Origin of the sequence: Fictibacillus iocasae, assembly GCF_042665465.1 — a bacterium.
In the GTDB taxonomy this organism is placed as follows: domain Bacteria; phylum Bacillota; class Bacilli; order Bacillales; family Fictibacillaceae; genus Fictibacillus; species Fictibacillus iocasae.
Map to the genome: position 1 here is coordinate 1 of NZ_JBHTCP010000046.1, position 57,334 is coordinate 57,334.

At 45.7% G+C, this 57,334-nt stretch carries 59 protein-coding genes, 1 riboswitch and 1 other annotated feature; of the genes, 12 read left to right on the plus strand and 47 right to left on the minus strand.

Annotated elements, in window-relative coordinates:
- Positions 1–609 precede the first annotated feature (609 nt).
- The 3 genes from ACFQPF_RS13515 to ACFQPF_RS13525 are packed head-to-tail and all read right to left on the minus strand — an operon-like array spanning position 610 to position 4,063.
- Entirely contained in the window at positions 610–2,919 is a 2,310-nt protein-coding gene (locus ACFQPF_RS13515; RefSeq protein WP_379750258.1) for a DNA internalization-related competence protein ComEC/Rec2, read from the minus strand.
- The gene (locus ACFQPF_RS13520) at positions 2,916–3,386 is read right to left on the minus strand and encodes a ComE operon protein 2 (RefSeq protein ID WP_379750259.1); all 471 of its coding nucleotides are present in this window, start codon (positions 3,384–3,386) and stop codon (positions 2,916–2,918) included. Before ACFQPF_RS13520 ends, ACFQPF_RS13515 begins: the two co-directional genes overlap by 4 nt.
- Positions 3,387–3,436: 50 nt before the next feature.
- Positions 3,437–4,063 (minus strand): helix-hairpin-helix domain-containing protein, encoded by a 627-nt coding sequence (locus ACFQPF_RS13525; protein WP_379750260.1) that lies wholly within the window; start codon positions 4,061–4,063, stop codon positions 3,437–3,439.
- 101 nt (positions 4,064–4,164) lie between these two features.
- Between ACFQPF_RS13525 and comER the strand changes: the two genes are divergently transcribed.
- On the plus strand, positions 4,165–5,004 hold the full coding sequence (gene comER / locus ACFQPF_RS13530) for a late competence protein ComER (RefSeq protein ID WP_379750261.1): 840 nt from the start codon (positions 4,165–4,167) through the stop codon (positions 5,002–5,004).
- 54 nt (positions 5,005–5,058) lie between these two features.
- Here the strand turns inward: comER and ACFQPF_RS13535 are convergent, their stop codons facing one another.
- From ACFQPF_RS13535 to ACFQPF_RS13595, 13 genes are all read right to left on the minus strand, one after another.
- Positions 5,059–6,099 (minus strand): ribonucleotide-diphosphate reductase subunit beta, encoded by a 1,041-nt coding sequence (locus tag ACFQPF_RS13535; protein ID WP_379750320.1) that lies wholly within the window; start codon positions 6,097–6,099, stop codon positions 5,059–5,061.
- A 4-nt stretch (positions 6,100–6,103) separates the two neighbouring features.
- Positions 6,104–8,326 carry a ribonucleoside-diphosphate reductase subunit alpha gene (locus ACFQPF_RS13540; protein ID WP_379750262.1) on the minus strand — a complete coding sequence of 741 codons (2,223 nt, stop codon included), beginning with the start codon at positions 8,324–8,326 and terminating at the stop codon, positions 6,104–6,106.
- Between the two features lie 128 nt (positions 8,327–8,454).
- Positions 8,455–8,638, minus strand: a riboswitch (cobalamin riboswitch).
- A 142-nt stretch (positions 8,639–8,780) separates the two neighbouring features.
- Complete coding sequence (locus ACFQPF_RS13545; RefSeq protein ID WP_379750321.1) at positions 8,781–9,566, minus strand: 3-hydroxybutyrate dehydrogenase; 786 nt, start codon at positions 9,564–9,566, stop codon at positions 8,781–8,783.
- Between the two features lie 18 nt (positions 9,567–9,584).
- Positions 9,585–10,979 (minus strand): GntP family permease, encoded by a 1,395-nt coding sequence (locus ACFQPF_RS13550; RefSeq protein WP_379750263.1) that lies wholly within the window; start codon positions 10,977–10,979, stop codon positions 9,585–9,587.
- A gap of 213 nt (positions 10,980–11,192) precedes the next feature.
- A complete protein-coding gene (locus ACFQPF_RS13555; protein ID WP_379750264.1) occupies positions 11,193–12,563 on the minus strand; it encodes a sigma-54 interaction domain-containing protein in 1,371 nt (456 codons plus the stop codon).
- A gap of 254 nt (positions 12,564–12,817) precedes the next feature.
- Positions 12,818–13,561 carry a class I SAM-dependent DNA methyltransferase gene (locus tag ACFQPF_RS13560; RefSeq protein ID WP_379750265.1) on the minus strand — a complete coding sequence of 248 codons (744 nt, stop codon included), beginning with the start codon at positions 13,559–13,561 and terminating at the stop codon, positions 12,818–12,820.
- Between the two features lie 5 nt (positions 13,562–13,566).
- On the minus strand, positions 13,567–13,911 hold the full coding sequence (gene rsfS / locus ACFQPF_RS13565) for a ribosome silencing factor (RefSeq protein WP_379750322.1): 345 nt from the start codon (positions 13,909–13,911) through the stop codon (positions 13,567–13,569).
- A 35-nt stretch (positions 13,912–13,946) separates the two neighbouring features.
- Positions 13,947–14,519, minus strand: a complete 573-nt coding sequence (gene yqeK / locus ACFQPF_RS13570; RefSeq protein WP_379750266.1) for a bis(5'-nucleosyl)-tetraphosphatase (symmetrical) YqeK — start codon at positions 14,517–14,519, stop codon at positions 13,947–13,949.
- Positions 14,497–15,087 carry a nicotinate-nucleotide adenylyltransferase gene (locus tag ACFQPF_RS13575; RefSeq protein WP_379750267.1) on the minus strand — a complete coding sequence of 197 codons (591 nt, stop codon included), beginning with the start codon at positions 15,085–15,087 and terminating at the stop codon, positions 14,497–14,499. The genes yqeK and ACFQPF_RS13575 overlap by 23 nt, the downstream gene beginning before the upstream one ends.
- An 8-nt stretch (positions 15,088–15,095) precedes the next feature.
- On the minus strand, positions 15,096–15,386 hold the full coding sequence (yhbY, locus tag ACFQPF_RS13580) for a ribosome assembly RNA-binding protein YhbY (protein WP_379750268.1): 291 nt from the start codon (positions 15,384–15,386) through the stop codon (positions 15,096–15,098).
- On the minus strand, positions 15,380–16,216 hold the full coding sequence (gene aroE / locus ACFQPF_RS13585; RefSeq protein ID WP_379750269.1) for a shikimate dehydrogenase: 837 nt from the start codon (positions 16,214–16,216) through the stop codon (positions 15,380–15,382). Before aroE ends, yhbY begins: the two co-directional genes overlap by 7 nt.
- A 12-nt stretch (positions 16,217–16,228) precedes the next feature.
- A complete protein-coding gene (gene yqeH, locus ACFQPF_RS13590) occupies positions 16,229–17,326 on the minus strand; it encodes a ribosome biogenesis GTPase YqeH (protein WP_379750270.1) in 1,098 nt (365 codons plus the stop codon).
- 3 nt (positions 17,327–17,329) lie between these two features.
- Positions 17,330–17,845, minus strand: coding sequence for a YqeG family HAD IIIA-type phosphatase (locus ACFQPF_RS13595; RefSeq protein ID WP_379750271.1), 516 nt, complete (start codon positions 17,843–17,845; stop codon positions 17,330–17,332).
- Between the two features lie 399 nt (positions 17,846–18,244).
- Here ACFQPF_RS13595 and sda point away from each other — a divergent pair, with 399 nt between their 5' ends.
- Positions 18,245–18,388, plus strand: a complete 144-nt coding sequence (sda, locus tag ACFQPF_RS13600; RefSeq protein ID WP_379750272.1) for a sporulation histidine kinase inhibitor Sda — start codon at positions 18,245–18,247, stop codon at positions 18,386–18,388.
- 15 nt (positions 18,389–18,403) lie between these two features.
- Here the strand turns inward: sda and ACFQPF_RS13605 are convergent, their stop codons facing one another.
- Positions 18,404–18,796 (minus strand): hypothetical protein, encoded by a 393-nt coding sequence (locus ACFQPF_RS13605; protein ID WP_379750273.1) that lies wholly within the window; start codon positions 18,794–18,796, stop codon positions 18,404–18,406.
- Between the two features lie 166 nt (positions 18,797–18,962).
- Here ACFQPF_RS13605 and ACFQPF_RS13610 point away from each other — a divergent pair, with 166 nt between their 5' ends.
- From ACFQPF_RS13610 to pssA, 7 genes are all read left to right on the plus strand, one after another.
- Entirely contained in the window at positions 18,963–21,296 is a 2,334-nt protein-coding gene (locus tag ACFQPF_RS13610; protein ID WP_379750274.1) for a Na+/H+ antiporter subunit A, read from the plus strand.
- A 6-nt stretch (positions 21,297–21,302) separates the two neighbouring features.
- A complete protein-coding gene (locus ACFQPF_RS13615) occupies positions 21,303–21,641 on the plus strand; it encodes a Na(+)/H(+) antiporter subunit C (RefSeq protein ID WP_379750275.1) in 339 nt (112 codons plus the stop codon).
- Positions 21,634–23,115, plus strand: coding sequence for a Na+/H+ antiporter subunit D (locus ACFQPF_RS13620; protein WP_379750276.1), 1,482 nt, complete (start codon positions 21,634–21,636; stop codon positions 23,113–23,115). The genes ACFQPF_RS13615 and ACFQPF_RS13620 overlap by 8 nt, the downstream gene beginning before the upstream one ends.
- Positions 23,112–23,588, plus strand: coding sequence for a Na+/H+ antiporter subunit E (locus tag ACFQPF_RS13625; protein ID WP_379750277.1), 477 nt, complete (start codon positions 23,112–23,114; stop codon positions 23,586–23,588). Before ACFQPF_RS13620 ends, ACFQPF_RS13625 begins: the two co-directional genes overlap by 4 nt.
- Positions 23,585–23,875 carry a Na(+)/H(+) antiporter subunit F1 gene (locus ACFQPF_RS13630; protein ID WP_379750278.1) on the plus strand — a complete coding sequence of 97 codons (291 nt, stop codon included), beginning with the start codon at positions 23,585–23,587 and terminating at the stop codon, positions 23,873–23,875. The genes ACFQPF_RS13625 and ACFQPF_RS13630 overlap by 4 nt, the downstream gene beginning before the upstream one ends.
- Positions 23,847–24,203, plus strand: a complete 357-nt coding sequence (gene mnhG, locus ACFQPF_RS13635; protein WP_379750279.1) for a monovalent cation/H(+) antiporter subunit G — start codon at positions 23,847–23,849, stop codon at positions 24,201–24,203. Before ACFQPF_RS13630 ends, mnhG begins: the two co-directional genes overlap by 29 nt.
- Before the next feature lie 118 nt (positions 24,204–24,321).
- A complete protein-coding gene (pssA, locus tag ACFQPF_RS13640; protein WP_379750280.1) occupies positions 24,322–24,867 on the plus strand; it encodes a CDP-diacylglycerol--serine O-phosphatidyltransferase in 546 nt (181 codons plus the stop codon).
- 95 nt (positions 24,868–24,962) lie between these two features.
- On the opposite strand, the gene ACFQPF_RS13645 is transcribed toward pssA, so the two are convergent.
- The 3 genes from ACFQPF_RS13645 to sigK form a co-directional block, all read right to left on the minus strand.
- Positions 24,963–26,741: a M3 family oligoendopeptidase gene (locus ACFQPF_RS13645; RefSeq protein ID WP_379750281.1), complete on the minus strand. Its 1,779-nt coding sequence runs from the start codon at positions 26,739–26,741 to the stop codon at positions 24,963–24,965.
- A gap of 1,025 nt (positions 26,742–27,766) precedes the next feature.
- Positions 27,767–28,030 carry a small, acid-soluble spore protein, alpha/beta type gene (locus ACFQPF_RS13650; protein ID WP_379750282.1) on the minus strand — a complete coding sequence of 88 codons (264 nt, stop codon included), beginning with the start codon at positions 28,028–28,030 and terminating at the stop codon, positions 27,767–27,769.
- A gap of 101 nt (positions 28,031–28,131) precedes the next feature.
- The gene (sigK, locus tag ACFQPF_RS13655; RefSeq protein WP_379750283.1) at positions 28,132–28,848 is read right to left on the minus strand and encodes an RNA polymerase sporulation sigma factor SigK; all 717 of its coding nucleotides are present in this window, start codon (positions 28,846–28,848) and stop codon (positions 28,132–28,134) included.
- A 171-nt stretch (positions 28,849–29,019) separates the two neighbouring features.
- Here sigK and ACFQPF_RS13660 point away from each other — a divergent pair, with 171 nt between their 5' ends.
- Complete coding sequence (locus ACFQPF_RS13660; protein ID WP_379750284.1) at positions 29,020–29,619, plus strand: 3'-5' exonuclease; 600 nt, start codon at positions 29,020–29,022, stop codon at positions 29,617–29,619.
- Between the two features lie 42 nt (positions 29,620–29,661).
- Here ACFQPF_RS13660 and ACFQPF_RS13665 read toward each other — a convergent pair whose 3' ends face one another.
- Positions 29,662–29,808, minus strand: coding sequence for a YrzI family small protein (locus tag ACFQPF_RS13665; RefSeq protein WP_379750285.1), 147 nt, complete (start codon positions 29,806–29,808; stop codon positions 29,662–29,664).
- A gap of 493 nt (positions 29,809–30,301) precedes the next feature.
- Here ACFQPF_RS13665 and menA point away from each other — a divergent pair, with 493 nt between their 5' ends.
- Complete coding sequence (gene menA, locus ACFQPF_RS13670) at positions 30,302–31,192, plus strand: 1,4-dihydroxy-2-naphthoate octaprenyltransferase (RefSeq protein WP_379750286.1); 891 nt, start codon at positions 30,302–30,304, stop codon at positions 31,190–31,192.
- A 310-nt stretch (positions 31,193–31,502) separates the two neighbouring features.
- On the opposite strand, the gene ACFQPF_RS13675 is transcribed toward menA, so the two are convergent.
- From ACFQPF_RS13675 to ACFQPF_RS13720, 10 genes are all read right to left on the minus strand, one after another.
- Positions 31,503–32,744 carry a dicarboxylate/amino acid:cation symporter gene (locus ACFQPF_RS13675; protein ID WP_379750287.1) on the minus strand — a complete coding sequence of 414 codons (1,242 nt, stop codon included), beginning with the start codon at positions 32,742–32,744 and terminating at the stop codon, positions 31,503–31,505.
- A gap of 119 nt (positions 32,745–32,863) precedes the next feature.
- On the minus strand, positions 32,864–34,711 hold the full coding sequence (locus tag ACFQPF_RS13680; RefSeq protein WP_379750288.1) for a peptidase G2 autoproteolytic cleavage domain-containing protein: 1,848 nt from the start codon (positions 34,709–34,711) through the stop codon (positions 32,864–32,866).
- An 82-nt stretch (positions 34,712–34,793) separates the two neighbouring features.
- Entirely contained in the window at positions 34,794–35,585 is a 792-nt protein-coding gene (locus tag ACFQPF_RS13685) for a glucose-1-dehydrogenase (RefSeq protein ID WP_379750289.1), read from the minus strand.
- Positions 35,586–35,599: 14 nt separating this feature from the next.
- A complete protein-coding gene (locus ACFQPF_RS13690; RefSeq protein ID WP_379750290.1) occupies positions 35,600–36,451 on the minus strand; it encodes a GRP family sugar transporter in 852 nt (283 codons plus the stop codon).
- Between the two features lie 97 nt (positions 36,452–36,548).
- On the minus strand, positions 36,549–36,788 hold the full coding sequence (locus ACFQPF_RS13695; RefSeq protein WP_379750291.1) for a YrhC family protein: 240 nt from the start codon (positions 36,786–36,788) through the stop codon (positions 36,549–36,551).
- A 530-nt stretch (positions 36,789–37,318) separates the two neighbouring features.
- Positions 37,319–38,452 carry a bifunctional cystathionine gamma-lyase/homocysteine desulfhydrase gene (locus tag ACFQPF_RS13700; RefSeq protein WP_379750292.1) on the minus strand — a complete coding sequence of 378 codons (1,134 nt, stop codon included), beginning with the start codon at positions 38,450–38,452 and terminating at the stop codon, positions 37,319–37,321.
- A gap of 2 nt (positions 38,453–38,454) precedes the next feature.
- Positions 38,455–39,378, minus strand: coding sequence for a PLP-dependent cysteine synthase family protein (locus tag ACFQPF_RS13705; RefSeq protein ID WP_379750293.1), 924 nt, complete (start codon positions 39,376–39,378; stop codon positions 38,455–38,457).
- An 11-nt stretch (positions 39,379–39,389) separates the two neighbouring features.
- Positions 39,390–39,857 carry an S-ribosylhomocysteine lyase gene (locus tag ACFQPF_RS13710; RefSeq protein WP_379750294.1) on the minus strand — a complete coding sequence of 156 codons (468 nt, stop codon included), beginning with the start codon at positions 39,855–39,857 and terminating at the stop codon, positions 39,390–39,392.
- Position 39,858: 1 nt separating this feature from the next.
- Positions 39,859–40,554, minus strand: a complete 696-nt coding sequence (gene mtnN / locus ACFQPF_RS13715) for a 5'-methylthioadenosine/S-adenosylhomocysteine nucleosidase (protein ID WP_379750295.1) — start codon at positions 40,552–40,554, stop codon at positions 39,859–39,861.
- 18 nt (positions 40,555–40,572) lie between these two features.
- A complete protein-coding gene (locus tag ACFQPF_RS13720; RefSeq protein WP_379750296.1) occupies positions 40,573–41,211 on the minus strand; it encodes a class I SAM-dependent DNA methyltransferase in 639 nt (212 codons plus the stop codon).
- Positions 41,212–41,384: 173 nt separating this feature from the next.
- On the opposite strand from ACFQPF_RS13720, the gene ACFQPF_RS13725 reads away from it, so the two are divergent.
- Positions 41,385–41,606: a DUF2536 family protein gene (locus ACFQPF_RS13725; RefSeq protein WP_379750297.1), complete on the plus strand. Its 222-nt coding sequence runs from the start codon at positions 41,385–41,387 to the stop codon at positions 41,604–41,606.
- Between the two features lie 16 nt (positions 41,607–41,622).
- On the opposite strand, the gene ACFQPF_RS13730 is transcribed toward ACFQPF_RS13725, so the two are convergent.
- From ACFQPF_RS13730 to ACFQPF_RS13805, 16 genes are all read right to left on the minus strand, one after another.
- The gene (locus tag ACFQPF_RS13730) at positions 41,623–42,246 is read right to left on the minus strand and encodes a YrrS family protein (RefSeq protein ID WP_379750298.1); all 624 of its coding nucleotides are present in this window, start codon (positions 42,244–42,246) and stop codon (positions 41,623–41,625) included.
- A 103-nt stretch (positions 42,247–42,349) separates the two neighbouring features.
- Positions 42,350–44,101, minus strand: coding sequence for a peptidoglycan D,D-transpeptidase FtsI family protein (locus tag ACFQPF_RS13735; RefSeq protein ID WP_379750299.1), 1,752 nt, complete (start codon positions 44,099–44,101; stop codon positions 42,350–42,352).
- 126 nt (positions 44,102–44,227) lie between these two features.
- The gene (gene greA / locus ACFQPF_RS13740; protein WP_379750300.1) at positions 44,228–44,704 is read right to left on the minus strand and encodes a transcription elongation factor GreA; all 477 of its coding nucleotides are present in this window, start codon (positions 44,702–44,704) and stop codon (positions 44,228–44,230) included.
- Between the two features lie 139 nt (positions 44,705–44,843).
- Complete coding sequence (udk, locus tag ACFQPF_RS13745) at positions 44,844–45,479, minus strand: uridine kinase (protein ID WP_379750301.1); 636 nt, start codon at positions 45,477–45,479, stop codon at positions 44,844–44,846.
- Between the two features lie 37 nt (positions 45,480–45,516).
- Complete coding sequence (locus ACFQPF_RS13750) at positions 45,517–46,164, minus strand: O-methyltransferase (RefSeq protein ID WP_379750302.1); 648 nt, start codon at positions 46,162–46,164, stop codon at positions 45,517–45,519.
- A gap of 239 nt (positions 46,165–46,403) precedes the next feature.
- Positions 46,404–47,537 (minus strand): endolytic transglycosylase MltG, encoded by a 1,134-nt coding sequence (mltG, locus tag ACFQPF_RS13755; protein WP_379750303.1) that lies wholly within the window; start codon positions 47,535–47,537, stop codon positions 46,404–46,406.
- A 476-nt stretch (positions 47,538–48,013) separates the two neighbouring features.
- Positions 48,014–48,319, minus strand: a complete 306-nt coding sequence (locus tag ACFQPF_RS13760; RefSeq protein ID WP_379750304.1) for a DUF1292 domain-containing protein — start codon at positions 48,317–48,319, stop codon at positions 48,014–48,016.
- 16 nt (positions 48,320–48,335) lie between these two features.
- Complete coding sequence (gene ruvX / locus ACFQPF_RS13765; RefSeq protein WP_379750305.1) at positions 48,336–48,758, minus strand: Holliday junction resolvase RuvX; 423 nt, start codon at positions 48,756–48,758, stop codon at positions 48,336–48,338.
- The gene (locus tag ACFQPF_RS13770) at positions 48,758–49,030 is read right to left on the minus strand and encodes an IreB family regulatory phosphoprotein (protein WP_379750306.1); all 273 of its coding nucleotides are present in this window, start codon (positions 49,028–49,030) and stop codon (positions 48,758–48,760) included. Before ACFQPF_RS13770 ends, ruvX begins: the two co-directional genes overlap by 1 nt.
- Before the next feature lie 86 nt (positions 49,031–49,116).
- The gene (alaS, locus tag ACFQPF_RS13775) at positions 49,117–51,753 is read right to left on the minus strand and encodes an alanine--tRNA ligase (RefSeq protein WP_379750307.1); all 2,637 of its coding nucleotides are present in this window, start codon (positions 51,751–51,753) and stop codon (positions 49,117–49,119) included.
- A gap of 72 nt (positions 51,754–51,825) precedes the next feature.
- Positions 51,826–52,039: a binding site (T-box leader), on the minus strand.
- Positions 52,040–52,064: 25 nt separating this feature from the next.
- Positions 52,065–53,150 carry an AI-2E family transporter gene (locus tag ACFQPF_RS13780; RefSeq protein ID WP_379750308.1) on the minus strand — a complete coding sequence of 362 codons (1,086 nt, stop codon included), beginning with the start codon at positions 53,148–53,150 and terminating at the stop codon, positions 52,065–52,067.
- A 101-nt stretch (positions 53,151–53,251) separates the two neighbouring features.
- Positions 53,252–53,422 (minus strand): DUF3918 family protein, encoded by a 171-nt coding sequence (locus tag ACFQPF_RS13785; RefSeq protein WP_379750309.1) that lies wholly within the window; start codon positions 53,420–53,422, stop codon positions 53,252–53,254.
- An 18-nt stretch (positions 53,423–53,440) separates the two neighbouring features.
- Positions 53,441–53,644 (minus strand): hypothetical protein, encoded by a 204-nt coding sequence (locus tag ACFQPF_RS13790; RefSeq protein ID WP_379750310.1) that lies wholly within the window; start codon positions 53,642–53,644, stop codon positions 53,441–53,443.
- 12 nt (positions 53,645–53,656) lie between these two features.
- Entirely contained in the window at positions 53,657–54,091 is a 435-nt protein-coding gene (locus ACFQPF_RS13795) for a hypothetical protein (protein WP_379750311.1), read from the minus strand.
- Between the two features lie 35 nt (positions 54,092–54,126).
- On the minus strand, positions 54,127–56,439 hold the full coding sequence (gene recD2, locus ACFQPF_RS13800) for an SF1B family DNA helicase RecD2 (RefSeq protein WP_379750312.1): 2,313 nt from the start codon (positions 56,437–56,439) through the stop codon (positions 54,127–54,129).
- Positions 56,436–57,101: a tetratricopeptide repeat protein gene (locus ACFQPF_RS13805; protein ID WP_379750313.1), complete on the minus strand. Its 666-nt coding sequence runs from the start codon at positions 57,099–57,101 to the stop codon at positions 56,436–56,438. Before ACFQPF_RS13805 ends, recD2 begins: the two co-directional genes overlap by 4 nt.
- Positions 57,102–57,334 lie beyond the last annotated feature (233 nt).

Genomic DNA, 57,334 nt, shown 5'->3' on the forward strand with positions numbered 1-57,334 from the left:
AGCTATGCGGGTCGCCCCGCACCACCTTGTCTTAAGCTACTGTTACTACTGCCTTCACAGTTCGGGACTCACACCCTATAGCCTGTACCCATGCCGGGCACACCATAAGAGAAAACCGTCGGATTCCGGCGGTTTTCTTTTAATTTTGATGTGTGTGTTCGTAAACATTGTTACTTTTAGAATTTCCGAGAAGCAGTTGATCTCCATTACATGTGCTCGCTTTCAGCGGGGTGATGGGGAAAAGCAGAAAGCGCTCGTCTAGCCTAGGGCAAGCAAATGTGTAAGGGACCGGACAAGGTGTGCCCTTCCGCTAGCCAAGCGCCTTTAGAAGGTCTCACCTGTCTTACTTCCACTCGCTGGATAAGAAAGGCGGCGCAGCAAGACATCCAACTCAAGAAAAAGTAACCTTCTTTTTCGAGGAGTCGGCACCTTTCATTCTGATCAACTTTTCCAATGAGGCATGCAAAGTTGACCAATATAAAAGAACATATAGAATAGGAATAAATTCCTACGAATGTGCTGCTTAATCATGATGTTTTGCATAGCAAACAATCAGCAAAACTTTGTTTACAAAACTAAACCCTTCTAAGTGAAATTTTTAAAAAATTTTTAATTTTTATTCATTGTCTTTCTGACTTTCAATCGTCCTTTCTTAACGGTTATTATAATATCTCCGTCTGTATCTGTGCGGTAGATGCTGGAACCGGTTTTCTTCAGCCTTTCCACGACTTCACGATCAGGATGGCCGTATCGGTTGTTTTTACCTGCCGAAATGACCGAAATGTGCGGCTGTGCTTTTTGTAAGAACGAGGCTGCTGACGAAGTACGGCTGCCATGGTGCGCGACCTTTAGTACATCAGTCTTGAAAGAATCATACGTTTTAGACAGCCTGGCTTCTCCTTTTTCTTCTATGTCCCCGGTGAACAAAAATGAACGGCCCGACAGCTTCGACCATATCACAATGGACTGCTCGTTGCTCTCCTCTTCGCTTCCATCTGGTGACAGAACCGTAAACAAACCGCTCCCCCTTCTCCACGTCATTCCTTCTTTCATTTTCACGATCTTTACTTGCCTTTTGGCTGCATGAAAAAAAATTTCTTTTTCTATCTCAGCAGGCTTTTGTTGATGAAAAGGATAATACAAGGTATCCACTTTCATATTGCTTAAAATCACCTCAGCCCCGCCAGCATGATCCACATCACTGTGCGTCAATAATAAAGCGTCAATCTTTCGGATCCCCATGCCTTTTAGAGAAGGCAGAACGACTGATCGCGTCACATCAAAGGGCCTTTTTCTTCTCCTCCACTTTTCTTCGGCAAACGTAAGCGTGCCCCCAGTATCGATCAAATAAATGCCTTTTCTGTTTGGCAGCTCGATGATCGCGCTGTCTCCTTGTCCTACATCCAAAAATGTGACCCTCGTTTCATCGCGAAAATACGGAGTAATCATGTGAAGAAGCATAACCACTGCTAATGGAAGCAATGCAAGAGGGAAGAATTTCTTTTTCTTATCCCATACAGTGAAAAAAAACCATGATGCCCCCATATAGCCTGCAAGGAAAAGAAGGGACGGCCGGCCGAAAATAAACGGCTGTGTATGGTTGGCGGCATACATCAATATGTTTGTAGCGATTTTAATAAACAAGTGAAGAATGTAATCCAAAAAAGTCAGACTTGAAAACATCGCCCCAAGCGGCACGATGAATAAAGCAAGCGGAAAGAGCAGCAATGAAACAAAGGGTATGTACAGAGCATTCAGAGGAAGGGACCAAAAGGAAATTTCAAAGAAGTGATACAAAATGAAAGGCAATGAAGCGATCTGGCATAGCAGTGTGGCTCGCAGCATGACCAAGAAGCTGGTTCCTGGAGCGAGCAGGATGTTTTTTGAGCAGATGAGAACAAAGGTCATATAAAAAGACAGCTGAAAGCCTAGGTTGTAAACGGTATAAGGATTATACAGCAGCATAAGCAGAAACGCGGTTCCAATAACATTAACTGGCATGAGCCTGCGCTTCACGAACAAAAAGAAAGCCGCTGTGGACCCCATGATGCCTGCGCGGATGATCGAACTCTCAGCGCCTGTCAAAAGTGTATAAGCAGGGATTGCGAGTAAGATGACGAGGTAAATCTTTTCTTTCGTCAATCCGGACATGGACAGCACGACAAAAAGCAATCCAATCAGCACAGCAATATTGTATCCCGAAACAGCGAGCAAATGAGTCAGTCCGAGTTCTTGATAAGCATCCGTCACGTGAGGCGGTATGCCGCTTCTCTCGCCAAACAGCAGCGCATTAATCAGGCCGGCTGATGGTTCAGAAAACCTTGTATTAACATGCTCTACGCCTTTTTGCCTGAGTGATGACAAAAGAAAGAACACATTGCCATCAGGCGGAATGCACCTTTCAGGGAAACCCCTAGGCTCAAGGACAAACATAGCTCCCTTCTGCTTTAAATATCGAGGAAAGTCCATGCCGTACTGATTTCTCTTATGTTCAGGATACGCCAGCTCACCTGTTATCAAGCACTTCTCGCCTGACTGCAGAGTAGAATAGCTTTTCCATTCCGCTTCGTTTTTGGCCGTATATGAGACATAAACTTTGCCAATCTCTTTTTCTCTGTGTTCTGCCCAAAATGAAATTTTATCACCGTCAATAACAGGCATGGAGCTAATGGTATATAAAGAAGAAAACGCGGCGGGAGGTAGATCTGATGTGGGAAGATAATAATGAGTATAGGCTGTAGCATACAAAAAGAATAAAGGCAGCCCTGCTAATGATGCCCAGAGGTAGCGATTGCCGCTCCAAAAAAACAGGATACTTAATGCTGTTAGCACTGTTGCAGCAGCCCACATACGATGATCTGACAGTATGATGCCTACGATGGCAGCGGCAAAAAAGAGCGGAACCGTAAACGGCTTCACTCTTTTATTGTCATTTGTCTGCCAAATATGTTCAGCGGCTCCTGAAATTCTATTTTTTCCGTCACGACTCCGGCTTCCCGGAACTGTTCGATGGCGTACGGATGATTTTTATAATCCTCGCCGTAATATAAGGTTTTGATGCCGCTCTGGATGATAATCCGGCAGCAGTTCAGGCAAGGAAAGTGCGTGACATACATGGTCGCGCCATTTGTCGGAACGCCAAATTTGGCACACTGTAGAATGGCGTTCACCTCTGCATGGACGGTGCGCACACAATGGTTATCAATCACGTAACAGCCATCATCAATGCAATGGACACCTCCGGATATGGATCCGTTATAGCCGCCTGCGATAATCCGGTTGTCCCGCACGATCGTCGCTCCTACGGCAAGCCTCGTGCATGTACTCCGTAAAGCCAACAGATGGCTTTGAGCCAAAAAATAATCATTCCATGAAATGCGGTTCATTCGCTTACCCTCCTGTCTGTTATTAGTGTAGACTTTTCGTCTTCTCTCCGTCAATGAGAGAACGAAATCAGTTCCGCCCATTGCTCTGCTGTTTTCTCTCCGATCCCTTTGACTTGCAGCAAATCTTCCATTGACGAAAATGGTCCGTTTTCCTCGCGGTAGCTGATGATGGCCGCTGCCTTGGCAGGACCGACACCTGGAAGCTTCATCAGTTCTTCTTCTGTAGCAGAATTCACGTTAATGATTGCAGCCGCAGCTTCTCCCACGCTCTCATGCTGCGCTGCCGGGATCATATGCTGTTCACCTTCTTTTGCTGCGTAAATCACCATCTCATCAGTAGCGATTGCCGCCAAGTTGACAGACTTCGGATCCGCCGTTTTTGTAAAGCCGCCGGCCAGTTGAATAAAATGAATCACCCGTTTCCCGGACCGCGCCTGGTACACGCCCGGCTTTACCACCTCGCCCTTCACATCGACCCAGATGTCTTGTCCCCCTTCCTCAACTGAAGCGTTCTTATCCTTTTTCTTCGGTTCTTGTACAGCTGGCTGAGGGATAGACGGCATCGAGTGCTCCCTTTCATCCACACTCACTCTCTCTTGACCGAATGCTAGATACAAAATGAATAAAACGAGCAAAACCCCCGCTAAAACTGCTTTCTTTCCGTGTTTTCGCACCATTTCTTCCACCATCGATCACGCCGCATTTACTCTTATTTTTAGAAACTCATATTCTATTCACGTTCCGCATAAATTTAAAGGCAGGGAAAGGAGGAATGTGTATGAAAATCGGTATAATCGGCACCGGAAACATGGGGAGTGTCCTGACTGCCTCATTGATAGAATCTTCCGCGATCCATGCGTCAAGGCTGATGGTGACGAACCGTACATTAACAAAAGCTGAACGCCTGAAAAACGCTTATCCGAAATTGCGGGTGGGAAGTTCAGCAGAAGAGGTTTTTCAGTTTGCTGACATTGTGTTTATTTGTGTAAAGCCTCACGAATTTTTCAATCTATTATCTGAAAACAAAGCTGTCATTGCCAAACATAAGCTGATCGTCTCCATCACGAGCCCCATTTCGTGTGAACAGCTCGAATCGCTCGTCGACTGCAACGTGGCGCGTGCCATTCCTAGCATCACGAACCGCGCACTGTCTGGTTCTTCTCTTATCTCGTTCGGCGACAGATGCCACACAGAGTACCGCGAAAAATTGCTTGAGATCATGTCATTCATTTCAAAGCCTGTGTTGATCGAAGAGTGCACAACAAGAGTCTCTTCAGACTTGGCAAGCTGCGGACCTGCTTTTATGGGATTTTTATTGCAATGTTTCATTAACAGCGCGGTGAGCGAGACAGATATTTCAAAAGCCCAGGCGACGACTCTGGCCACCGAAATGATCATCGGAATGGGCAAGCTGCTGGAAAAAGAGGTCTACACACTGCCCGCATTAATTCAGAAAGTTTGCGTGAAGGGCGGAATCACGGGAGAAGGCATCAAGATTTTAAAGGATCATGAGCACTTATTTGATGCGGTGATCAAGAAAACACACGAGAAATACCATGAGGACTGCGAGAAAATCACAAGCCAGTTCCAAGTAAAAGAAGAACTTCCTGAAACGTGACACGTTCAATGTACCGCATTCATAAAAAGAACAAAAGCCGGGAAATCCCGGCTTTCATAGTTCATCGAACCCATTATCGTCCAAAACTTTGGTATACTGTCTCGATTTCTGCTCAAAAAAGTCGCTTTTTCCCGAATTTACATCTGAATAGGCTTTTATCCATGGCAGCGGATTCGTTCTGCATCCTTCAAACGGGCGCTCAAAGCCGAGCTCATTCACCCGCTTGTTGGCCATAAACCGGATATATTGCTCCAGTTCATCCATGTCCAGCCCAACAGCAGCATCTTTTAAGACATGCCTACCCCAGTTTGCCTCAAGTTGTGCTGCTTTCTTAAAAGAATTTTGCACAAACTTCTCCGTTTCTGAGCTGTTCAGCTCAGGATACTGCACTAGCAGCTCACGAAATAGTTTGCAGAACAAATGCACATGCAGCTGTTCATCGCGGTTAATATAATTGATCATTGTTGAAGTCGAGATCATCTTTTGGTTTCGAGCCATGCCATAGAAAAAACAAAATCCTGAATAAAAGTTCAGACCCTCTAAAATCACGTCAAAGACGATCGACTTCATGAACGTTTCAGGCGTAGGATACTCCGCGAACGCATCGTATACCTCAGCGATAAAATCGTTTCGCTCCCTTAATACCGGATCAGACTTCCAATACTCAAATACTTCGTCTTGTTTGTTTTTTGGCACAAGGCTGGAGAGAATGTAAGAGTATGACTGGTTATGCACAACTTCTTGAAAAGACAAAGTCGTCATGAGCGCAACAAGACTTGAATCGGTCAAAAACTGTGCTGCTCTTCCGCTGTAATCCGTCTGAATGCTGTCCAAAAAGGCGAGCAGGCCGATAATTTTGTTGAATGCCTCGCGCTCATGCTCTGACAGAAGAGGAAACTGCCTTATATCATTGGACATGTTGATCTCAAACGGTGTCCAAAAATTGCCGAGCATGTTCTTGTAAAGCGGATATGCCCATGAGTATCGCACATCATCCCAGTTAAGCACGTTTGAGCTTTTTCCATTGATTATTCCGGTCGAAGCGTTCGGCGCAGCCGGATCATACAATTTCCGCACTTTTAGTGGCTCATGGATGGTTTTAACTTTCACAGCTGTCACACCCTTCTAGTTCCGTTGATGTAGAACGTGTATAATAGGTCGTCTTTAACCCGCTATTCCAAGCGTCAAGATGAAGATTGAGCAGTTCTTTCGCCTTAATCTGATTTGTTACATATAAATTAAAAGACAGTGATTGATCCACATGACGCTGCCTTGCACTGTTTTGGCGAATGCTCCAATGCTGGTTGATCATAAATGCCGATTTATAAAACCAATACGTTTCAGAAGAAAGATCTGGCGCCGTAACTGGTATGCGGTAGTTTTTCTTTTCTTCTGAATACAGTCTATTAAAGACAGGATCGATGCTCGGAGTTGAATTGGCGATAATCGATGTCGAAGCGTTCGGCGCGACGGCGAGCAAGTAACCGTTGCGCATGCCGCTGTTAGCAACTTTATGGCGCAGTTCCTGCCATTTATCGCTCTCGTACCCTCGCGCTTCAAAATAGTTTCCGTTCATCCATTCCGAACCCGCACACGCTGGATAGGCCCCTTTTTCCGCTGCCAGCTCAGCACTCGCGCGAATGACAAGATAGTTAATCTGTTCATACAGCTCATCCGCAAAGATCACCGCTTCTTCTGTTTCCCACCCTATTTTCTTTAGCGCAAGAAGATGATGCCACCCAAACGTCCCGAGTCCGATCGCCCGGTATTTTTTATTCGTCAGCGCTGCCTGCGGAACATCGAGTGTGTTCACATCAATCACATTATCGAGCATCCGAACCTGTATTTTTATCAGCCGTTCTAAAACCCCGGCGGTCACGGCTCGCGCGAGCGAGATGGATGATAAGTTGCATACCACAAAATCTCCAGGCTCTTTTGTAATTAAGATTTTCCCGTCTTCCGCTGCCTCCGATATCACTTTTGTTGCCGACTGGTTCTGCGTAATTTCGGTGCAAAGATTGCTGCAATAGATCATTCCCGCATGCTTGTTCGGGTTCAGCCTGTTCACCGTATCACGGTAAAACATGAACGGAGCTCCTGTTTCAAGCTGTGATTTCATGATCCGCTTCATCATTTCAATGGCCGGAATCACCGTTCTTGAAAGCTCCTCCTGTCTCACACATGCCGCATATCGGTGTCTGAACGTGCCATTGCCTTTTTCCTCATCATAACTATCTTCTAATGCAAAGCCCATCACCTGCTTCACCTCATGAGGATCAAACAAGTGCCACATTTCTCTTCTTTCTACCTTTTCCATGAACAGATCAGGAATGCATACTCCTGTAAACAGGTCATGCGTCCTTTTGCGCTCATCGCCATTATTCAGCTTGGCATCTAAAAATTCCAAAATATCTTTATTCCAAATATCCTGATATACGGCGATGGCACCCTGTCGCTGTCCGAGCTGGTCGACAGAAACCGCCGTATTGTTAAGCTGTTTCATCCAAGGAAGACACCCTGAAGAGTTGCCTTTATATCTGCGGATATCTGAACCGCGGGATCGGATTTTTCCAAGATAGACCCCTAAGCCCCCGCCATTTTTTGACACAGTAGCAGCATCTGTGTTGCAGTCGAAAATACCTCGTAAACTATCGTCCATCGTATCAATAAAGCAAGAGCTCAGCTGTCCGGAATTTTTTCCTGCGTTCGTAAGGGTAGGGGTCGCCACTGTCATATACAGGTTGGAAAGTGCCCAATACGCTTCTTTTACGAGGTTAATGCGATTTTCACGCTCTTCTTTGACCATCAATGCCATCGCGATAATCATGAAGCGTTCTTGCGGCAGCTCCATCACGTTACCATCATGATCTTTTGCTAGATAGCGGTCCGCAAGTGTGACAATCCCTATGTAGGTAAACAGCTCGTCTTTTGACTGGTCGATGCCGCACTGCAGGTCTTCTATTTCTTTTTGCGTATAGCTTTCTAGCAGCTGAGAATCATAGATTCCTTTGTTCGTCAGGTCTAGTAAAAGATTATAAAAAGAGGGATAACGCTCGCCATCTTTTCGTTTCCTGTTCTTTCCTGCCTGTTCATACAGTGTTTCAAGATACAGTCCCGCTGCCACAAACGTCCAGTCCGGCTCTTGAGGCGTCATGTAATCAAGAGCTCTTCGAATGCATTCTTGCCATGTTTCGTGTTCATCTGTGCTTTTTTCCCATAACTGCATCACTTTGTTTAAATAGTCTTCACTTTTTAACTGTGGAAATCTTTGCTGCAGTTGTTCCAGCCAATCCCCGAGCTTCGTGTTTGCTGCTGTTGCCAATCTAATCCCTCCTGCGATTTACGGGCATAGAAAAAGCCCTATCCTAAGGATAAGGCAGAGAGCAGCCGAATTTGCAGCATACCACATGCTTGGCAAGTAAGGCTTTCTCGTCCCAATCCCCGGGAACTAAAGCATACGAACAAAAGGCAGGTCTACTGGCTTTGCTTCACCCTACTCCGGACCTTCCCATGCTATCAATGAGCACAGTGGCATTTCCGTTTCGTCCACAATTACAGTTGCGGGGACAGCTCCAGCTTTTCACTGGATTCCCTATTAAGCCTAGAATTTGGCACCTTATGTTCAATATGTAGTTTACATATTCTACTTTCACACTAAATGTTGATGTTGTCAAGAGGTGAAATAGAAAGACCAGCCGTGAAACTAGATTCGATAAGTAGTCTTTTTCGCTAAAAAAATTCCGCCGCCAGCTCAGCTGACGGAGGAATTTTTTTTATTATTGAGCCGTATAGCCGCCGTCGATGACGACTGCTTGCCCTGTGATGCCTTTAGCTTTGTCACTTGCCAGGTAGATCGCATAGTCTGCGATTTCTTTCACATCGAGCAATCTTTTTTGCGGAACAAGCGGATAGATCACTTCTTCCAGCACACTCTCAAGCGGAACGTTTCTTGTTTTCGCAAGATCCTCCAGCTGGCCGCGGACAAGCGGTGTGTCCACATAACCAGGACAGATGGCATTCACGGTGATGCCGTGCTCTGCACCTTCAAGAGCAGACACTTTTGTCAAGCCGATCACACCATGCTTGGAACTGTTATAGGCCGCTTTACCAGCAAATCCGACGAGGCCGTTGATCGATGCCATGTTGATGATGCGCCCGCTTCCCTGTTTTTTCATTTGCGGAAACACTCGCTTCGTCGCGATGAATGGTGCAGTAAGCATGATTTTGACGAGCAGTTCAAATTTTTCTGTTGGAAACTTTTCTAATGGCGATACATACTGAAGACCAGCGTTGTTCACAAGCACGTCAATACGGCCGAACGCAGAGACCGCTTCGTCCAGCGCCGCTGCTATCTCGTCTTCTTTCGTCACATCACATCCAACTGAAATGGCTTGAAACCCTTTGCCTTTTAATTCTTCCGCCGTTTCTGCTGCTTTTTCTGCCTGCAGGTCGCTAATCACGACAGACGCGCCTTCCTCAGCGAATGCCGCCGCAAGCTCTTTTCCGATACCGCTTGCAGCTCCTGTAATAAAGACCGCTTTTCCATTTAAAATGCCGTTCATCATAATCTCCTTTCTTAATTAAACGATACCGAACATGTAATAAAGAGCAATAATTACGAATACCGCTGCCGTCTTGATCAATGTCATCGCAAAAATATCAATATACGATTGTTTGTGCGTTAAACCGGTTACGGCAAGAAGCGTGATGACCGCTCCGTTGTGTGGAAGTGTATCCATGCCGCCAGATGCCATTGATGCTACACGGTGAAGCACTTCAGGGCTGATACCGAGTTTTTCCGCCTGTGCCACGTACTGTTCACTCATCGTCGCGAGTGCTATGCTCATTCCTCCTGAAGCAGAGCCCGTAATACCCGCAAGTGTTGTAGTGGTAACGGCTTCGTTCACGAGCGGATCGGTAATTGTGTTAGACATCGCTTTGTTCACAGCAGCAAACCCTGGAAGTGCGGCGATGACACCACCAAATCCATATTCTGAAGCCGTGTTTAGCGTCGCGAGCAGTGCACCCCCAATCGACAAGTTCAAGCCTTTATTGAAATTACTTCTCATTCGTTTAAAGCCAAAAATGAAAACGGTTACAATTCCGATGATAAGAGCACCTTCAACCGCCCATACAGCAGCAAGTTTCGGAATTTCAATCGGAGCAACATCCTTCATCCCGAGCGCTGAGAAATCAAACGTTTTTCCATAGTACTGAGGTATAAGTGTGGTGAAAATTTTATTGAATACCCCTACAAGCAAAAGCGGCAATAGTGCGATGAACGCGTTCGGCAAGTTCGTATCGTCTACTTTCTCCGGCTCATTTTCATGTCCCGTGCCGTACCCCTCACCTTTACGCTGCGCTTGTCGGCGCCGCCACTCCAGATAAACCATCCCTAATACAAAAACAAACATCCCGCCAATGAAACCAAGCCAAGGTGCCGCCCACGTATCTGTCCCGAAAAAGCTTGTCGGTATGATGTTCTGGATTTGCGGACTACCCGGAAAAGCGTCCATCGTGAACGTGAAAGCGCCGAGTGCAATCGTTCCTGGGATGAGTCGTTTCGGAATATCAGCCGCTTTAAACAGCTCGGCTGCAAAAGGGTAGAGAGCGAACGCCACAACAAAGAGCGAAACACCACCGTACGTTAAAATGGCTCCTACAAGTACAATCGCCAGCATTGCACGAGATGGACCGATCAGTTTGATGACACTTCTCGTGATTGACTTGGCAAAGCCCGACATCTCAATGACTTTTCCAAAAATGGCCCCGAGAAGGAATACAGGGAAGTACAGCTTAATAAAGCCGACCATCTTTTCCATAAAGACGCCTGAGAAGAACGGCAGCACGTGCCCTGGTTCTGTCAGCAGGACAGCAAAAAGCGCAGCGATGGGCGCGAATAGAATGACACTGAACCCTCTGTACGCGACGAACATCAGAAAAAATAATGAAAGCAAAATAATAATAATGTCCATTACATAACCTCCTTGTTTGTTGGCATGAGAGCAGGCTCCGCTCTCAACCAATCTATCTATGCAAGAAGCGTGCCAATTCAACAACCTGATTTTCACCATACGAGATTATCAAGGATTTCCGGTTTTTCGGAACAGACAGGATGATTGCTTGTCTACATGGAAGACGTATTGCTCCGTTATTCCGGAAACACTTTCCGCAGTAACGGAAATCCACTATGCTTGAATGTTATATTTTTTTATCTTCTCATACAGCACGGTTTTTCCGATTCCGAGCTTCGCTGCCGCTTTTTTCTTGTCGAACGAGCAAGCAGCAAGCGTATCGCGCAATACTCTTTCTTCTGTCAGCTGCATGATCTGCTTTAAGCTGCTATTCTCCTGGACTGCGCTTACTTCATCATGAGAAAGAGCTGGCACCACATCCGCCGTAATGACTTCTCCTTGCGAAAAATGCGACGCAGCTTCTAAAATATTTTCCAGTTCCCGAATGTTTCCAGGCCATTCGTGAGAAAGAAACCATTCCATCACGGCTGCTTCCACGGCGATTATCCGTTTGCCGGATCGCTTGCTTATCTTCTCTAGCAGCCTTAAAACGAGCCCAGGTATATCTTCTTTTCTCTCACGCAGCGGTGGGACATTTATTGGAATGACATTGATCCGGTAAAAAAGGTCTTCCCTGAACTGCCGCTGTGATATCATCTGCGCCAACGGTCTGTTTGTTGCGGCGATGATGCGCACATCGACCTTCTTGGACACTGTCGAACCAATCGTCTCAATCTCTTTTTCCTGCAGCACACGCAGCAGCTTGATCTGCATGTGGGGTGGCAGGTCTCCGATCTCATCAAGAAAGATTGTTCCTCCATCAGCGAGCCCAAACTTGCCGGCTTTCCCCCCTTTTTTTGCGCCAGTAAACGCCCCTTCTTCATAGCCGAAAAGCTCGGACTCAAACAACGTGTCTGGAATCGCGCCGCAGTTAACTTTGATAAATGGCTTTCCGCTTCTCTCACTCAACTGATGAATGCTGTGGGCGATCAGCTCTTTTCCCGTTCCGCTTTCTCCATTAATCAATATCGACAAATCGCTGCTTGCTGCCCTTTTCACTTGGTTTTTGAGCAGCACCATTTTTTCCGAACAGCCTTCTATATCTGACAGGGAATATTTCGCACCGTTTTTTTCATGCCAGTCCTTTTTGTAAAATTCAAGCTCAGAAAGCAGGCTTTTTATGTGGCTGTTCATTTTCTTCCACTGCCCGGTATCGCGAAAGATGACCGTGCCGACAGCACCGATCACTTCTCCATCCGCGACAACAGGAATGCGGTTGGCGATCATATAGCTTCCTCTTATATACTGAAGGTCGGCGATTTCAGGAACACCGCTTTCTACCACTTTGTGCATTCTCGTGTTTTCAATGACTTCCGAAACATGCTTGCCGATTACCTCATGAATGTTTTCACCGAGAAATTCTGCATACGTCTTGTTCATGTATTGAATTACGCCATTCCGATCGACGACTACAATCCATTCGTAAGCGCTATCAATAATCGCTTCAAGAATGGAGTTCTTAACTTTTTCATCCGCAGTGAACATGATTCCACCTCCTTGATGTGCTTGAGTTCATTGTAACTTAACATCCGTTTTACAGAAACAGCGCTATAAGCATAAAGAAAACTTGGCTGAGAGTCAGCCATAGTTGCCCTTATACTTTTCCCTAAACTTTTTGACTACGTCGAATTCCTTTACTGTTAAAATGTGATATGTCTTAAAATGGAAAACAAGGGATCCGCATGACAGACACTGCTGCCAAGCGAACCCCTTGTATATACGAAAAGCAGCCCTTTATGTCAGGAAATTTTCTTCGCGATAAAAAATTGCCGCTCCGCCTCAGGGCTATCCGACGGTTCCGAAAAATCAGCACCCGTCTCTAGCAGCTCGAACCCCGCCTCTGTCAGCAGCCTGGTATATACAGACGGTTCGAAGGTGCGCTGAACATGAAGTTCGTCAAACCTTTCATAGCTGGTGCCGTTCTGCACAAAAAATGTCAGTTCATGCTCGACACTGTCCGGCCATTCACCTTCATAGCACTGCCATATGTAAGACAACTGTTCATCATTTGAGCCGAACGTGTTTCCTAAAAAAACGTGCTCCATCTTAAAGAGCGTATGTACATCAAAGAATAACAAACCATCAGGCACAAGGTGACTATGAACAGCACGAAAAGTTTGCAGCACATCTTCTTCATTCAAAAGATAGTTCAGCGAATCACAGAAAATCGTGGCCGCCTCGAATTCTCCCAGTCCTTCAATCTCTCTCATATCCTGCTCAAAAAAGGCAATGGAAACATTTTCTTTTGCGGCTTTCTCACTGGCAATCATCAGCATCTCACTAGAAAGGTCAATTCCCGTAACGTTATAGCCTTCTTTGGCGAGACGGACGCTGAAGGATCCCGTCCCGCAGCCGATGTCCAGCACACGTTTGCCGGTGAGGTTGTGCGCAGCCAATTTTTTTTTAAAATAGTGTACCCACTCATCGTATGGCGCGCTCTCCATCAATTCATCGTAATAGTAGGCAAACTGCTCATAGCTCATACGCCTTATCCTTGTGCGGTGATGATGGTGTCAACGTCCACTGTCGGCGCGTCGCCCCATAGCTTTTCAAGATTATAGTACGATCTCTCTTCGCGGTGGAACACGTGAGCGACCACATTGCCTAAATCTAGCAATACCCATCTTGCTTGGTCAAACCCTTCCATGCGTTTAATGTGCAGCTCGTTTTCTGCAGCAGAATCCTTCATTTCTTTCGCGATTGCCTGCACCTGCTTTTCAGAATTACCGTGACAAATCACAAAATAATCGGCTACGAGGGAAATACCCTTCATTTCCAAAACCACAATATCTTCTGCTCGCTTATCATCCGCGGCTTTTACTACTAATTCCATCAATTCTTTTTCGTTCAAAAGAATACCTCCTTTATTTATTGCTTCCCTTTTATTTCAAGCTGCAATCCGTTATACGTGTCGAGCGTAAGTGGATAAATTCGCTGATTTTGTTTCATTAAAAATAGTATGGTGTTCTGCACCGCTTTTAATGACGCTTTGTTCAAACAAACTTTCGAGAGTTCACGCACTTCGTCCACACCGGGAAACTGCCGGTTCGGCTCCAGATAATCGGCTAAGAAAATCACCTTTTCAAGCAATGTCATCGAGCCATTGCCTGTTGTGTGATAATAAACAGCTGAAAGGATTTCTTCGTCTTTTATGCCGATCTCTCTTTCCAGCAACAGTGCTCCAACAGGTGCATGAAGCAGCTCTGTCCCGTAATTCAGCAGGTCTTTAGGAAGATCTGACTGTTTCACGATTTCTTGCATTTCTTCTTTCGGACGGAACTTGGCATAATCGTGAAAGATAGCAGCAATACTCGCCTTATAGGCGTCCGCTCCATACCGGTGTGCCAGTTCTGCAGCCGCCGTCTCAACTCCAAGCGTATGAATGTAGCGATGCTCCGTCAGATGCGGCCTGACGAGTTCAAGTGCTTGAATTCTGTCCATATAACCCTTTTTCCTCCATAAAGTGAAGAACAGCAGGCGGGATGTAATACCGTACATTTCCGCCATCTTTCCTTCGATTCCGGATAAAAGTGGAAGAGATCTCCAAAAGCGGAACATCGATCATCTTCACGCCAAAGTCCTGCCAAGCTTGGTTAATCGGGGAATCCTTCCGCCGCACACCAGCAAAAGCGGCAATTTCTCGAAGTTCCTCAATCTTTTTCCATGTCGACAGCGAGCTGACCATATCGCCTCCCATAATGAAGGTGATTTCCTGATTTTGATCCTCGGCCAAAAGCTGCTTGACCGTGTCAATCGTGTAGGATGGACCTTCCCGGTCAAATTCAATAAGAGAAAGGCCGAATTGTCTGTTGCCTTCAATCGCAAGCCGCACCATTTCTGCGCGGTCCTGATCGGTTGCATTGCCAGCAAGTTTTTTATGCGGCGGTTTTTTTGCAGGAACCCAAACGACTCGGTCAAGCTTCAGCTGATGAAGTGCTTCTTGGGCGATTATCAAATGGCCTGTATGCGGCGGATTGAAGGAGCCTCCGAAAATACCCGTTTTTCTCATCGTACCTCCTAAGGAAGGCTGATTTTTTTCTGGTTGACTGATTCTTTGTAAAGGACGATTGTACTTCCAATCACCTGGACGAGTTCAGCTTTTGCCCCTTTAGATAAAAGCTCTGCCACTTCATCCTTATCTTGTTCGCAGTTTTGCAGGACGCTGACTTTAATCAGCTCTCTCACTTCTAGCGCCTCACTGATCTGTTTGATCAGGTTGTCGTTCACGCCACCTTTTCCCACCTGGAAAATTGGTGTCAAATGATGTGCCTCAGAACGTAAATATCGTTTTTGCTTGCCTGTTAACATAATTTCCTCCTTAATTCTTCTGTTACCTTGTCTCTCATAATCGCTGTATCAGGAAAGATGCCGGTCCACTTTTCAAATGCAAGTGCACCTTGATACACAAACATCGAGACGCCGTTATCGATGATGGCGTCTCTTTTTTTCGCTTCTGCCAAGAGCTGTGTTTCAAAAGGATTGTAGATAATATCTGACACAACGGCCTGTTGTCTTAATGTGCCCAAACGCAGCGGCATCTTCTCTGTATGTGGAAACATACCTACGCTCGTTGTGTTAATAATGATGCTATAGCGATTCAGATGGGATTCCGCTTTCTCAAGGGTGAGCGCTTGAAGAGAGGAGCTCGCCACGTCTGCAACCAGTTCTTCCGCCTTAGAATAGGTTCGGTTGCAGACGGCAATACTTCTTACACGTTCCGCAAGAAGGGCTGAAACGATTCCTCTGGCTGCTCCGCCAGCGCCGATTACGAGTACATCACCGTTATCAAGCGGAAATGGCGCAGTTTCCTTCAATCCTCTCACAAAACCGGTCCCGTCAGTGTTATATCCAACAAGCTGTGAACCTTCTTTCACAATTGTGTTAACAGCGCCAATCTTCTCAGCACTTTCATCGACTTTGTCCAAGAAGGGGATGCAGGCTGATTTATAAGGAATCGTAACATTCGCGCCGGCATAAAGCTCATTGCGCAGCATATCGATTGTCTGTTCCAGTTCCTCTGGCAGCACCAGAATCTTTTCATAAACTAATGGAAGATTCAGTGCTCCTAGTGCCGCGTTATGCATCTGCGGTGAAAGAGACTGTTCAACGGGATTGCCGATCAAAATTAATTTCTTCAATATTTCACCGCCTTAAATAAGCGATTTCCTTAAACTCACACCTGTTCCTGCCGGAGCATAAGCGGCGATCTTCGCACCTGCTTCAGGAACGGTCACCCACCCCAGACCAGAGAACACGACATCGGTTTTGCCTTCCTTTATTAAAAACTCGTGTTTCACAAGCGGCGGAAATCCTTCTTTCTCTCCAGGTGGCTGAAGCAGATCGCCCAGCTGCCGTTCGTACAAGTCATTCGCGTTCTCGAGCTTCGTACGGTGAATGGTCATCTCATTTGACAGGTGGCAAACGAATGAACGTCGTCCTCCTTTTATATAATCCAGCCTTGCGAGGCCGCCGAAAAAGAGTGTCTGTTCTTCATTCAATTGAAACACAGCCGGCTTGATCTCTTTTTTGGGCGTAATGATTTTCAATTCATTCTGGCTTACAAAGTGCGCCATCTGTTCAGGATTAATAATACCAGGGGTATCATAAAGGGCACTCTGGTCATCGAGAGGCACTTCGATCATATCAAGTGTTGTTCCCGGGAAATAAGACGTGGTGATATAATCACTTCCGCCTTCCCCGAATTCTTTTAAAAGGCGGTTGATAAATGTCGATTTCCCTGTATTCGTACAGCCGACCACATACACGTCACGGCCGTTTCGGTGCTGCTCAATCGAATCGGCAAGCTCTTCAATGCCGTGTCCCTTCGCCGCTGAAATGAAGTGAACCTTTTTAGGATTCACTCCGCGGTCAGCCGCCTCTTTTTTCATCCAAAGCTCTAGTTTTCTTGGATTGACTGACTTTGGCAATAAGTCCAGCTTATTCCCTGCAAGCAAAATCGGATTGTTGCCGACAAGCTTCTGTATGTCCGGTACCCAGCTGCCGTTAAAATCAAAGATGTCCACAATCATGACAACAAGGGCACGTTCCTTGCTGATCGAAGACACGATTGTGCGGTAATCCTCATCCGTCAGCGATACATCCTGAATTTCATTATAATGCTTTAAACGAAAACAGCGCTGGCATATGGCCGTTTCCTTCAAAAGAGCTGAAGGAGGAGCATATCCAAGCGCTTCTTTATTTTCTGTTTGAATGTGGACGCCGCAGCCTGCACATTTAACGTTTTCCAAATCTTATTCCTCCCAGTGTATCATGCCGCGCTTCTTCATCCAGCCTAGGATGAGACGCTCCATTTTCCTGTTGAACCTTGTCCATAACCCATCTGTGCTCGCTACTGGAACGACAAGGATTGTATGAAGGCCCAGACGATTTCCGCCAAGCACATCTGTCAGCAGCTGGTCGCCAATCACGACAATTTCTTCTCTTTTCAGTTTCATGTCCTGTATCGCCCGCTTAAACGCTCTTGTCATTGGCTTACGCGCGCTGTAAATGAACGGAATGCCTACAGGATCAGAGAATGACCTCACGCGCTGCTGTGTATTGTTGGAAACAATCGTAATCAGGATGCCTTTTTCTTTTATAGAAGTAAACCATTCTATGAGCTCTGGTGTTGCTTCAGGCCTGTCCCATTCTACTAAAGTATTGTCCAGGTCTGTGATAATTCCTTTGACGCCTTTTTGCACGAGCATCTCTGGTGAGATATCAAAAATGGTCTTCACATGCTGTGCCGGCAGAAATTGTTTTAACATCTTAGCACCTCTTCACCTACTAATTCCACTCTATCTATAATACCAATAAAATAAGACTTCACAATCTCTTTTCGCTTGAAAAGTGCAGGATAAGCAAAAATCCAAAAAAGTTTTCGACAAAACGTTCGCCTCTTCTCTTTGTGGATAACTATATACACACTATACCATGCTTAATTTACAGAAAAATAAGAAGATATAAACAACTTACCCACAACTTATCCACCAAACACTGTGGATAAGCGAACGGTTGTTCCTCGTTTTGTTTCATGGTAGACTTTGGATACATCAAACAAACAACCTACATTTTATTCATAGAAGAGGTAATACAGAACGCCCAACGGTAATCTTTTGTTGCGAAAGAAAAACAGGAGGTGGACAAGCCGAACCTCGGCTGAACACATGGAAAAATTATCGGATGAGCTATTGATTGAATCGTATTTCAAAGCGAAAGAACTGAAACTAAGCAGCGACTTTATTTCATTAATTCAAAAAGAAATCGAGCGGCGCTCTCTTCACAAGCGAGTGATGCTCCCACTTATGTAAGCGGCCGGCAGCCGCTTATTTTTTTTGCTGTTTTTTCATTTGTTTGCGAAGCTCTCTGAACTTGGCAGGCGATGAATACACATCTGCTTTACTGTTCCACTGCGATTCTAAATTCTCCTTCACTTCAAGACAGATCTTGTTATGAATTTTTCTGTCATATGTGCGAAGCTTCAAGCCGACTTCATACCTGTCCTTCTTTTTGATGACTGCTGCCTGGCTTACAAATGGCAGCGAGACGGCATGCCTCTTGATTTGCTCAATATCTGTAAGAGGCATGTCCGAATTTTCAGCAGTCTGCTTCACTTGATAATAATTCCTCATCATAGAGGTAGGCTTATCGTTCACTGTTCTCTGCGGACTGCATGCTGTTATCATGAAGCTGATTACAATTAAGAATACCATTCTCACTTTATCATCACTCCTATCATTAGGTTAGCTAAAAAATGGGAATGATATTCAAGCAGGCTATCGTGCTCTCTTCCTTTTTCATTTGCCTATAACAGGCGTATTTGCTTACAATGAAAGAGATTGCTTGTTTGGTAAACGTAATTTCAAAAAGGAGGTTTGCCCGGAAATGCTGCTCTATTACATACTCGCCCCCTTTGCGGCGGCTGCTATATTTCCGCTTGTCTACTCTGCTAACCGGCGTCTCCATGCTGGATGGCTAGCCCTCTTCATTCCGGTAACGCTGTTTGTCTTATTCATTCAGAAACTGGACGTATTAATAAAAGGAGAAACGGTCTCTCAAACGGTGAGCTGGATTCCATCTCTTGATGTGAATCTGGACTTTTACCTGGACGGTCTTAGCATGCTGTTCGTTCTGCTCATCACAGGCATCGGAGCGCTAGTCGTCTTTTATTCCATCTATTATTTAGACCGTTCTGAGCAGCTTACGCATTTCTATGTGTACTTGCTTCTTTTTATGGGTTCCATGCTCGGCGTCGTGCTAAGTGATAACGTGTTCGTGCTATACACGTTTTGGGAGTTCACGAGCATCAGTTCTTTCTTGCTTATCGGGTTTTGGTATAAAAGAAAACGATCGGCTTACGGTGCCCAAAAATCCATGCTTATCACCGTAATGGGAGGACTGTCCCTGCTTGCCGGTCTGATTTTGCTTTCCATTATCACAGACACGGCGAGTATACGCGGCATGATTGCCGCTCAGGAGACCGTGCTTAACAGCAGCCTTTTCGTTCCAGCTCTTCTGCTTGTCATGATGGGTGCTTTTACAAAGTCTGCACAGTTTCCCTTTCACACATGGCTGCCGGATGCGATGGAAGCACCGACTCCCGTATCTGCCTATTTGCATTCAGCCACGATGGTAAAAGCAGGGCTATATTTGACTGCCCGCTTTTCGCTTATTTTCAGCGGTACAGATGTATTCTTCCTGCTAGTATCAGGAATTGGATTACTAACATTATGTGCCGGTTCGTTTCTTGCTTTACGACAGACCGATTTAAAAGGTGTTCTTGCGTATTCAACGATCAGCCAGCTTGGCATGATCATGGCGATGCTCGGTTTCGGTACAGGGGGAGCGGTACTTGCTGCCATCTTCCATATCTTCAACCATGCCACATTTAAAGGAAGCCTGTTTATGGTGGCAGGTATTGTAGACCATGAAACAGGTACGCGGGATATTCGCAAACTTGGCGGGTTGATGTCTCTCATGCCTGTTTCGGCGACGCTTGCCTTCATCGCTGCGTTTTCAATGGCAGGTGTGCCGCTTCCGATCTTGAACGGGTTTTTGAGCAAGGAAATGTTTTTCACATCATCCTTAAACATTAGCCAGACAACAGAGATTGCCTCTGCATTTACTCAGGTTGCACCTTATCTCGCTGTGTTTGGTAGCATCTTTACGTTTGTTTACTCCATGTATCTTGCATTTGGCACCTTTACAGGTAAAACCAGATTGGAGGAACTGCCGAAAAAGCCTCATGAAGCTCCGTTAGGAATGCTTGCGGCTCCGGCTGTTCTTGTCTTATTCGTTGTGGTGATTGGACTTTTGCCAAACTTGATTTCCAGACCTCTCCTAGCCCCTGCTGTGGATGCTGTAACAGGAGAGAAAGCTTCTGTTCATTTAAAATTCTGGCACGGCTTCGACACTCCGCTATATATGTCGCTTGCGGTTGTGGCACTTGGAACGCTGTTATTTCTTGCCTTAAAAAGGTGGCAGCCGCTATACAGCAGGATACCCGTTTATGCTTCAGCTGACCGGTTTTATAACATGCTGATTTCGATCCTGACAAATGGTTCACGGCAGTTGACCAGCGGGTATATGACCGGTTCACTACGGCTTTATACGGCTATCATCCTTGTTTTCTTAGCGGCTGCGACAAGCTGGTTTACGTGGCGGACAGACGGGTTCTTATTCTCAGCAAGCGATCTTGCACCTGTCACAGCACCTGAACTGATCACAGGATCTCTCATGCTTCTTGCTGCCATAGCAGCTTGTTTCATCACTCATCGAATTGCGGCAATCCTAGTCGTCGGTGTGGTCGGCTACGGATTGAGCCTTCTGTTTGTATTTTTCCGGGCACCAGACCTTGCCTTAACGCAGCTCGCTGTCGAAACCATCACCGTCGGGCTTTTCCTTTTATGCTTTAAGCATTTGCCTAAGCTAAATCAATCAGACAAAACGGCCGGAGAGAAGCTCATTGATTTATTGATTGCGATTATGACAGGCTGTACCTTAACCTTAATTGCGATTTCTGCTCACAGTTCGAAATGGTTCCGCACCATATCTGATTATTTTGTTGAGACATCCTATACGCTTGGCGGAGGCAAAAATATTGTGAACGTAATCCTTGTGGATATGCGCGGCCTGGATACCTTATTTGAAATAACCGTACTGGGTCTCGCGGCGATCGGGATATACATTATGATAAAATTCCGGACGAAAGGGGAATAAGACGCTGTGGAAATTCTCATGTGCATATTAGCTGGCTCTCTTTTCACGGCGGGGGTTTACCTGTTGCTGCAAAAAGAAATGCTGCGGATCATACTTGGGACAGCCCTCCTGTCGCACGGCGCTCACCTCTTCATCCTGACGATGGGAAAGCTGAACAGAGGAGCTCCTCCCGTTTTGGAAAAAACGATCAAGACATATACCGATCCGCTGCCTCAAGCCCTGATTCTGACTTCAATCGTCATCAGTTTTGGCGTGACAAGCTTTTTGCTTGTTCTTGCTTATCGTGCTTACCAGACGAATCAGACAGACAAAATGGATGAGCTGAAAGGATTGGAAGATGAGTAACTTAGTGATTATACCTATACTGCTGCCGCTATTTTCCGCGGTCCTTATGCTGTTATTCACGAAAAATATGAAGTTGACGAGAGCAGCAGCCGCCGCTGCTGTTCTGCTGAACACGGCTTACTCTGCTTTTTTAGTATGGAAAGTGTATAGTGAAACGCCCATTGTATTAGAAACCGGAGGATGGAAAGCTCCGTATGGGATTATCCTCGTAGCAGACTATTTATCTGTTTTGCTCGTGCTTGCGGCGAACATCGTCACAGCAGCTGCTGTTTTCTATTCGTTTCACACGCTTAATGAAAAGTTGCAGAAATTTTATTTTTATCCGCTCACTCTCCTCCTTCTTACAGGAGTTAGCGGAGCGTTCATAACAGGAGATTTGTTTAACTTATTCGTGTTCTTTGAAGTGCTGCTTATGGCTTCCTACGCACTGATCATCCTTGGCGGAACGAAGCAGCAATTTAGAGAATCCTTGAAATATATCATTTTAAACTTATTTTCTTCTATTCTTTTTGTCACGACGGTCTCTTTTCTTTATTCAGTGACTGGGACTGTGAACATGGCCCAGCTGGCACAGCGTGTGGCAGAGGTTGAGCAACAAGGCGTTTTAACAGGGATCGGCATCCTGCTGTTTGTGGTGTTTGCTACTAAAGGCGCCCTTTTTCCTCTATTCTTCTGGCTTCCCAGGTCATATATCGCTCCAGCGCCAGTCATTTCAGCGCTGTTTGGAGCGCTGCTGACAAAGGTCGGCATTTATTCTATATTGCGCGTGTTTTCGCTGATTTTTGTTCATAAGTTGGAATTGACGCATTCGTTCTTCCTAATTCTCGCTGCTTTAACAATGCTTGCTGGCGTGATCGGCGCGCTTTCCACACATAATGTGAAGCTGATCATCGCCTACAACATCCTTCCAGCCATCGGCTTTATGATGCTTGGGATCGGCACCTTTTCTGCAGAAGCACTGGCAGGCACCGTATACTACCTGCTCCATGACATGGGCATAAAGGCAGCCTTGTTTTTCCTTGTCGGCTTGCTCACGATGCATGCGGGCACATCTGATCTTCGGAAAATGGGAGGATACATTCACTCCGCGCCTGTGCTTGGGTGGATGTTCTTCTTATCATGTCTTGTGCTTGCAGGGCTTCCGCCGTTCAGCGGCTTTATCGGGAAACTGATTCTCCTGAAAAGTGCGATGCTTGAAGGGCATTATATTGTTTCAGGAATCGGCTTGTTTTCTAGTCTGCTCATCTTGTTTTCTGTGATTCGCATTTTTATTGGAGCCTTCTGGGGTGAGCACACGGCACCAAAGCAGCCTGTTCCAAAGACGGCGGCTGCCTCTGCCGGTGTCCTTTTGACCCTTGGCGTATTCATGGGGATTGGTGCAGAATGGATCTATCCTTGGATTCAAGTGACAGGTGACTGGCTGTACGATCCATCAGGCTATATCGACAGTGTACTAAAGGAGGGAACAGAATGACCTTTCAGCTGATTATCAATATCATCATCGGAATCGTGTGGATGTTCCTTTCTGAAAACTATACATTTGTCAGCTTTTTATGCGGCTTTGTTGTTGGGATCTTTCTGTTATATTTATTGAATCGATTCATTCCCGACTCGTTTTATTTCCGGTATGTGAATGCGATATTGTTCTTGATTTATCTTTTTATTAAAGAGCTGATACTAGCAAACATCGAAGTACTCAAGTGGGTGTACAAGCCGAAGCTCGATATGCAGCCGGGTATCATTGCCGTGCCGATCGACTTAAAGAGAAATTGGGAGATTACGCTATTAGCCAATCTGATCACACTTACACCCGGCACATTGTCCGTTGATATATCCCGCGACCAGCGATATATCTATATACATGCAATTGATCTGCCAGATGTCAATGATACGATTATGAGCATAAAGGATTCATTTGAAAAAGCGATACGGGAGGTGACAGGATGAGTGCATGGTTTGAAATGGTTCTATACAGCTGCCTTGTGCTGAATTGCCTGTCTGTCCTTCTTCTTGTCTACAGGGCCATCATCGGGCCGTCGAGTCCCGATCGGGCTATCGCACTCGACACAATCGGCATCCACTTGATTGCCATAACAGGAATCGTAGCAATCATGCTGAATTCCATTCATTTAAATGATGTGATTCTTTTGATCGGCATCTTAACGTTTATCGCGACAGTGGCCATCGCGAAATTTTTGGAAAAGGGTGTTATCATTGAAAGAGATCGTGATTAGCACTTTCCTGATTATTGGAACGTTCTTTATGGTTTCAGGCACGATCGGTGTGCTTCGCTTTCCGGACGTGTACTCACGCCTGCATGCAGCCACCAAGAGTGCTACGCTTGGTGTTTCCGGTGTCTTAATCGCCACATTTTTATATTTTCTCTTTGATAAGGGCATCTTCAGCGGCAAGCTCATACTTGGCATCTTGTTCGTCCTTTTGACGGCACCTGTCGGAGGGCACATGATTTCAAGGGCGGCTTACCGCAGCGGAGTGCCTTTATGGGAAAGAACAGCCTACAATCATTTAGAAGAAGAAGAAAAAAAGGAAGAGCGATTTTAACGTACTCTTCCTAAATTTTCAAATTTGACATATAATTGATGAAAAGAAAATCATTAAAAAGCAGAGCTCCTATTTTTACTCCGCAGCGTTCGCTTTTTTATGGTGGGGGAGTGATGGAATGTTTTTGATAGAAAGAGAGCGGATTGGGTCCACAATGAAAAAAATGAAAAGCCAGACAGCTAACGTCTTGACGCTGATCAACCTCTCGCTCGGTGCACTCGCATTAATGTTTATCGTACAAGATCACTTAAAGACTGGCTTTATACTCATTTTCCTTGCAGGGCTGTTCGACCGGTTTGACGGCATGGTTGCAAGAAAGATGAATATCGAATCAGAGTTTGGCAAACAGCTCGACTCCTTGTGTGATTTGATCTCGTTCGGCATCGCCCCAGCTCTCCTAATGCATGAAGCAGTGCTTCAGCAATTCGGCGTCCCTGGCGTGATCTTCAGCATCATCTTCATGGTGTGCGGCGCAATCCGCCTGGCTCGTTTCAACATTACGGAGTTTACAGGAGCGTTCGTCGGCATGCCGATAACCGCGGCAGGCTGCCTGCTCGGAATCAGCTACCTGACCGTAGATCTTATGCCTGCATTTTTGTTCATGTTCCTTATCTTAATGCTCTCATTCTTTATGATTAGCACCATTTCAATTAAAAAGCGATAATCACATAAAAAACCCCGCCATCGCGGGGTTTTTTCGTTTTTCTGTTGGAAACAGCTAGGGAATTCCCTTTATCTATGGAACACCCATTTGATCTATTATTTTGTCAGTTCAAGGAACTGCTCGACGTCTTGAGCGGCAAGCTTGATCCCCTTCAGCCAGAAATCTTGCTTCGTGATATCCACACCAAGGTGCTTTTGCGCAAGCTCTTCCACTTGCATTTTGCCTGTGTCGCGAAGCAGCTTGATGTATTTCTCTTCGAACGACGGTCCTTCTTGCTTCGCAACAGCGTAAATACCTGCTGAGAAAAGGAAACCAAACGTGTAAGGGAAGTTATAGAACGGCACATCTGTAATATAGAAATGAAGCTTTGAGGCCCAGAAGTACGGGTGGTACTCTGACAATTCACCGCAATATGCTTCTTTTTGTGCTTCTTCCATCAGCTCGCACAAACGAGCAGTCGAAAGCTGGCCGCTCTTTCTTTCTTCGTACATTCGTGTTTCAAACAAGAAGCGAGCATGAATGTTCATGAAGAATGCGACTGCACGCTGCGCTTTGTCTTCTAGCAGTGCCACTTTTTCTTCCTGTGACTTGGCGTTGTCAACTGCTGCATCCGAGACGATCAGCTCTGCAAAAGTAGAAGCCGTTTCAGCCACGTTCATGGCATATTTCGTTCCGAAATACGGAAGGTCCTTCAATACGTCCGAATGGAACGAATGGCCAAGTTCATGAGCCAGTGTCGACACGTTGCTTGGCGTGCCAGAGAACGTCATGAAAATGCGCGTTTCTTTCTTTGTCGGGAATCCTGTGCAGAATCCGCCTGGGCGCTTTCCTGGACGATCTTCCGCCTCGATCCAGCTCTCAATGAACGCTTTCTCTGAGAACAAGCTCATTTCAGGTGCGACACTTTTGAAATTTTCAACAATAAAGTTTGCCGCCTCATCGTAGTCCATTTTACTGTTCGCTTCGGATAGTGGAGCATCAATGTCATACCAAGCAAGCTTGTCGACACCAAGAATCTCCGCTTTACGCTGCAAATAAGAAACGAAAATGTCTTTTTGTGACTGGATCGCATCCCACATCGCATCGAGGGTTTCCTGCTGCATGCGGTTGATCGCTAGAGGCTCCTTCAAGACCGATTCCCATTCTCTATGCTTGTATACCGAATTACGAAAGCCTGCGATATGGTTCAAAGCACTCGCACAAAAATCGGCATCCTGCTCCCACGCTTTCGTGTAGCTTTCAAACGTCTCGCGTCGAACATTTCGATCGCCATGACCTAGACGGTTCTCCGCCTGACCGACAGACAGCTTCTCCTCTTTTCCTTCGTATGTAACCGGAATTTCCATCTTTCCGACCACTTGATCGTAAAGCGTCGACCACGCATGGTAGCCATCAACCGCTAGATCATTGATAAGCGCTTCCTTTCCAGCAGAGAGCTTCTCTTTCGCGTTGTTGCGCTTCTCATTTAAGTAGAAAGCAATGTGCTCATAGCGACCATCCTCCAATACCGCGTTCCACTCTTCGTCAGCTGTTTCCATCCACTTAATGCTAAGAGCAGACACTGCGTTAGAGAACACCGCATAAACCGCTTCAAGCTTCCCGCGCAGAGCAATCGCTTCTTTATCCTGTACATTCTGTGCGATCAAACAGCCAATAAACGCACCAGCCGTTGAAAGCTCAGCTGAAAAATTCTGCAGCTCATCCGTCAATGCTTGGAACGATTCAGCAGAGAACTCAAAATCATCCGCGTTCTTTTCGATTTCCACTGCTGTCTGCTGCAGCCACTCCATCTTTTCCAATAATTCAGGAGACGAGCTTCCTCCTTTAAACGCTGTATCTAAATTCCATGTTTGCTTCAAGCCTTGCAATAACATGACCATTCCCCCTGACACGTATTTTTCTATCTTTTCATATTATAAAAAATTTTCCAATAAAAATCGACTATAAAGTTTATTAAATTAGAATGTTTTCTTAACCATTGTTTCTTTAAGAGTTCAAAGAAGTGACTGATCTCCGTAACAGGCGCACGCGTATCCAGAGGGGGGATGGCGAAAAGCGCGGTTGGGCTCGTCCAGCCCCGACAAGCAAATGAGAAAGGGACCGAGAAGATCGCTTTTTGACTTATTGGGAACTGGCTCATTTGACCTCGAGGGACTAGCCGCCGCAGCTGGACAAACCGAAAAGCGGAGGCGGCTCGTTCAGTCCCGACCAGCAGAAGGTGAAGGGGCAAGGAAGGCGCTCTTTGCCTTACTGGACCATTCATCCTTCTGACTCGAGGGGCTAGCCGCCGCAGCTGGACAGGTGAGCCCATTTGTCGCTACGCGCCTTTAAATGGTCTCACCTGACCGCTTGTCCCTCAGGATAGGGAAGGCTATTTAACAAGTCATCGCACGAAGAAAATGTGCTGTTCATTTTCGAGGAGTCGGCACCTTTCACTCCGAATGAAGCATTCAAAGATGGTTTAGATAACTGAGTGGGTACGAACCATTCTATATTAAGTTGTAAGCCCTCCTCATAGACAGGTGCTTAAGTATCGTGTTTACTCCACAGAGGCAATCCATCATGTATTTGTTTGCAATTTCAATATTTTAAAGCATCAATCTCTGCAAAATAGCCTTTAATTACACTTGGGTAATTAAAGGGTCCAGTACGTTTCATAACCGCCCGAGTGTGCCAAACAAACAGCAAAACGCCCCTGACTCATCAGAGGCGTTTCACGTTCATTCCATTATTCCACAACGGAAATATAACAAAAATAAGCCAGCATCACCACAAACGAAACATACATAACGGTATTTTCCACTTCGTTCCCCCCTCGCCGACTATTTCATTCTCCCACTACTTCTTGATAGAACTCTCTTTATCCTTCATGCCCTGTCTAATCAGCTGTTAAACCTGTCTACAAGTTCTCTTTCGCCCGTCGGATCAGCTCTCTTACCATCCGTCCGCCGATCTCGCCTCCTATGATGCCTGCCTCTTTTGCTGTCAAGCCGCCATTCCCATCATCCTTCAACGGAATGCCTGCATCCTTCGCTACCTCATATTTCACCGTGTTTGGATTCGACAGGTCCACATTATAACCCGCGTTCTTCATCACTTCTGCTTTAAAGCGATCCAGCGCATCCCTCGCTTCTGGAACGATTGGTCTTCGTCTTTTAGCCATATTGCCACTCCTCCATTTTTCAGCCTTTCTTATATGTTCTCCGCGTTTATTGATTTCATGAAATAAGCACCTCCTCAACCAATGAGAAGGTGCTGCAATCATTATTTATTCTTTTCTCCCTGCTGGCGGCTGCGGTAGAATTCATGAAATAGTTTCATCAACGCGCGTTTTTCAATTCGTGACACATAGCTTCTGGAGATGCCGAGCATTTTGGCGATCTCGCGCTGTGTTTTTTCTTTTTTTAGATCAAGTCCGAATCGGCCGACGATCACTTCTTTCTCTCGGTCATCGAGCACGTGGATATAATCGTAAATCTTTTTCTTCTGCATCTTCAGCTGAATCGCATCTGCCACGTCTTCGGTATCCGCTTTCAGAACGTCGATCAAAGTGATTTCGTTTCCTTCTTTATCCGTCCCGATCGGGTCATGCAGCGACACGTCTTTTTTTGTCTTTTTCAGTGCCCTTAAATGCATAAGAATTTCGTTCTCGATACACCGTGCCGCATATGTCGCCAGCTTCGTCCCTTTGCCGCGAGAATAGCTTTCGATTGCCTTAATCAACCCGATGGTGCCGATGGAGATCAGATCTTCCGTGTCTTCACCTGTATTTTCAAACTTTTTACAAATGTGAGCAACCAAGCGCAGGTTATGTTCGATGAGCAGGCTCCGGGCGTGTTCATCGCCTTCTGCCATTTCCTTTAGATATTTTTTTTCATCGTTCTCTGATAGCGGCTGCGGGAAGGCGTTGTTTTTTACATACGATACGAAGAACATGAGCTCTTTAAAAAAATACGATAGTACAGCAAGCATCCCTGACATGGTCGCACCTCCAGTGAAAGTTCATCTCCTTATTTGTATGCGATGCTGGGCTTGGCAGGTGTCTGTACATGTATTAATTTCTATAGAGCAATGGAATGTGCCGATAAAGATGCTCCACTTTGTTTGTGGTGTTATAATTTATGCAACAATTTTAAACGACCGGGGTGAGTTATGGATTTTATTGCTTTAGACTTTGAGACAGCTAACAAAACAAGGGGCAGCGCATGCGCCATCGGCCTTGTAACCGTTGAAAAAGGTGAGATCACCGACAGCTTTTATTCCCTGATCAAGCCGAAGAACAATTGGTTTGATCCGTTTCATACGACCATTCACGGAATCACGAAAGAGGATGTGATGGACAGTCCTGAGTTTGATGAAGTATGGGAACAGGTTGCACCTTCTTTTCAAAAAAACATCATCATTGCCCATAACGCAAGCTTTGACATGAGTGTTCTACGGCATGCGTTCGCTGATTACAACATCGACTCGCCCACACTGGACTATTCGTGCAGCTTAATCGCCGCCCGTTCTGTCTGGCCGGAGCTTGGCAGCCACCGTTTGAACATACTGGCCAATCAGCTGCAGATTCCTTTTCAGCATCATGACGCGTTAGAAGATGCCAAGGTAGCGGCACATGTGATGCTGAACTGCTTCCAACACACGAACACGATGGACTTTGACCAGCTGCACTCACAGCTGAACATGACTTTAGGCAGAATACATAGCAACGGATACACACCCGCACGGGGAAAAAAAGTGAAAGTAAAATAACAGATAAAGCCGGCTCCTTCAAACTTGGAGACCGGCTTTTTTTTAGAACATGGATATGCGGTTTGTTTTTTCTTTCATATTTTCATACAAGCTTTTGATCCGCTTCTGGTCATTGTACTCGCTGTATGTCATCTCATTTTTCTTAAATGAAACGGTAATGGAAACAAATAATAAATTCAGTGTAAACATGTTCTTATCTCTCCCTTGATTGTTCTGTTTTTTTCATTCATGCCGTATCTTTCTCCAGTGTGAGCCATTGTAAAAGTGCAATGCTGATTAACATCGCTAAAACCTCCCTTTCTTTTCTAAGATATATAAAAAACGCCGCAGGAAAATCCATGCGGCGTTTGCTGTATGAAGACACAAAAAAGCCGCAGGGCATCAGCCTGCGGCGCTTTTTAACACATTAAAAAGACGTACTGCATCCACAGAAGACCGATGGGTTACTCTTATTTAGTTGGTTCGCTTCAGCTAAGATCAACATGTTAAACGGCCTCCTTCGTTCATTATTATACTCCATTCCAATTATACCCATAAATGGAATGTTTGTAAACTTCTTTTTCCTTACTTGTTCATTGTATGCAGCTCAATTCAAAGAATGACACCCAATTTCACTTAAAATTAAGAATGTGTACACTTTCACATACTTTGACTATAATATACGTGAAAGGGAGGTAACAACATGCTTCATCCTAAAGTCATTTATTACTCTACGCGGCCGATTTCGTTAACGGCCTCAATTATACCTGTGCTGTTTGGAACGATCCTTGCTTCTCAGTGGATTGACATCAGCTACTTCGTGTTGTTTTTAACTTTGCTGGGTGCGGTAAGCCTGCAATGCGGAACAAACCTTGTAAACGACTATTTTGACCACAAAAAAGGCGCAGACCTTCCTGGTTCGTTAAGTCCGTCCGGCGTTATCGACCGCGGAGAGATGACACCGCGCCAAGTGTATGTGACCGGCCTCGTCTTTTTTGCTATCAGCATCGTCTCAGGTCTTTATTTAACCGCACTAGCAGGGCTTGAAATTCTGTACATGGGTATCCCGGCACTGCTTGTCGGCTATTTCTACACGGCCACTCGCTTTGCGCTTGCATATAACGGTCTTGGCGAAATTGCGTCAGGCTCGATGCTCGGGATACTTGCGGTCGTCGGCTCGTATTTTACTCAAACACACATGATGAGTTTTGACGTGGCACTTGCCGCACTGCCGAACGCGTTCTTGGTTATGGCAATCTTACACGGTAACAACCTGCGCGATTTGGAGACCGATAAAAAAATCAACAAGATTACAATCGCTGGCTTGATCGGAAAAAAATGGGCCCGCTTCGAGTATTACTTCTTAATGATCGGGGCGTATGTGGCGCTCGCTCTACTTGTTGCAGAATTATTATTGCCCTATTGGAGTTTAATTGCCGCACTAACACTGCCTATCGCCGTAAAAGCGATCAACATTGTATCCTCAACATGGGAGCCGGAAAAGCTGAATGGTGTGCTTGGACTCACAGCCATGCTTCACCTCTCGTTCGGCGTGCTGCTTTGCATCGGAACATTGATTGGCGTGCAAATTTAACTTTCATCTTAAATAAACAGCCGGTTCAACGGCTGTTTATTTATGCGTTTAAAAGGCTCGTTATAAGAAACGATAGCCCGAAACTTAGTAAAAGAGAAATGACCCAGTCTCTCTTCGAAGTCATTTTTAACATGACATTCATAACGGCACTAATGCACAATACTAGTATAAAAACAAATAAAATAATCATAAACTTTTCCATCCATTGTCCTCCAATTCATTTCCATTTATCATAACACCCTTGTCTTTTGTCATCCACATTGAAAAAGAGACGCACCCGTGTAGAACAGAAGCGCCTCTTTCCTTTTTTTTATGCCGACTGCTTTATCACATTTTCGGTTACCCAGCGTTTGCCTTCTACAAGACGAGCTGTCATCATGCTGGCAACGTTATCACCTGTCGCATTTAACAATGTTGCCGGAGGATCGATGATCGTGCTGATCGCCGCAATAACCGGTAGCGCCTCTGGCGGAAAGCCAAATAATGAAAGGATCAGCATCTCGCCGATCATCCCGCCTTGCGGAATCGCACCCATCACCATGCCGACCAGAATCGCCGTTAACCCCACGAGCAGATACGTGTTAAAACCTGAGAAGTTCATATCAAACACACCGAACAAGAACGTGATCTTCAGCACACCGCCCATAACCGAACCGTCTTTATGAAGTGTGGCACCGAGCGGGATCGTTGTCTCGCTGATATCATCCGGCACGCCCATCTTTTTCGAGGCATCCAAGTTAACAGGAATTGATGCTGCACTCGAGCAAGTGGCAACCGACGTGATCGACGGCTGCAGCATGTTGCGCCAGAATAGAGAAACGCCTTTTTTGCCATTCGCAAGCATCGCGTATAGCGTGAAGAACACGACAAAATATAAAATGGCGAGCGGATAATAAAACAACACGGCTTTTAAATAAGAACCGATTAATGTTGGTCCGAATTCTCCGATCAATGCGGCAAAATAAGCACCCAATCCAATCGGCGCATAGTACATGATAATTTTCACAAGCTTCATCATCACTTCAGAACCCGCTTGGAGAAACACCGAGAACGGCCTTCCTTTCTCCCCAGCCATCGATGCAGCTAGTCCGACGAGTACCGAGAAAACGATAAGAGCGAGCATGTTTGATCGGCTGAACAACTCCATAAAATCAGGAACTGTAAGTGTCGCTGTAATCTGGTCCGCTATGCTTACCGCTTCTCCTGTTTCTTCCGGCTTCACAAGCTTGATTTTGACACCTTCCGACGGATCGAACACTTTGACCGCCGCCATCGTCACAACAGCTGTGATGATGCCGGTAAACAAGAACACGCCTAGCATGCTACCTAAAATACGGCCAAATCGTTTGGCGCTGCCCATCGAAGCGATCGCCGAACTGATTGAGAAGAACACGAGCGGAATCACGACCGTAAACATAAGGTTCAAGAACAAGTCACCAAGTGGCTTCAGCTTAGCCGCGTCCTCGCCCATCCCCCATCCTAACAGCGCCCCGCCTACGATGGCCGCGAGCAGCAGAAGAGAGAAGCGGTACGTTTTAAATAATTGTTTCATAACATTCTCCTTTATTATCACTCATTGTATGTATGACATTTCCTATTCTACCAAAATAATTCGATCGTTTGTTAAAAAAGGAAAACCGCAGACTAGGTAACGACTGCGGTACGTGAAAATTATAATTTACTGCTGCCATGGAAGAATACGAGAATCTGATATAGACCGGTCCGTTTCAATACACGGTAGCCTTTATCAGAAGAAGTGGCGACACCTTCATCATTCGGTCTGCAATAGCCGTTCACCTCGCATGTTCCATCGTCACGCAATAGAAGTTTGCCGAGAAGGCCTACGTTCACGCATTCTGATCTTAATCTCCGGGGGATGTATGTTTGATCAGGATTATAATCAGGATTAAGGACACGAGCAAACGCTTTTCGTTCTGGTATGATCTCTCTCCCTTTTTGAACCTTTTCCGCTGGCAATGTGACTTCTTCTTTTACAACTCGGCCCCACTCATCTTGCAAAAATTGGCCATGCCATTTCATCTCCTGGCTGTCACCTATTAAACTTGAAGTGGCACTGATAATCCCGAGAATATAGGAATCTGCTGAGTTTGCTTTCCGTACTTTCTCCCCGTCTGCCGTCACAAAATATCCCGGTTCTATCGATTGACCGTCCAGTGTTTCAAACATTTCGGCATAATCCGCTCCGCCTGGAACAAACGTGCCATCAACATACATATTTCCATCCGATGCAAGCCATTTCGCTCCAAGACCTGGGGTTACACTTGTTCCATTAGCAATAAACCAAGAGTAAGCTTCTGTAGCCGAACCGAATTGTCCCATAATATGAGCTCCTTCAAAGCCCGCGGTACTCGTTTGAGACCCTTCTGCGTGCGATACTATTCCAGATGCTATTGTGACAAAACCTTCTGCATGCGAACTAGCTCCGCTTGCTTCGGTCAAATTCCCTTCTGCATGTGCAGCAAAACCGCTTGCTTCAGTATCGAAACCTTCTGCATGTGAACCATCTCCGCTAGCTACGGTAGACTCACCCTCTGCATGTGAAAAATCTCCCAAAGCGCGAGGACCTCTTAAAAATAAAGAATATCCGCCTTCAGCATGTGCGGCAATACCACTCGCAATGGTACCCATTCCTTCTGCATGCGAAAAGGTTCCTAACGCTTGAGGTCCTGACAATTGTGTGATATCCGGCGTTCCACCTTCTGCGTGTGAACCAATACCGCTCGCAATGGTACCAATTCCTTCTGCATGGGAGCTGTCCCCTGTTGCACTATTAAAAGCTGGAAATCCATTAAGATCTCGATATCCGCCTTCTGTATGGGAAGCATCACCGCTTGCTGTATTTCCCAATCCCTCTGCATGTGCAGCCAATCCACTTGCAGTAGTCGTAACGCCTTCTGCATGTGAAAAATCACCTGTTGCTTGGGGTCCGGGTAAAGTGTTGAAATTCAACGTTCCCCCTTCGGCATGTGCAGCGAAACCGCTGGCCGTTGTGCCTATTCCTTCTGCGTGAGAGCCATCTCCACTCGCCACGTTAGGCGCCGTGTTTCCAATCTGATCAAAACCTCCGCCTTCTGCATGGGATGCTCTCCCGCTAGCCGAACTGAATTCCCCCTCAGCATGGGAAGCCTCTCCCGAACTAGATGTGCTATTGCCTTCTGAATGAGAGTATCTGCCGCCAGCGATTGTTCCTCCACCTTCTGAGTGGGCAGCTGGACCGTCCGCCTTTGTACTATATCTTTCAGCATGCGACGCATAGCCATTTGCTGTTGTTTGAAACCCTTCCGCATGTGCTGCTCCCTCGTTTGCAACTGTCAAATTTCCTTCGGCATGCGAAGCGCCAAAGTTAGCACTTGTTTGAACTCCCTCAGCATGCGAAGCGAATCCGCCCGCCGTCGTTCCCGATCCTTCCGCATGCGAAGCGAAACCGCTCGAAGTGGTATTCGATCCTTCCGCTTCTGAACAGCCTCCTGTTTCAGCCCGATTACATTCATCTGCCATATTCGCACCCCCCTACATACATCATCACCTCACTTTATTCAAGACAGGGCTTAATTCATGACAGAAATAAGAAAAGAGAAGGTTATCCCTTCCCCGCTTGAAACCCTGAATACAGTGTCATCCCGCCATCCGCGATCAGCGTAAGACCCGTTACATAGCTCGCTTCACTCGACGCGAGCCACGCTGCAGCCGCCGCGATTTCTTCCGGCTTCCCGATATAGCCCATTGGAATCAGATCGATAACACCTTTTTTCTTTTTCTCGTCTTTAAATTTTTCTGCGTTGATTGGTGTGTTGATCGCTCCGGGTGCAATGGAGTTGATTCGGATTTTTTTTGGTGCATATTCAAGTGCGAGCGTCTGCGTCATCAGCTTGATACCGCCCTTGCTCGCTGCATAATGAACAAAATGCGGCCATGGGATGATTTCATGAACGCTCGACATGTTAATGATGCTTCCTTGAATCTCGTTTTTTAGAAAGTAGGCAATAGATTCTCTGCATCCTAAAAATTGTCCGGTCAGGTTCGTTGAAATGACCTTATTCCAGTCATCGAGTGTAAGTTCATGTGAAGGCACTTCGTTCTCTATCCCCGCATTGTTGATCATCACGTCAAGTTGTCCAAAAGAGTCCACCGCTTCTTCGACGAGCGCTTTAATATCTTCTTCTTGTGTTACATCACCTCGTACACCGATTGCAACTCCGCCAAGATCTTTTATCTCATTGACCATTTCCTGTACAACGTTTTCTTGTTTCTCGCTATGAAAGTTTATGACGACGTTCGCTCCTTCACTGCCGAAACGAAGCGCACATGCCTTACCTAACCCGGTTGCCGCTCCTGTGATAATGACGGTCTTGCCAGAAAGATCTTTATACATGTAATTCGCTCCCTTTATTTTTTCGTATATCCAAGCAAGACACCGCCTGCTACGATTAGGACGAGCCCGATTATGATGAACAGCTTTTGCCTTTTTGACTTCTTTTCTTTTAATATAAAAATTCCGCCAAGCGTTGAGATCACGATGCCTGTCTGGGAAAGTGAAAAGCTCGTCGCGACACCAATCATCGGCAGACTCAGCAGCAGCGTGATGTTTCCTGTGCTCCATAAAAATCCAGTGAGGATGTTACGTACCGCAAACTTGTTCCAGGCAGAATGGCCGAGAGACAACATCATACCACCAAGCAGCATGCCGATCGCTTGTGGGAGTATAGCCTTCCAGCCGTCAATCTCGAACCATCTGATCAAGATCACATAGCCTACAAATCCGACAGTAGACACGAGCAGGACCGTCAGACCTTTTTTATAATTGCTGTCTTTACCTTGTTCATTCTTATCTTTAAGTGACGTGAACACTGCACCAGCTATAATGGCTGCGATCGAGATGACACCGATTAGAATCTCTCTGCTCGTTTCCCATTCTTTAAATATAAGTACACCGAAAAGCGTCGTCCCAAAAAGCTGCATGCCGGTAGATAATGGCACGATCTTGGAGACACCAAGATGATCGACACTCGCAAACTGGTTGCGTTGTCCAATCACCCAGAACAGACCGGATACGAGTCCGACTGCGAACGTTTCGCTGTCGAGCTTCGGCTGTGTAATAAAATAGGCCACAACAGCGAAAATAAGAGCGCCAAATGTCATGCCGAGCGTCTGGCTGTGCTCGTCACCTCCCAGTTTTTCGCTAAGAAGTACGATGCTCCCCCAGCAGACAGCGGTAACTAATGCAAGTATGATTCCCATGATGCAGCTCCTTTAATGACAGTTGACAATAGGTTTCCCTTAAAGCACAAAAAGAAACACCGCAAAGAGCAAGCCCTTTGCGGTGTCTGAAAAACCCTTATTCTTCGGCGTCACGAAGAATTTCTTTATATTTTTTTGCCGAGAAATACATAACCGAAGTAATCGCTAGCAGTGACAATGTGGACAGTCCGAGAAAAATGGAATCCATCGTGTCTCTTCCTTCCATAGGAAGAACAAGACCTAAATAAAGAAAGGCGCTTAAGCTTAATAAAATGATGCCAAAACGCTGATAATCGGCAACCTTTTGCTGAATCACATTCTTTTCATTTTGTGTCATGTCTATACCTCCTAACCCCTACTTATACACTAACATACTGAAGCAGGCGGCCTAGCAAGCAAATGTTTACAACTTTGTGACAAACAGCACAATGAGCTTTTTTGCTATAATTGTTAGGGTATTTGATGATTCCGCGAAACATCATATTTTCTTGCGTTTGAATTCTTGCTGCGTTGTCTCTCATGTTAGCAGGAAAATGTGAATACATTCACCTGTAACACATATACACCAAGCTTAGGTACTTTTGGATGTTCAGTTGCTAATAAAAGGGGTTTTATGAAAATAAAGGAGGTGCGACGCAAATAAAGAAAGAGGCTTTTTTAGTGATGCAAATAGATTTTTAAACATGCAAAAAAACAGTTAAGATCTGCAAATAAGTATGCCAGATTCACAAATAAACATAAACCTTCGAGAGCTGCAAACAAAATAAAACGGGTCCAAAAGTACCTGCTTAACATCACAAAAAATCCAGCTTAAATCACAAAAGGACGCCCCTCAACGGAGGAACGTCCTCATTAAAACGATATAACTTAAGACAATGCGTTTCTTAAATCTTCAATTAGGTCCTCAACATCTTCAATACCGACTGAAATACGAACTAAACCATCGACAATCCCGAGTTCAGCACGACGTTCTGCTGGTATAGAGGCGTGCGTCATGCGGGCAGGAACAGAGATCAAGCTCTCAACCGCACCAAGACTTTCTGCTAGCGTGAAGTATTTCACCTTCTTCAGCATCTGATCCGCTTTTTCCGCACTTCCGACATCAAACGAGACCATGCCACCGAAACCGCCAGATTGTTTTTTCGCGATATCATGCTGCGGGTGCGTTTCAAGTCCTGGATAATAAATCTTTCCGACTGCCGGATGGTCGTTCAAAAATTCAACGATTTTCTTTGTGCTGCTTTCATGTGCTTCCATACGAAGGCCGAGTGTCTTGATTCCGCGCATCAGCAGCCAAGAATCCTGCGGTCCAAGAACGCCGCCTGTTGAGTTCTGAACAAAATGAAACTCTTCGCCGAGTTTGTCGTCGTTCACAACCACTAGACCTGCGACAACGTCACTGTGGCCGCCGATGTATTTTGTCGCCGAGTGAAGGACGATATCCGCTCCAAGCTCGATCGGCGTCTGCCAATAAGGCGTGTTGAACGTGTTATCGACTACAAATAAGAGATTTTTTGATTTCGCCCACTGTGCTGCTGCTTCGATATCCGTTACCTTCAATAGCGGGTTCGTCGGTGTTTCCACGTATAGAGCTTTCGTGTTCGGCTGAAGTGCTTTTTCCACTTCGTTCAAGTCTGTTGTGTCAACGAACGTTGACTCGATGCCAAGGCGGTTAAGCACCTTCGTCATCACACGGTATGTGCCACCGTATACGTCGTCTGTTAAGATAACATGATCTCCAGCGTTAAAGAGCATCATAACAGCAGTAATTGCCGCCATTCCTGACCCGAAAGCGAAGCCGCGCTTGCCGCCCTCTAAGTCTTTGATCAGTTCTTCTAATGCATGACGTGTCGGGTTCCCCGTACGGGAATACTCAAAGCCTTTATGAACGCCGACTTCCTCCTGTTTGTACGTGCTTACCTGATAGATCGGGAAGGATACCGCTCCCGTTGTAGCATCTGACGGGATCCCGCCGTGGATGAGCTTTGTTTTGCGTTTCATGGTCACATTCCTCCCTCATAAATTTTCTTGCTTAAATACCGTTCTGAGCTGTCTGGAAACACCGTGACGATTGTCGAGCCGTCTGGTGCATTCTCAGCTTCAAGAAGAGCCGCGTGCAGTGCCGCTCCTGATGAACTTCCAACAAGAAGCCCCTCTTTTGCTGCCAGCTCTTTCACACGTGCGAACGCATCTGTGTCCATCACAGTATGGATCGCGTTAAAATGCTCTTTGTTCATATACTCCGGTAAAAATTCCATGCCAATGCCTTCTGTTTTATGCGGACCGGATTCTCCGCCGTTAAGAATCGAACCCTCAGGCTCGACGATGACCGTCTTCACATCTGGATTTTTTTCTTTTAAAAAGTTCGCTGTTCCCATGAACGTTCCGCCTGTTCCCGCACCTGCGACGAAAACATCGACCTTACCATCAAGGTCAGCCCAGATTTCCGGACCAAGTGTCTTGTAATAGGTCAATGGATTGGCAGGGTTCGAGAACTGTGCGGGAGTATACGAACCTGGGATTTCAGCGAGCAGTTCTTTTGTCTTTTCAATCGCGCCTTTGATGCCAAGCGCGGTCGGCGTGTTGATGATTTTTGCGCCTAGCGCCTTCATGAGCTCTTGCTTTTCAACGCTGAATTTTTCTGGAACGACGAAAATGACGGAAATGCCGCGGTTGATCGCAGCGAGCGCCACACCGATTCCCGTATTGCCGGCGGTCGGCTCGATTACCGTCCCGCCTTCCGCTAATTTCCCGGTGCGGAACGCTTCATCAAGCAGTTCCTGACCGAGACGGTCTTTGACGCTTCCGCCAGGATTCATGAACTCGAGTTTGGCGAAGAGTCTGACTCCCCGCTTCAAATCGAATTGCGTGATTTCCAAAAGCGGCGTGTTGCCGACAAGCTCATGCACATTGCGGTATACAGCCATACTTGTCCTCCCTACTCAGCAAAGACAACGTGCCATTCGCCGCGCTTGGCTAGCATGTTTTTCGCGATTTCTTTTGCGCCTTCTAAGCTGTGATTGGCAGCCCATCCGCACTGTATCTCGTTGCACGCCGGCACTTCTTCTGCTTTAAGCACATCGTTTAATGTTTTCTCTAGTACATCCAAAATTTCATCATAATTGTCATGGTTGATCACAGAAAGGTAAAAACCTGTCTGGCAACCCATTGGGCTGATGTCCACGACAGATGCATGGTGGTTGCGGATGTTTTCGGCCATCAAGTGCTCGATCGAATGAAGCCCGTCCATCGGCATATGCTCTTTGTTAGGCTGCGTGAAGCGGATGTCATACTTATGGATGACGTCTCCGTTTTTGCCTGTTGTTGTTCCCGCTAAGCGGATATAAGGTGCAGCTACTTTGGTATGATCAAGGTTAAAGCTTTCTACATTCATTTTCTTTGTCATGTTAATTCAGCTCCTCTAGGATCCGCTGAACGAGTTCAGCAGAGTTTTTTGACGCGGTTACTAAGAACTGGTCATACGATAGGCGAGCATCCTTGCCTGCGATGTCTGACAGTGAACGGATGATCACGAAAGGCTTTTTGAACTGATAGCATACTTGTGCGATCGCCGCTGCTTCCATCTCAGCAGCGAACAGCTCTGGAAACTTAGACCGGATAAAGTCAACGCGCTCATGGTCGCTCATGAAAGAATCTCCTGATGCGATGAGCCCTTTTGCCACTTGGATGCCTTCAATTTTCAGTGCCGCTCTTTCAGCCGCTGCTACTAAAGAGGCATCTGGCGTGTAAGACGCTGGCATCTGCGGAATCTGGCCGTATGCGTAGCCGAAAATTGTCGCATCTGCATCATGATGTGTCACGTCTGTGGAAATAACCACGTCTCCTACGTTAAGCGAAGATTCAAATCCTCCGGCTGATCCTGTGTTGATGATCACATCTGGTGCATAGAGCTGAATCATCAAAGTCGTACCGATCGCCGCGTTTACTTTTCCGATGCCTGACTTTAAAAGTACAACTTCTTTTCCGTGCAGCAAGCCGCTATGGAACTCACAGCCGGCAATCATTTGTTCTACCGGCTGTTCCATCTGGTCTCGCAAAATAACGACTTCTTCTTCCATTGCTCCGATAATGCCAATTTTCATCGTGTCAAATCTCCAATATTATTTTTTTACAGCTTCCATCAGCCACACGTATTCGTTCATTTTTGTGAACGATACAGAAAATCCATGCTTCGTGAACAGGCTCCGAAGGACCTCTAGTGTCGTATAATATTCTGTCTGAAGGTCTTTGAGTAAATTCATGAACCCTTGTTCTTGGACGATCGCATGGCGGCTCTTGCGGTCTTCATCATGAAGGTACGCTGTATCTGCAAATACAATCTTACCATTTTGTTCGAGCAGCTGGCTATAAAGCTCGATCGCTTTATCTTTTTCCTCATCAGTTAAATGGTGAAACGCGTATGTGCTGACGATCGTGCTGATCGGCGCGTCAATTTTAGGGAAGCTTAAGAAATCACCGTCAAAAAGGGTCAGATCGGGAAAACGAGCTTCAGTTTTCTTTCTCATTTCAGTCGAAGGCTCAATTCCAAAAACGGATAGACCTTTGCCTCGCAGCTTTTCTGTCAGGTTGCCGGTACCAACGCCGAACTCGAGCACATTGCCTGAAGATTTCGCGGCAACGGTATCTAGTATCACTTCATATTGATCAAATACCTCTTTATATTCAACATCATGCCCTGAAACCGTATCGTCATAAGAAGAAGCCCACTCGTCAAAAAGATCAATAAATTCCCTGCCCATTGTATTCACTCCAATATAATTTATATAATTCCTATCGTTATACTATGAATTAAAACGTTACATGTTCCAATTTATCATAAAATCAACACCAATTCAATTTTACAAGCCTCAAAAAAATGGCAGAAATGCTATATAATAATGAACAGCGTCCACGATGAATAGGAGGTGAAAAAATGGTGTTTATCACAGAACTGATACATGACAAAGTAGAATCCGCAGAAGCTTCCTCACTTAAAGAGCTGGAGAAAAAAGTGAACGATCTGATCGACATCAATAAAGCACTGATGCTAGAGGTGCACCATGTTTCACATCACGTGACACCGTCTCCAAAAGGGGTTCTATTATATAGTGCCCTGATCCACTTTAAAGCAAAAAACACGCCTGATTCTCAATGAATCAAGGCGTGTTTCTTTAGTTAGGGGTGACACTCGTCGGCTTCCATCCTTTTTCCGGAACCCATTGCAGCATCACTTCATATTTCGTGCCTTTTGACTTTGACTGAACTCGTCCGACAGAAGTATCTTCACTGCCGCCGTTCCCCAGCCAGAGAATCGTCATGTCTTCCGCAGGTATGGCCGTCGCATAAGAAAGGGCCGCCGTCATTTCTTTCCAGTCTTGAGAAGCATCATCGTACGTTTTTTGATGAGGTTCGCTTTGCGTTGTACCGATTGGCTCCCATGGCCCATCTGGCCCACCGCCTTCAGCTTGCTCCGGTTCTTGCTCTTCTTCAGGCTTCTGTTCTTCTTCAGGCTTCTCTTCTGCCGTATTATCTTCTGCTTTTTCATTCTCGGCTGCTTCTTGTTCTTCGCCGCTTTCCTTCTCGATAGCGGCTTTATCATCATTATTTTTTACGTTCTCATTTTTCGTCTTATTTTCTGAGACAAACAACCCCTCTTTCTCCTTTTCATCACTTCCGAACAGCAAATCGCCTGTAATGATAAGAATAAGGACAGCCACAATTCCTATGGCAATATTTAAAAAGCGGTTCTGTTTCCTTTTCTCTGTCCGCGTCTGATATCTTTTGTTACGGTCCATTGTTTTCCTCCTCTATACAAATGGCGCTTCTATTTTATCTATTTTAACACGCCTATACAATTCGGCAAAACATGACCCTTTTTCGTCCACCGTATCCATATTTTTAACGGGGAATGCTTTCTTGATCAAGCCGATAGGCACCGCGGACGATTGAGCCATATGCCTCGAGGACCTTGTTTTCCCTGCTATGCTTTAAGTCCACCACAACAAGCACGTATTGGGGAGCCTGAGCTGGAAAATAACCGGCGAACCATTTAACGTCATCCTTCTTCGCTTCTCTTTCTGCCGTGCCTGATTTGCCGGCGACCGCATAAGGCAGACCAGCGAGTGCATGCCCTGTTCCGTCTTCATCCGTTACAACATGCCTCAGCATATTCTGCAGCTGCATGTACGTATAGGATGAAAGCTTATCGTCTTCATGTGACTGTTGAGAGAAGCGGACGAGCTCAGCCCCATCAGAATAGAGGACTGCATCAGCTCCCTTTGCTTCAATGACTGGACCTCCTCTTGCGATGGAAGCCATCATGCTTGAAACAGCAAGAGGAGTGACTTTGACGTTTAGCTGTCCGATTGCCGTCTGAGAAATGGCAAGCCGCGAGCTTTTATCCTGTTTGTCAAGATTTCCCCAGATTTGTCCAGCTTCTTCTTCTGGAAAGTGACGAAATTCTTTATAGTGGTACACATCATCCGTCCAGCCTGCTGTCGGTGTCAATCCAAGTTTTCGAGAAAAATTTTCAAAATATAATGGGTCTTCTTTCATTACCTGTTGAGCCAGTAATCCAAACGCAGAATTGCAGCTTTGCGAAAAGCTTTTCAGTAAATCTAACCTCCCCAGCTCTCTTTCCGCTCGCTTTCCATAAATAGATTGGCTGCAGTCAAAGTGCTGCGCTAATCCAATATTCTTCTCAATCGCAGCCGCAGCGGTAACGATCTTGAATACAGAACCAGGAGAGTGAAGCTTAAGCATCTGGTTTTGAAAGTCTGGCTCAAACACACTCTCGGGGGTGAACACTGGACGTGAAACCATCGCCAGCACACTGTTTGTTTTCACATCCAGAAGCACCGCTCCGCCGTTATTGATTCCCGCGTCCGAGATGCTGTCTTCAGCTATTTTCTGCAGACGGCTGTTAAGCGTCGTTTTCACCTGCAGTGGATAAAGGGGATTATCTGGTGTTCGAAGCTTCACATCAAGTCCGAAAAGGGGCGAACCTGACCGGTCAACGTGATACACGTACTGCGATTCGCCTTCAGAAATTAAAAACGGGTCAAAAGCAGCCTGAAGACCGTTCTTCCCGGTTCTCGTCGATCGGCTGATCGTTCCTTTCTCCCACTTATCTCCATATCTCTTTTTCAGCAGGCTTACATCCTCACCGACTGCTCCAATAAAATGATTGGCGAACGTTTGCGGCTTTCTCAAACTTACCCATTGTGCATAAAGCCCTTCCACTTTCCATGAGTTCACCGTTTTCATTTCTTCCAATGAGATGGAACGTTCCATCTTCAGTGTAAATGGCTTTTTAGCTTTATGAAGCTGTCTTGTGATCTCGTGCTCTTCTATCTGCAGAAACCCGCTCAGCTTTCGTATGGTTTCTTTATTATTTTTTAGAAAAGGAAAAAGTACGATAGACAGCCGCTTATCGGCTGACAAACTGTTTCCCGCATTATCCAGCAGCAAGCCTCGCCCATCATGAAAGGTGAAGCTGTGTGTGCGCTGCTTCACACTTTCTTCTATTAAATTTACATTCTGCTCAGAAAACGAGTCTGCCGAAAATAACTGGATTTGCGCGAGCCGGACAATCAGCAGAACAATCAGCATCATCATAGCAAAACCGGTTGATTTAATACGTCTTTCCACGGTCCTCACCTCTACCACCATCTTGTCCGGTGAGTGACCCTTATAAACGGTAAGCGTTCACCTTGATCAAACGTGTGAACAAAAAAAAGCCCCATTCGCGGATTGGCAAATGGGGCTAATCATCCTTTATTTAACTTCTAAAATTCGGACGCTAATATCTCCGCCCGGGGTGTGTACAGAAACTTCATCTCCAGCTTTTTTGCCAAGCAGGCTTTTCGCCATAGGAGAGTCATTTGAAATTTTCCCTTCAAATGGATCGGCTTCTGCGCTTCCGACGATCATGTATGTTTCTTCATCGCCATCAGGCAGCTCTAGGAAACGCACCGATTTACCAATGGAAACGGTTCCGGAAGTGTCTTTGTTGTCTTCGATGATCACGGCATTGCGGACCATTTTTTCAAGCTGTGCAATGCGCGCTTCTACAAATGCCTGTTCGTCTTTAGCCGCATCATACTCAGAGTTCTCGGAAAGGTCACCGAAGCTGCGTGCAACTTTAATGCGCTCAACGACTTCTTTGCGCTTTTCCGTTTTTAAATATTCAAGCTCGTTTTCAAGCTTTTGCTTCCCTTCTTGGGTCATATAATGCTTTTTCTCATCTGACATTATTCGTTCACTCCTTCTGTTATTCAGTACCTTAATACGTTATATTTACCATTCCAAAACGATATGTATACAAAATGGACATCCTATCCCCATATTAGAATGTCAGGGTCGGATTGTCCATTCGTATTACCCTCATTCATTAAATCAAAGACTTCTCCTCAAGGATGGTCCCGATCTTTGTGACCATGAGATCAATGGCTACACGATTCTGGCCGCCTTCTGGGATGATGATGTCAGCATAACGCTTTGTCGGTTCGATGAACTGATTATGCATCGGGCGGACGACCGAAATATATTGATCAATGACCGAATCCAGTGTCCTTCCTCTGTCACGCATGTCGCGCACCAAACGGCGGATGATGCGGACGTCAGCATCGGTGTCAACAAACACTTTAATGTCCATCAAATCACGAAGGCGTTCGTCTTCAAGGATGAGAATACCTTCCAATATAATGACATCTTTAGCATCAACTGGAATAATTTTATCACTTCTTGTATGCGCTGTATAGTCGTATACCGGTTTTTCGATCGCCTGATATTGCTGAAGGTCATGAATGTGCTGAATCAACAGGTCATTGTCGAAAGCAAGAGGATGGTCGTAATTTGTGTTTAACCGTTCATCCATCGACTTTTCTGATTGATCTTTATAATAAGAGTCTTGCTCGATGATCAAAATAGACTGGTCAGCAAACTGGCGGTAGATTTCCTTCGCTACAGTTGTTTTCCCTGAACCCGATCCTCCGGCAACTCCGATAACAATTGGTTTCTTTCCCATGTTTCTTTCTCCTTCCAAACACTTGAAGCCTTTTACTTTAATTTCTTTTGATGCTGACCATCATACCGTCACCTATAGGAAGAAGGGATGAATGGAAGCCATCGTGGTTCATGATGTACTCGTTGAAAGCTCTTATTTTTTTAACTAAAGAACGGAGCCGCCTGCTTTCAAGGCCCTCTTCGTCCGCAACATACCCACGGAACATGACGTTATCGGTAATGACCATTCCTTTACTGCTGAGCATCTCCGTATACGCATCAAAAAACTTTTGATACTGTCCTTTCGCCGCATCAATAAAAATTACATCAAACGGTCCGTGCTGCTTTATATCATCATGCAGTTCGTTGGCATCGCCTAAAACTGCGGTGATTCTATGAGCAAGGCCAGCTTTTTTTATATTTTCAATCGCCGTAGTATATCGCTCTTCGTCCTTTTCAATCGTTACAATGCGTGTTTCAGGCAGGGCATCAGCCATTCTTATGCTTGAATATCCGATCGCGGTGCCTACTTCAAGAATCGACTTTGGCTGCTTGACTCTAAGCAGCTGCAGCAATGATTCTATCCCTACTAGCTCCATAATTGGCACATCATTCTTTTTCGCATACTGTTCCATTTCTTCAATGAGTGATGGCCGAGGAAGAATGAGGCTGCTGATATATTGTTCTTGCTGTTCATTTGAGACCAAAACGAGATCCCCCTTTACTTAACCGGTATATTGTAACACAAAACGCGCTGTTTATGCTCTCTCTTTTTTGAAGAAGAAAACTTGGCTGACGCCAAGCCATTCAGTCAGTCCTCATTGACCTTATACGATGTTCGTTAACTTTTTGACTGCGTCGATCTCCTTCATTGTTAAAAAGTTATCACTTCTGAGTACGATAAAAGGCTGTTAGCCATGCATTTGCATGACAAACAGCCCTCATTTTATTTCTTTTCGTTCCATTTATCCCATTCATCGCGGTATTTCTTGTATACAGCGTTATGTTCGGCAAGTGTTTTGGTATAGATCACTTCGCCGTTAGGACGGGCGTAAAAGAACAGAGCATCCATTTTTATCGGGTTAAGGGCCGCCTTGATGGATTCTTCTCCGGGTGAGGAGATGGGCCCGACAGGAATGCCTTTAACAAAGTACGTGTTATAAGGAGAAGCAAATTCTAGGTCCTTATAAAGCACTTGCACGGAGAAGTCTTTCCTCGCGTATTTAACGGTCGGATCGGAATCGAGTCTCATATCTTTTGAAAGTCTGTTATAAAAAACTCCTGATATCTTTCCACGGTCTTCATCACGCTGTGATTCTTCTTCAATAAGGGAGGCAAGTGTCACGATCTGAAAGGGGGTGTAAGAAGTCTTTTCCATTTCAGTACTGTATTTCCCAATCACTTCATCCGCCTTTTCCACCATTGTTTCAATAATGACCTTAGGATCCGGCTTTTTTTCCTCAAATTCATAGGTTGCAGGGAAAAGATAGCCTTCTAGCGGGTAGTACAGGTCTTTTTTATAAATGTCCTTACCGAGCACTGTATTCTTTTTCTCCAGTTCAGCAAGGAATGACGGATCTGACATCAACTTAAGCACATCTTCTTTTTTCATGCCTGTCTTTTCTGCAATGTGAGAAGCCGTTTCAGGAACATTCCAGCCTTCAGGAATTGTAATGGTAAAGCCCGGCTTTTTAAAGAGCTTGCCTTCCTTCAGCGCGCTAATGATCTGCTTTAAGTCCATGGATGGATTTAAGCTGTAGGAGCCTGCCTGAAAGTTGCTTTCATTTTTAATGCGGGCATACAGGTGAAAGAAGCTTGCGTTTTTAATCAGCCCTTTCTCTTCTAATGTCTGGCTGATCTCTTTAGTGGAAGAACCGATCGGAATAACAATCGATACGTCTTTCGTGCTGTCCGGGTCTGCAGGCTGCAGCAAGCTTTTGCCATAAAAATATAGGCCGATTGCCAATCCAGCTATAAGGAGCAGCAGTATAAAAACAACACCTAGAATAATTTTTTTGACTGATTTTTTTTTCTTTTCGTTTTGCGGCCCACTGATTGTGGACGTATGTAAATGGAGCAATCCTGTCTCCTCCTTCGCTCCCATTAGTATACTATATTCTTACTTTTGTTCACATAAAAAGTAATGAATTACAGCCTTTGGGTTGTATTGTATCTATTTGTTTAAAGGAGCTTAAGCAAACATCGTTTCAGACGCAAGCTTTCCGCGTGGTGTCAGCGAAAAGCAGAAAGGTTTTAGCATCTTCAGTTTTTTCTTTTTCATCTTGATTTTCATTGATAAAGTTGATGTGAAAATACGCCGACTCCTCGAAAAAGAAGTTCACTTTTTCTTCGTGCGATGTCTAGTTACACAACTTTCCTTATCCTGCGGGACGAGTGGGAAGATGAGACCTTACAATGGCGTAGCGACGAAAGGGCTCACCTCCCGCCCCGCGGAATGTGTGTGCCTGAAACGGAAATCAACTCCTTCTACGAATACTTAAAAGCTGCGAAGTGGCCTAAAATAAAAAGCCGGAGCATTCGCCCGGCTTTTGTTCATTATGATTGTTCTTTTCCGAAGTCTTCGTCGTCGAAGGTGTTAAGCATTTCTTCAACGATTTCCCACTCTTCGTCTGTTTCAAGCGGGAATAGGGCAAGATCGTCTTCGTCTTCATTTTCTTCGTAACGGAAAGGGAAAACTTCTACTTCGTCGCTGTCTTCTTCTTCTTCGGAGCTTGCAACTGGAATCGTGACCATGTAAGACTTTCCAGTAGAATCAACATCAAATTTAAACAGGACTTCAAACAGGTTTTCGTCACCGTTCTCGTCTGGAATAATAATGCGTTCGCGTTCTTCTTTTGCCATGTGTATCACCTCTAGATTATTTTACGCTATCGAGATAGCCTTGCAGTATGAGTGCTGCAGCCATTTTATCGATAACGCTCTTTCTTTTCTTGCGGCTGACGTCTGCTGAGATGAGAGTACGCTCCGCTGCTGCAGTTGTCAGACGCTCGTCCCACATCTTGACTGGAAGCTTCAGCTTTTCTTCTGTTTCCTTTGCAAAAAGCTGGCAGGCTTCTCCGCTCGGACCGATGCTGCCGTTCATGTTCTTTGGCAGTCCGACCACAATGGCCGTCACATCGTTTTGATCGGCAATCTCTTTGAGACGTTCAAACACCTCATCGTCAGGACGGCCAGGGCGGCGTCTTACTGTCTCCACGCCTTGTGCTGTCCATCCTAGTTCATCACTTAGAGCGACGCCGACCGTTTTTGTGCCGACATCAAGCCCCATCGTTCTTGGCATTAAAGGGACCCCTCTTTTTTCCTCGATAAATAAGATTTGACAAGCTCTTCAATAAGCTCGTCCCGCTCGAGTTTGCGGATCTTGGATCTGGCATCATTATGACGCGGAATATAGGCAGGATCACCTGACAGCAAGTAGCCGACGATCTGGTTAATCGGATTGTATCCTTTTTCCTGCAATGCATCATAAACAGAAAACAAGACATTTTCCACGTTTGCGTCGTACGAATCATCATTAAAGCTGAATTTCATCGTCTTGTCCATAGAACTCATTAGCCAGCACCTCTTCCCTAAGCTCTCCATCAACATTCCTTCATCAGGAAGCCTGATTTTCTTTATTGTACCTTAATAGTGTTGTGTTAGGAAACGGTTTTGATCATTTCGACTGCAGATTGTAGAGCCGCTTCCAGCTTTTTCGGGTCTTTTCCGCCTGCCTGAGCCATGTCCGGACGGCCTCCGCCTCCGCCTCCGCACTCTGTCGCAACGATCTTCACTAGATTTCCTGCATGATGTCCCTGATTGATCAAATCTTTCGTCACACCAGCCACAATGTTCACTTTTTCATTATTAACCGCACCTAGAATTACAATTCCGCTTTCAAGTTTGTTTTTCAGGTCATCCACTATAGCACGCAATGCGTTCATATCAGCAGCGTTCACTTTTTTCGCGATAACGGAAACACCGTTAATCTCCGTTTTTGCATCAAGCAAACTTCCTGCTTCCATGCTGCCAAGCTTGGATGCAAGGGATTCTTTCTCTCTTTGAGCATCTTTCAGCTGAATTTGAAGTGACTCTACTTTTTGCGGCACATCTTTCAAGTTAGACTTGAGCAATGAAGCGGTATCCTTTAACAGCTGAATCTGTTCTTTCATGACACGGTATGCCCCTTGGCCTGTTACCGCTTCGATCCTGCGTGTTCCAGCACCGATGCCAGACTCTGCAACAATCTTGAATAAGCCGATTTCAGCCGTATTGTTCACGTGGCATCCTCCGCAAAGTTCCAGGCTGTAATCTCCCACTTTGACCACACGCACGATGTCACCGTATTTCTCTCCGAAAAGTGCCATCGCTCCCATTTCCTTGGCTTCAGCGATCGGCTTAAGCATCTTGTCTACCGTGATGTTCTGCCAGATTTTTTCGTTTACAATCGTTTCGATCTCTTCTAGCTCTTCTGATGAGATCGAGCCGAAGTGTGAGAAATCAAAGCGCAGGCGTCCTGCTTGCACGAGCGATCCTGCCTGATTAACGTGGGTGCCTAAAACATCTTTCAATGCTTGGTGAAGAAGATGAGTTGCTGTATGGTTCTTGATTACGGAAGCTCTTGTTTTCGCGTCAACTTCTGATGAAACAGCTGCACCTTTTTCAAGTACGCCTTTTTTCACGATCACGCTGTGAAGGTTCTGGCCGTTTGGCGCTTTTTGTACATCCTTAACGAACAGCGTCAAGCTTTCGTTTGATATCGTTCCTTGGTCTGCAATCTGGCCGCCGCTTTCTGCGTAAAAAGGTGTCTGGCTTAACATAATCTGCGCCTCGTCGCCTTCTTGCACCATTTCTGCCCTCTCGCCGTTCTGGAACACTTCTAGGATTTCCCCTTGTGAGGTTAGTGACTCATATCCAACAAACTCACTTACGGCTGTTACTTCGCTTAGAACGCCAGCTTGCACCTGCATGCTCCCGACATCCTGGCGCGCTGATCGAGCGCGTTCACGCTGTGCTTCCATCTCTTTGCCGAAACCGTCGATGTCAACTGTCATTTCGTGTTCTTGCGCGTACTCTTCTGTAAGTTCAATCGGGAAGCCGAACGTGTCATACAGTTTAAAAGCATCTGCACCTGAAATGACCGTGCTGCCCTTTTTTCGTTCAGAAGCGATCACTTCCTCTAAAATCGCAAGTCCATCGTTAATCGTTTCATGGAAGCGCTCTTCTTCATTTTTCACCACTTTTTGAATGAACGGCACTTTTTCTGTCACTTCTGGATAGAAGTCCCTCATGATCTCCGCCACAACGGGAACGAGCTCGTACATGAACGGACGATGAAGGTTAATTTTCTTCGCGAAACGGATGGCACGGCGAATCAGTCTGCGAAGGATATAGCCTCGTCCTTCGTTCGAAGGCAGTGCATTGTCACCTACTGCAAAGGAAACGGTGCGGATATGGTCAGCGATTACTTTGAACGCTGTGTCCTTTTCCCCATCCATTCCGTATTCCGCTCCTGAAAGCTTTTCTGTCGCTTGAATGATCGGCATGAACAGGTCTGTGTCAAAATTTGTGCGTGCATCCTGGATGACGGACACCATACGTTCCAGCCCCATGCCTGTATCAATGTTTTTCTTCGGCAGCGGTGTGTACGTGCCGTCCGGATTATGGTTGAACTGTGAGAACACGAGGTTCCAAATTTCTAGGTAGCGCTCGTTCTCACCGCCTGGGTACAGCTCTGGATCCTGCGGGTCGTTACCATAGGACTCACCGCGGTCGTAGAAAATTTCCGTGTTTGGTCCGCTTGGGCCTTCACCAATATCCCAGAAGTTCCCTTCTAGCCGGATGATTCGCTCCTCAGACAATCCGACTTTTTCCATCCAAATGTCAAAAGCCTCGTTATCTTCGGGATGAATGGTAACGGATAGTTTATCAGGATCAAATCCAATCCATTCTGGGCTTGTCAAGAACTCCCATGCCCAAAGAATCGCTTCTTCCTTAAAGTAATCTCCGATTGAAAAGTTTCCGAGCATCTCGAAGAACGTGTGATGGCGGGCCGTGATTCCTACATTTTCAATATCATTCGTACGGATCGACTTTTGTGCGTTTGTGATGCGGGGGTTTTCCGGAATGACACGTCCGTCAAAATATTTTTTCAGTGTTGCCACACCGCTGTTGATCCAAAGCAGAGATGGATCTTCATAAGGCACGAGCGAAGCACTCGGCTCAATGTTATGTCCTTTTTTCTCGAAGAAATCGAGGAATAGCTGTCTGACTTGAGCGGATGATAAATTTTTCATGATTCTTTCTCCTTTGTCCTAAATGATTTATGGTATTTAAAAAGCTGCAAAATAAAAAACTCCCGTCCCTAAAACAGGGACGAGAGAGAGCATTCACGCGGTACCACCCTGGTTACAGCCATATGATGAGCTGTCACCTTGATTTAGCCTTAACGCGGCAGACGGCAGGTATTAGCTGCACTCAGGAGTAGCTTTCAGACGTTATTTCAAGAGCGCCTTTCAGCCTGGGGCGCTTTCTCTATGCATGAAATAAAACGGCTTACTTTATCTCCATCATCGAATTTATGTATCCTTTTAAAGTATAAGTTGTTTTATTTTAGCTTGTCAACGGTTTGGTGATGTGACCGAAAATCTCTTATATGAAGAATGACTACTTTTGCAACCGCCAGGACTGGAACAGCTGCGATCATTCCGATGATTCCTCCCAGTTCTCCGCCTAGGAGTAAGGCGAAAATAATAAATGCAGGATGAATATGAACGTTTCTTCCGACGATCAGCGGGCCGAGTATGTTTCCTTCAATAAACTGGAGCAGCAGCATAATGGCAGCAGCGATCCAAACCATTTTCCATGACACAGTAAAGGCAAGGAACAATACAGGAATCGCCCCGATGATCGGTCCGAAGTAGGGGATAACATCGGTCACGGCAATAAACAGACCGAGCAGAATCGGGTATGGCATATCGATGATCCATAAGGCAGTGGCAGCTGCAGCTCCCAATATCGCACCAACAAGCACCTGCCCTCTAATATACCCGCCAAGTGACACATCGATATCATGAAGCAATGAACCGCCTTCTCTTCTCCATCGTTTTGGAGTGATATACCAGAGCCCTCTTCTCATCTTTTCAAAATCATTTAAAAAATAAAAGACCAAAAACGGGGTCACAAGAAAGACAAAAAAGTAGTCCAGCAATGTTCTCACCGCAAGAATGGCTCCTGCCAGAGCAGATTGTGCCTTTATTTCCATGTTAGATATGGCCCCGTCAATTTTGGTATGCATGGCATATGGCAGCCGTGATGTATGGTGGTCCACTTCAATTAACACACTTTTATACAGCCTCGCAATTTCCGGGATATTGCTCATCAAAGATTTCAACTGCTGTATCACATGAGGTATTCCAGCAACAAGCGCCCACCCTGTTCCACCAAAAAATAAGAGGTATATGATAAGAATAGCAATAAATCGCGGGAGACCTTTCTTGTGCAGCGCTTCAACGACTGGATGAAGCAAGTATGTAATAAGAGCAGCAAGAAGAAAGGGAATGAGGACATTTTTTAAAGCCAAGACTACAGGCCGGTAAATGGGATAGAGCTTCATCAGCATGTATCCGCATAATAATATCAGCAGCAAAAATATTAAAAAATATGTCCATCTGGCCAATTTTTCTTTCTGCATAATCTCACCTCTCACGGTTAGCTTTTGCAGATAACAGAATATCATTCTGCCAGGCAAGATGAAGGTGGCCTGCCATAACAGCAGGCCACCTCATTATTTCTTTAATAGATCGCTTTGGCGATTTTTTTTCGCATCTTCTTTATTGACTTGGACCGCCACATTTCATCGGCCATCATCATCATACCCATGCCGCTCGAGCTTTTCTTCTTTTTCATCGCAAAAGCTGCGGCACCGATACCTAATGCTAGCAGCGAATTAAAAGATCGGTTCATTCGTCTCACCGCCTTTATTTACTGAGCTTCTGCATCCAAATCAATGGCCAAATCACTTTCTTCAAACAAATCATCTAGAGACGTCAGTGATCCATCTGCCTCTACTTGATGGAGCGCAAGCTTTCCTTTTTGGATGGAAAGCTCAATAAAGCAGTTCCAGCAATAATATTGATTCACGCCGATTTTCCCAATATCCTTCCGCTTGCAGTTTGGACAGACCACGCCATTTTCCTCCTATTGGCCGAAGAACGATTCTCCATTGATCTCACAAGGCGCATTTTCATAAAGCGCTGTTCGGCCGTGCCGCATATCAGAGAAGAATCCTTCTGTTGTTTCAACTGCTACAATCCTGTCCAGATCATCTGTAAAATATACATCAGTGATTAACGCATCCAGGTCGAATTGATTCGTAACAGACTGGCCAAGTACATGTCTAGGCTTATGGCATACTGTCCATAAATGGTTCACTGCAGCGTCGTGGGATCGCTGCTCTGTATCACTATCAGAGCCGCCTGCTGGGTAAAATCGGCACCTGGTCCACTGATGGCGCTTCGCCAAAAAACCGTGGACTTTTCCGTTGCAGTCAAAGAAAACATCTTTCACAATAACGGATAACCCCGTGTTTTTGTCTTTGAACCGCGAACCTGTTATAACTGAAAATGTCCGCAAAGTCATCCCGCCTTTCCGAACATTTTTAGTGTAACTCATATGCTTTTTTTCATTACAGAAACCTTTTCCACTTCTTCCATATATGCAGTCAAGAGCCTTTCACTTAAGCCCGAATATCTCCGTTCATCTTCACTTCTCGTCACAGCCCATTCAAAGGCTTCCTGTTCTCCGCAAAGGATTAAATATTCCTTGCTCCTCGTGATCGCCGTATAGATCAAATTTCGTTTAAGCATCCGGTAATAGCTTTTCAGGACAGGGAGGACGACAATTGGATATTCGCTGCCTTGCGATTTATGGATCGAACAGCAATAAGCGTGTGTAAAGTGAGAAAACTCACTTCGTTTAAACGTCACTTCTACCTCATCAAAAGCAATGACGACTTGATCTTCTTTTTCTTTATTTTCTTTTGCGTAAAAGATGGCAACAATCTCGCCCATATCACCGTTGTATATTTGGTCCTCCGGCTGGTTGACGAGCTGCAGCACTTTGTCACCCGTACGGTACTCATTGTCACCGCTTTGAATTTTTCTTTTCTTTCCGTTATCCGGATTAAAGAGGTTCTGCAGCTCCTTGTTCAGCCTGTCAATTCCTGCATTCCCACGGTACATTGGTGCGAGCACCTGAACATCCTTCGCTTTAAACCCTTTATTAAGGGCTCCTCTGCATACTTGCAAGACACTTTCCACCGCATGATCAGCATTTGTCCTGAAAAATCTGCGATCTTTCTGGGGTTCTAATAAATCAGGCGGAATACGGCCGTTCTTCATGCTATGTGCCAGCTGGATGATGGATGAATCTTGTGACTGCCGGTAAATATCTACGAGTGTCACTTTTGGAATAAAATCAAGAGAAAGAATATCTCTTAGCACCTGCCCTGGCCCAACGGAAGGCAGCTGATCTTCATCTCCGACAAACAGCAGCTGCATTCCTTTTGGCACTGCCTTTAACAGGGCATGTGCAAGCCATATATCCACCATCGAACTTTCATCGATAATCAGCAGTCTTCCTTCGATCGGCTCATCATCGTTTTTTTCAAAATGTGACCCTTTCCATCCTAGTAGACGGTGAATTGTCACAGCCGGTATGCCCGTCGATTCTTTCATCCTTTTTGCAGCGCGTCCTGTCGGTGCAACCAGGAGGATGGGATACGGCTTTCCTTGCCTGTAATCTGCCGGGTCCAGACTGACACCGTGGAGTTCGCCATACATCTCAACGATTCCCTTTATAACAGTCGTCTTTCCCGTACCTGGACCGCCAGTCAGAATCATGACCGATGAATGAAGCGCCGTGTGTACAGCTTGTTTTTGTGACGGAGCGTATGTAATACCTAGCCTTTTTTCGGTTTCTTTCAATATTTCTTGAAAATCGTCTTCCTTGAACGCTTTTTCATACTGTTTATCACATGCAAGCTGAGCGATTTTGCTGGCTACCTTCACTTCCGCGTGATAAAGAGAAGGATGATACACTTTTTCTTCTATCACCATCAGCTTTTGTTCCTCTGACATGTTCTGGAGCTCACGAAATATCGTCATTTCATCCACTGTCGAAGTTCCCGAAGCCAAAAGCTTTTTCACTTCAGAAAGCAGCATTTCAGACGGAAGGTACGTATGACCTGCATCGTTCCCCATTTCTTTTAAAACAAACAAGCATGCTGCCTGAATACGATCAGGATGGTCATTGCCCATGCCGAGTCCGCGCCCGATTTCATCGGCGCGCTGAAATCCGATGCCATCCACATCCTCTATAAGCCGGTACGGCTCATGTCTTAACACATGGACAGCCTGTTCTTTATACGCTTGATAAATTTTCGATGAAAGCTGCGGGCCGATGCCATAAGGGTGAAGAAGTACCATCACCTGTTCGAGACCCTGGTTCTCTAAAAGCGATGCATAAAGCGATTTTGCCTGATCTTCAGACAGCTTCGGCACTTCACTCAACCTTTCGGGCCTCTCAAGCAAAATTTCGATCGCGTCGCTGCCTAAAACATCCACGATCTGCTCTGCTGTCTTTTTCCCGATTCCTTTAAACAAGTCACTCGATAAATATTGAACGACTCCTTCTTTTGTTTTCGGGTATTCTTTACGAAAATGGGTGATCTCGTACTGCTTTCCATATTTCGCATGTTCTTTAAATTTCCCGAAAAACACATACGGGCTGTCTTGAGAAAGCGGAGGCAAAAGTCCGGTTATTACGGCTTCTTTTTCATCATAATTCTCATTCGTTTTTTGCACGCGGATGCGCGCGACCGTATACAGTGTTTCACTGTTATAGTAAATGTTGTGGATGAAGGTTCCTTTGATATAGCGGCTTTCTTCATCGTTTAATAAAAAGGAAGGCTGCTCATTCATGCTTTTCCCTCTTGTTGTCTAAGTTTCTCCTGCATGTTCTTCTTTCCGTTGCCAGCCAGATAATGGTCAGGCCGGATGGAGAGAGCCTGCTCAAAACTTAGCAGGGCATCTTCATGTTTATCAAAATACGCCTGACACACTCCTAGGTTGTAGAAGGCATCACTGTGGTTACGATCTATCTCTGTCACACTTGTAAAAACAGATTCTGCTTCCCCTACATGCTGCAAGTTAGCGAGACAGAGCCCGTACTGAAAGAGCGCCTCGCTGTCACTTGAATTCAGTTCGCTTGCGCGGAGAAGAAAGGGGAGCGCACGCAGCGCATTGTCACTATGCATATAGCTCATTCCAGCCATGAAGAGCGTGTCCGCATCTTCTGGACTTCGGCTCAACGCCTGCTGAAACAAATAGGCGGCTTCGCTGTATTTTTCTGCTTTATAGCAGGAGACACCGGCACCGTAAAATGCTGCTGCCGCATCCGGGTTCAGCTCTAGCGCCTTTTGAAAGAACACGATCGCTTTGTCGTGTTCATGAACAGTGGAAAGCAGATTTCCGAAGTTGATGTAATGCACCGGGTTGTCCGGTTCTTGTTGTATGTTTTGTTCCAGTTCGCGCGCCGCTTCCTGAAACTTTCCTTTATTCAAATAGTCCATTCCTTTGTCCATTGGGATCCTCCTGGTACACAACGATTCTAAGGTTATTTTAACATACACATTTACCAGCGACTCATGCTTGCGCATTTTAGTAATCAAGAAGTGTTGCTCTCCGTTTCAGGCGCACGCTTTCCGCAGGGTGAGCGGTGAGCCCCTTCGTCGCACGCGCCATTGAAGGGTCTCACCTTCTCACTCATCCTGCAGGATAAGGATGGCAACACAGCAAGACATCGCACGAAGAAAAT

Excerpts from the sequence above, each read along its gene's own strand:
- ACFQPF_RS13520 (WP_379750259.1), bottom strand. The coding sequence starts at position 3,386 with ATGAACCGCATTTCATGGAATGATTATTTTTTGGCTCAAAGCCATCTG.
- ACFQPF_RS13525 (WP_379750260.1), bottom strand. The coding sequence starts at position 4,063 with ATGGTGCGAAAACACGGAAAGAAAGCAGTTTTAGCGGGGGTTTTGCTC.
- comER (WP_379750261.1), top strand. The coding sequence starts at position 4,165 with ATGAAAATCGGTATAATCGGCACCGGAAACATGGGGAGTGTCCTGACT.
- ACFQPF_RS13545 (WP_379750321.1), bottom strand. The coding sequence starts at position 9,566 with ATGAACGGCATTTTAAATGGAAAAGCGGTCTTTATTACAGGAGCTGCA.
- ACFQPF_RS13550 (WP_379750263.1), bottom strand. The coding sequence starts at position 10,979 with ATGGACATTATTATTATTTTGCTTTCATTATTTTTTCTGATGTTCGTC.
- ACFQPF_RS13555 (WP_379750264.1), bottom strand. The coding sequence starts at position 12,563 with ATGTTCACTGCGGATGAAAAAGTTAAGAACTCCATTCTTGAAGCGATT.
- ACFQPF_RS13560 (WP_379750265.1), bottom strand. The coding sequence starts at position 13,561 with ATGAGCTATGAGCAGTTTGCCTACTATTACGATGAATTGATGGAGAGC.
- rsfS (WP_379750322.1), bottom strand. The coding sequence starts at position 13,911 with ATGGAATTAGTAGTAAAAGCCGCGGATGATAAGCGAGCAGAAGATATT.
- yqeK (WP_379750266.1), bottom strand. The coding sequence starts at position 14,519 with ATGGACAGAATTCAAGCACTTGAACTCGTCAGGCCGCATCTGACGGAG.
- ACFQPF_RS13575 (WP_379750267.1), bottom strand. The coding sequence starts at position 15,087 with ATGAGAAAAACGGGTATTTTCGGAGGCTCCTTCAATCCGCCGCATACA.
- yhbY (WP_379750268.1), bottom strand. The coding sequence starts at position 15,386 with ATGTTAACAGGCAAGCAAAAACGATATTTACGTTCTGAGGCACATCAT.
- ACFQPF_RS13595 (WP_379750271.1), bottom strand. The coding sequence starts at position 17,845 with ATGTTAAAACAATTTCTGCCGGCACAGCATGTGAAGACCATTTTTGAT.
- sda (WP_379750272.1), top strand. The coding sequence starts at position 18,245 with ATGGAAAAATTATCGGATGAGCTATTGATTGAATCGTATTTCAAAGCG.
- ACFQPF_RS13610 (WP_379750274.1), top strand. The coding sequence starts at position 18,963 with ATGCTGCTCTATTACATACTCGCCCCCTTTGCGGCGGCTGCTATATTT.
- ACFQPF_RS13620 (WP_379750276.1), top strand. The coding sequence starts at position 21,634 with ATGAGTAACTTAGTGATTATACCTATACTGCTGCCGCTATTTTCCGCG.
- ACFQPF_RS13625 (WP_379750277.1), top strand. The coding sequence starts at position 23,112 with ATGACCTTTCAGCTGATTATCAATATCATCATCGGAATCGTGTGGATG.
- ACFQPF_RS13630 (WP_379750278.1), top strand. The coding sequence starts at position 23,585 with ATGAGTGCATGGTTTGAAATGGTTCTATACAGCTGCCTTGTGCTGAAT.
- pssA (WP_379750280.1), top strand. The coding sequence starts at position 24,322 with ATGTTTTTGATAGAAAGAGAGCGGATTGGGTCCACAATGAAAAAAATG.
- ACFQPF_RS13645 (WP_379750281.1), bottom strand. The coding sequence starts at position 26,741 with ATGTTATTGCAAGGCTTGAAGCAAACATGGAATTTAGATACAGCGTTT.
- ACFQPF_RS13650 (WP_379750282.1), bottom strand. The coding sequence starts at position 28,030 with ATGGCTAAAAGACGAAGACCAATCGTTCCAGAAGCGAGGGATGCGCTG.
- sigK (WP_379750283.1), bottom strand. The coding sequence starts at position 28,848 with ATGTCAGGGATGCTTGCTGTACTATCGTATTTTTTTAAAGAGCTCATG.
- ACFQPF_RS13660 (WP_379750284.1), top strand. The coding sequence starts at position 29,020 with ATGGATTTTATTGCTTTAGACTTTGAGACAGCTAACAAAACAAGGGGC.
- ACFQPF_RS13665 (WP_379750285.1), bottom strand. The coding sequence starts at position 29,808 with ATGTTTACACTGAATTTATTATTTGTTTCCATTACCGTTTCATTTAAG.
- menA (WP_379750286.1), top strand. The coding sequence starts at position 30,302 with ATGCTTCATCCTAAAGTCATTTATTACTCTACGCGGCCGATTTCGTTA.
- ACFQPF_RS13675 (WP_379750287.1), bottom strand. The coding sequence starts at position 32,744 with ATGAAACAATTATTTAAAACGTACCGCTTCTCTCTTCTGCTGCTCGCG.
- ACFQPF_RS13680 (WP_379750288.1), bottom strand. The coding sequence starts at position 34,711 with ATGGCAGATGAATGTAATCGGGCTGAAACAGGAGGCTGTTCAGAAGCG.
- ACFQPF_RS13685 (WP_379750289.1), bottom strand. The coding sequence starts at position 35,585 with ATGTATAAAGATCTTTCTGGCAAGACCGTCATTATCACAGGAGCGGCA.
- ACFQPF_RS13690 (WP_379750290.1), bottom strand. The coding sequence starts at position 36,451 with ATGGGAATCATACTTGCATTAGTTACCGCTGTCTGCTGGGGGAGCATC.
- ACFQPF_RS13695 (WP_379750291.1), bottom strand. The coding sequence starts at position 36,788 with ATGACACAAAATGAAAAGAATGTGATTCAGCAAAAGGTTGCCGATTAT.
- ACFQPF_RS13700 (WP_379750292.1), bottom strand. The coding sequence starts at position 38,452 with ATGAAACGCAAAACAAAGCTCATCCACGGCGGGATCCCGTCAGATGCT.
- ACFQPF_RS13705 (WP_379750293.1), bottom strand. The coding sequence starts at position 39,378 with ATGGCTGTATACCGCAATGTGCATGAGCTTGTCGGCAACACGCCGCTT.
- ACFQPF_RS13710 (WP_379750294.1), bottom strand. The coding sequence starts at position 39,857 with ATGACAAAGAAAATGAATGTAGAAAGCTTTAACCTTGATCATACCAAA.
- mtnN (WP_379750295.1), bottom strand. The coding sequence starts at position 40,554 with ATGAAAATTGGCATTATCGGAGCAATGGAAGAAGAAGTCGTTATTTTG.
- ACFQPF_RS13720 (WP_379750296.1), bottom strand. The coding sequence starts at position 41,211 with ATGGGCAGGGAATTTATTGATCTTTTTGACGAGTGGGCTTCTTCTTAT.
- ACFQPF_RS13725 (WP_379750297.1), top strand. The coding sequence starts at position 41,385 with ATGGTGTTTATCACAGAACTGATACATGACAAAGTAGAATCCGCAGAA.
- ACFQPF_RS13730 (WP_379750298.1), bottom strand. The coding sequence starts at position 42,246 with ATGGACCGTAACAAAAGATATCAGACGCGGACAGAGAAAAGGAAACAG.
- greA (WP_379750300.1), bottom strand. The coding sequence starts at position 44,704 with ATGTCAGATGAGAAAAAGCATTATATGACCCAAGAAGGGAAGCAAAAG.
- udk (WP_379750301.1), bottom strand. The coding sequence starts at position 45,479 with ATGGGAAAGAAACCAATTGTTATCGGAGTTGCCGGAGGATCGGGTTCA.
- ACFQPF_RS13760 (WP_379750304.1), bottom strand. The coding sequence starts at position 48,319 with ATGGCAAAAGAAGAACGCGAACGCATTATTATTCCAGACGAGAACGGT.
- ruvX (WP_379750305.1), bottom strand. The coding sequence starts at position 48,758 with ATGCCAAGAACGATGGGGCTTGATGTCGGCACAAAAACGGTCGGCGTC.
- ACFQPF_RS13770 (WP_379750306.1), bottom strand. The coding sequence starts at position 49,030 with ATGAGTTCTATGGACAAGACGATGAAATTCAGCTTTAATGATGATTCG.
- alaS (WP_379750307.1), bottom strand. The coding sequence starts at position 51,753 with ATGAAAAATTTATCATCCGCTCAAGTCAGACAGCTATTCCTCGATTTC.
- ACFQPF_RS13780 (WP_379750308.1), bottom strand. The coding sequence starts at position 53,150 with ATGCAGAAAGAAAAATTGGCCAGATGGACATATTTTTTAATATTTTTG.
- ACFQPF_RS13785 (WP_379750309.1), bottom strand. The coding sequence starts at position 53,422 with ATGAACCGATCTTTTAATTCGCTGCTAGCATTAGGTATCGGTGCCGCA.
- recD2 (WP_379750312.1), bottom strand. The coding sequence starts at position 56,439 with ATGAATGAGCAGCCTTCCTTTTTATTAAACGATGAAGAAAGCCGCTAT.
- ACFQPF_RS13805 (WP_379750313.1), bottom strand. The coding sequence starts at position 57,101 with ATGGACAAAGGAATGGACTATTTGAATAAAGGAAAGTTTCAGGAAGCG.